Source organism: Corallococcus sp. BB11-1, from assembly GCF_026626625.1.
Lineage (GTDB): Bacteria > Myxococcota > Myxococcia > Myxococcales > Myxococcaceae > Corallococcus > Corallococcus soli.
In genome coordinates this window covers 115343-172229 of the sequence record NZ_JAPNJY010000002.1, presented here as the reverse complement: position 1 = coordinate 172229, position 56887 = coordinate 115343, and the positions used below count along the sequence as shown (strand labels likewise).

General features: G+C 70.3%; 51 protein-coding genes and 1 pseudogene (1 of these 52 only partly in view). 24 read left to right on the top strand and 28 right to left on the bottom strand.

Going from position 1 to position 56887, the window contains the following annotated elements; translation table 11 throughout:
- Positions 1-953, bottom strand: the 5' portion of a protein-coding gene (locus tag OV207_RS04595; protein WP_420715175.1) for a BamA/TamA family outer membrane protein. It extends 454 nt beyond the left edge of the window; 953 of the gene's 1407 nt are visible here — the first part of the coding sequence; its start codon is at positions 951-953; the stop codon falls past the left edge of the window.
- Positions 954-1026: 73 nt separating this feature from the next.
- Positions 1027-1644 (bottom strand): lysophospholipid acyltransferase family protein, encoded by a 618-nt coding sequence (locus tag OV207_RS04590; RefSeq protein ID WP_420715174.1) that lies wholly within the window; start codon positions 1642-1644, stop codon positions 1027-1029.
- Positions 1645-1850: 206 nt separating this feature from the next.
- Here OV207_RS04590 and OV207_RS04585 point away from each other — a divergent pair, with 206 nt between their 5' ends.
- On the top strand, positions 1851-2327 hold the full coding sequence (locus tag OV207_RS04585; RefSeq protein WP_267552948.1) for a MaoC family dehydratase: 477 nt from the start codon (positions 1851-1853) through the stop codon (positions 2325-2327).
- A gap of 101 nt (positions 2328-2428) precedes the next feature.
- Positions 2429-3589, top strand: coding sequence for a fatty acid desaturase family protein (locus OV207_RS04580; protein ID WP_267552946.1), 1161 nt, complete (start codon positions 2429-2431; stop codon positions 3587-3589).
- 1 nt (position 3590) lies between these two features.
- Here the strand turns inward: OV207_RS04580 and OV207_RS04575 are convergent, their stop codons facing one another.
- Positions 3591-4088, bottom strand: a complete 498-nt coding sequence (locus OV207_RS04575; protein WP_193428763.1) for a hypothetical protein — start codon at positions 4086-4088, stop codon at positions 3591-3593.
- A 173-nt stretch (positions 4089-4261) separates the two neighbouring features.
- On the opposite strand from OV207_RS04575, the gene def reads away from it, so the two are divergent.
- Positions 4262-4888 (top strand): peptide deformylase, encoded by a 627-nt coding sequence (gene def / locus OV207_RS04570; RefSeq protein ID WP_267552944.1) that lies wholly within the window; start codon positions 4262-4264, stop codon positions 4886-4888.
- Positions 4885-5961 (top strand): NADH:flavin oxidoreductase/NADH oxidase, encoded by a 1077-nt coding sequence (locus tag OV207_RS04565; RefSeq protein WP_267552942.1) that lies wholly within the window; start codon positions 4885-4887, stop codon positions 5959-5961. Before def ends, OV207_RS04565 begins: the two co-directional genes overlap by 4 nt.
- Positions 5962-5982: 21 nt before the next feature.
- Here the strand turns inward: OV207_RS04565 and OV207_RS04560 are convergent, their stop codons facing one another.
- Positions 5983-6864, bottom strand: a complete 882-nt coding sequence (locus tag OV207_RS04560) for a type VI immunity family protein (protein WP_267552940.1) — start codon at positions 6862-6864, stop codon at positions 5983-5985.
- A 17-nt stretch (positions 6865-6881) separates the two neighbouring features.
- Positions 6882-7673 carry a hypothetical protein gene (locus tag OV207_RS04555; RefSeq protein ID WP_267552938.1) on the bottom strand — a complete coding sequence of 264 codons (792 nt, stop codon included), beginning with the start codon at positions 7671-7673 and terminating at the stop codon, positions 6882-6884.
- A gap of 38 nt (positions 7674-7711) precedes the next feature.
- On the opposite strand from OV207_RS04555, the gene OV207_RS04550 reads away from it, so the two are divergent.
- Positions 7712-8560 (top strand): MBL fold metallo-hydrolase, encoded by an 849-nt coding sequence (locus OV207_RS04550; RefSeq protein WP_267552936.1) that lies wholly within the window; start codon positions 7712-7714, stop codon positions 8558-8560.
- 31 nt (positions 8561-8591) lie between these two features.
- Positions 8592-9767 carry an FAD-dependent monooxygenase gene (locus OV207_RS04545; protein ID WP_267552935.1) on the top strand — a complete coding sequence of 392 codons (1176 nt, stop codon included), beginning with the start codon at positions 8592-8594 and terminating at the stop codon, positions 9765-9767.
- A 40-nt stretch (positions 9768-9807) separates the two neighbouring features.
- Here OV207_RS04545 and OV207_RS04540 read toward each other — a convergent pair whose 3' ends face one another.
- From OV207_RS04540 to OV207_RS04525, 4 genes are all read right to left on the bottom strand, one after another.
- Positions 9808-10569 (bottom strand): alpha/beta fold hydrolase, encoded by a 762-nt coding sequence (locus tag OV207_RS04540; RefSeq protein WP_267552933.1) that lies wholly within the window; start codon positions 10567-10569, stop codon positions 9808-9810.
- 32 nt (positions 10570-10601) lie between these two features.
- Positions 10602-12161, bottom strand: coding sequence for a mucoidy inhibitor MuiA family protein (locus OV207_RS04535; RefSeq protein ID WP_267552932.1), 1560 nt, complete (start codon positions 12159-12161; stop codon positions 10602-10604).
- Positions 12161-14404: a DUF4139 domain-containing protein gene (locus tag OV207_RS04530; protein ID WP_267552930.1), complete on the bottom strand. Its 2244-nt coding sequence runs from the start codon at positions 14402-14404 to the stop codon at positions 12161-12163. Before OV207_RS04530 ends, OV207_RS04535 begins: the two co-directional genes overlap by 1 nt.
- Positions 14405-14503: 99 nt before the next feature.
- On the bottom strand, positions 14504-15418 hold the full coding sequence (locus OV207_RS04525; protein ID WP_227027693.1) for a hypothetical protein: 915 nt from the start codon (positions 15416-15418) through the stop codon (positions 14504-14506).
- Between the two features lie 127 nt (positions 15419-15545).
- On the opposite strand from OV207_RS04525, the gene OV207_RS04520 reads away from it, so the two are divergent.
- Positions 15546-16538: an alpha/beta fold hydrolase gene (locus OV207_RS04520; protein ID WP_267552927.1), complete on the top strand. Its 993-nt coding sequence runs from the start codon at positions 15546-15548 to the stop codon at positions 16536-16538.
- An 82-nt stretch (positions 16539-16620) separates the two neighbouring features.
- Here the strand turns inward: OV207_RS04520 and OV207_RS04515 are convergent, their stop codons facing one another.
- From OV207_RS04515 to dgcN, 5 genes are all read right to left on the bottom strand, one after another.
- Complete coding sequence (locus OV207_RS04515) at positions 16621-17172, bottom strand: M15 family metallopeptidase (RefSeq protein ID WP_193428774.1); 552 nt, start codon at positions 17170-17172, stop codon at positions 16621-16623.
- 118 nt (positions 17173-17290) lie between these two features.
- Positions 17291-17692 carry an MGMT family protein gene (locus OV207_RS04510; protein WP_267552926.1) on the bottom strand — a complete coding sequence of 134 codons (402 nt, stop codon included), beginning with the start codon at positions 17690-17692 and terminating at the stop codon, positions 17291-17293.
- 103 nt (positions 17693-17795) lie between these two features.
- Positions 17796-19427: a DUF2339 domain-containing protein gene (locus OV207_RS04505; protein WP_267552925.1), complete on the bottom strand. Its 1632-nt coding sequence runs from the start codon at positions 19425-19427 to the stop codon at positions 17796-17798.
- A gap of 45 nt (positions 19428-19472) precedes the next feature.
- On the bottom strand, positions 19473-20201 hold the full coding sequence (locus OV207_RS04500) for a YebC/PmpR family DNA-binding transcriptional regulator (RefSeq protein WP_193428777.1): 729 nt from the start codon (positions 20199-20201) through the stop codon (positions 19473-19475).
- Positions 20202-20252: 51 nt separating this feature from the next.
- Positions 20253-21266: an N-acetyltransferase DgcN gene (gene dgcN / locus OV207_RS04495; RefSeq protein WP_267552923.1), complete on the bottom strand. Its 1014-nt coding sequence runs from the start codon at positions 21264-21266 to the stop codon at positions 20253-20255.
- A 126-nt stretch (positions 21267-21392) separates the two neighbouring features.
- Between dgcN and OV207_RS04490 the strand changes: the two genes are divergently transcribed.
- The 6 genes from OV207_RS04490 to OV207_RS04465 all read left to right on the top strand — a co-directional run bounded on the left by OV207_RS04490 (position 21393) and on the right by OV207_RS04465 (position 28295).
- Positions 21393-22028 (top strand): hypothetical protein, encoded by a 636-nt coding sequence (locus tag OV207_RS04490; protein WP_267552922.1) that lies wholly within the window; start codon positions 21393-21395, stop codon positions 22026-22028.
- An 88-nt stretch (positions 22029-22116) separates the two neighbouring features.
- Positions 22117-22740, top strand: a complete 624-nt coding sequence (locus OV207_RS04485; RefSeq protein WP_267552920.1) for a hypothetical protein — start codon at positions 22117-22119, stop codon at positions 22738-22740.
- Positions 22741-22847: 107 nt separating this feature from the next.
- Positions 22848-23459 (top strand): RNA polymerase sigma factor, encoded by a 612-nt coding sequence (locus OV207_RS04480; RefSeq protein ID WP_267552918.1) that lies wholly within the window; start codon positions 22848-22850, stop codon positions 23457-23459.
- Positions 23456-26458 (top strand): CHAT domain-containing protein, encoded by a 3003-nt coding sequence (locus OV207_RS04475; RefSeq protein WP_267552916.1) that lies wholly within the window; start codon positions 23456-23458, stop codon positions 26456-26458. The genes OV207_RS04480 and OV207_RS04475 overlap by 4 nt, the downstream gene beginning before the upstream one ends.
- A 78-nt stretch (positions 26459-26536) precedes the next feature.
- Positions 26537-27019: a hypothetical protein gene (locus OV207_RS04470; protein ID WP_193428783.1), complete on the top strand. Its 483-nt coding sequence runs from the start codon at positions 26537-26539 to the stop codon at positions 27017-27019.
- A 373-nt stretch (positions 27020-27392) separates the two neighbouring features.
- Entirely contained in the window at positions 27393-28295 is a 903-nt protein-coding gene (locus tag OV207_RS04465) for a hypothetical protein (protein WP_267552914.1), read from the top strand.
- Between the two features lie 12 nt (positions 28296-28307).
- On the opposite strand, the gene OV207_RS04460 is transcribed toward OV207_RS04465, so the two are convergent.
- Positions 28308-28838 (bottom strand): FHA domain-containing protein, encoded by a 531-nt coding sequence (locus OV207_RS04460; RefSeq protein WP_193428785.1) that lies wholly within the window; start codon positions 28836-28838, stop codon positions 28308-28310.
- Between the two features lie 184 nt (positions 28839-29022).
- On the opposite strand from OV207_RS04460, the gene greA reads away from it, so the two are divergent.
- The 5 genes from greA to thrC all read left to right on the top strand — a co-directional run bounded on the left by greA (position 29023) and on the right by thrC (position 35135).
- Positions 29023-29535 carry a transcription elongation factor GreA gene (gene greA, locus OV207_RS04455; protein WP_267552912.1) on the top strand — a complete coding sequence of 171 codons (513 nt, stop codon included), beginning with the start codon at positions 29023-29025 and terminating at the stop codon, positions 29533-29535.
- 109 nt (positions 29536-29644) lie between these two features.
- The gene (gene recG, locus OV207_RS04450; protein ID WP_267552909.1) at positions 29645-32446 is read left to right on the top strand and encodes an ATP-dependent DNA helicase RecG; all 2802 of its coding nucleotides are present in this window, start codon (positions 29645-29647) and stop codon (positions 32444-32446) included.
- A gap of 89 nt (positions 32447-32535) precedes the next feature.
- On the top strand, positions 32536-33171 hold the full coding sequence (locus tag OV207_RS04445; RefSeq protein WP_193428788.1) for a protein-L-isoaspartate(D-aspartate) O-methyltransferase: 636 nt from the start codon (positions 32536-32538) through the stop codon (positions 33169-33171).
- A gap of 78 nt (positions 33172-33249) precedes the next feature.
- Positions 33250-33813, top strand: coding sequence for a hypothetical protein (locus tag OV207_RS04440; RefSeq protein WP_193428789.1), 564 nt, complete (start codon positions 33250-33252; stop codon positions 33811-33813).
- A complete protein-coding gene (gene thrC, locus OV207_RS04435; RefSeq protein WP_267552905.1) occupies positions 33810-35135 on the top strand; it encodes a threonine synthase in 1326 nt (441 codons plus the stop codon). Before OV207_RS04440 ends, thrC begins: the two co-directional genes overlap by 4 nt.
- Before the next feature lie 47 nt (positions 35136-35182).
- Here thrC and ribB read toward each other — a convergent pair whose 3' ends face one another.
- Entirely contained in the window at positions 35183-36310 is a 1128-nt protein-coding gene (ribB, locus tag OV207_RS04430) for a 3,4-dihydroxy-2-butanone-4-phosphate synthase (protein ID WP_267552903.1), read from the bottom strand.
- A gap of 213 nt (positions 36311-36523) precedes the next feature.
- Here ribB and OV207_RS04425 point away from each other — a divergent pair, with 213 nt between their 5' ends.
- Positions 36524-36862, top strand: a complete 339-nt coding sequence (locus tag OV207_RS04425) for a hypothetical protein (RefSeq protein WP_267552902.1) — start codon at positions 36524-36526, stop codon at positions 36860-36862.
- The gene (tmk, locus tag OV207_RS04420; RefSeq protein WP_267552900.1) at positions 36859-37521 is read left to right on the top strand and encodes a dTMP kinase; all 663 of its coding nucleotides are present in this window, start codon (positions 36859-36861) and stop codon (positions 37519-37521) included. Before OV207_RS04425 ends, tmk begins: the two co-directional genes overlap by 4 nt.
- Before the next feature lie 3 nt (positions 37522-37524).
- Here the strand turns inward: tmk and OV207_RS04415 are convergent, their stop codons facing one another.
- Entirely contained in the window at positions 37525-38469 is a 945-nt protein-coding gene (locus OV207_RS04415; protein ID WP_267552898.1) for an AMP-binding protein, read from the bottom strand.
- A gap of 138 nt (positions 38470-38607) precedes the next feature.
- Between OV207_RS04415 and OV207_RS04410 the strand changes: the two genes are divergently transcribed.
- Positions 38608-39345 carry a competence/damage-inducible protein A gene (locus tag OV207_RS04410; RefSeq protein WP_267552896.1) on the top strand — a complete coding sequence of 246 codons (738 nt, stop codon included), beginning with the start codon at positions 38608-38610 and terminating at the stop codon, positions 39343-39345.
- Between the two features lie 24 nt (positions 39346-39369).
- On the opposite strand, the gene OV207_RS04405 is transcribed toward OV207_RS04410, so the two are convergent.
- A complete protein-coding gene (locus OV207_RS04405; RefSeq protein WP_267552894.1) occupies positions 39370-44442 on the bottom strand; it encodes a tetratricopeptide repeat protein in 5073 nt (1690 codons plus the stop codon).
- A 197-nt stretch (positions 44443-44639) separates the two neighbouring features.
- Here OV207_RS04405 and OV207_RS04400 point away from each other — a divergent pair, with 197 nt between their 5' ends.
- Positions 44640-45731 carry a hypothetical protein gene (locus OV207_RS04400; RefSeq protein ID WP_267552893.1) on the top strand — a complete coding sequence of 364 codons (1092 nt, stop codon included), beginning with the start codon at positions 44640-44642 and terminating at the stop codon, positions 45729-45731.
- A gap of 230 nt (positions 45732-45961) precedes the next feature.
- Here OV207_RS04400 and tnpC (OV207_RS04395) read toward each other — a convergent pair.
- Positions 45962-47469 (bottom strand): annotated as a pseudogene (gene tnpC, locus OV207_RS04395) (IS66 family transposase).
- Positions 47470-47527: 58 nt separating this feature from the next.
- Complete coding sequence (tnpB, locus tag OV207_RS37740) at positions 47528-47926, bottom strand: IS66 family insertion sequence element accessory protein TnpB (protein WP_420715173.1); 399 nt, start codon at positions 47924-47926, stop codon at positions 47528-47530.
- 156 nt (positions 47927-48082) lie between these two features.
- Here tnpB (OV207_RS37740) and OV207_RS04380 point away from each other — a divergent pair, with 156 nt between their 5' ends.
- Complete coding sequence (locus OV207_RS04380; protein WP_267552891.1) at positions 48083-49654, top strand: hypothetical protein; 1572 nt, start codon at positions 48083-48085, stop codon at positions 49652-49654.
- Between the two features lie 289 nt (positions 49655-49943).
- On the opposite strand, the gene istB is transcribed toward OV207_RS04380, so the two are convergent.
- From istB to tnpA (OV207_RS04350), 6 genes are all read right to left on the bottom strand, one after another.
- Positions 49944-50711, bottom strand: a complete 768-nt coding sequence (gene istB, locus OV207_RS04375) for an IS21-like element helper ATPase IstB (RefSeq protein WP_267552889.1) — start codon at positions 50709-50711, stop codon at positions 49944-49946.
- Positions 50698-52287, bottom strand: a complete 1590-nt coding sequence (istA, locus tag OV207_RS04370) for an IS21 family transposase (protein ID WP_267552888.1) — start codon at positions 52285-52287, stop codon at positions 50698-50700. Before istA ends, istB begins: the two co-directional genes overlap by 14 nt.
- Positions 52288-52750: 463 nt before the next feature.
- The gene (gene tnpC / locus OV207_RS04365) at positions 52751-54259 is read right to left on the bottom strand and encodes an IS66 family transposase (RefSeq protein WP_420715182.1); all 1509 of its coding nucleotides are present in this window, start codon (positions 54257-54259) and stop codon (positions 52751-52753) included.
- Between the two features lie 58 nt (positions 54260-54317).
- Positions 54318-54683 (bottom strand): IS66 family insertion sequence element accessory protein TnpB, encoded by a 366-nt coding sequence (tnpB, locus tag OV207_RS04360; RefSeq protein ID WP_267552884.1) that lies wholly within the window; start codon positions 54681-54683, stop codon positions 54318-54320.
- Positions 54684-54687: 4 nt separating this feature from the next.
- A complete protein-coding gene (gene tnpA, locus OV207_RS04355) occupies positions 54688-55002 on the bottom strand; it encodes an IS66 family insertion sequence element accessory protein TnpA (protein ID WP_267552882.1) in 315 nt (104 codons plus the stop codon).
- Between the two features lie 41 nt (positions 55003-55043).
- Positions 55044-55301: an IS66 family insertion sequence element accessory protein TnpA gene (tnpA, locus tag OV207_RS04350; protein ID WP_267552880.1), complete on the bottom strand. Its 258-nt coding sequence runs from the start codon at positions 55299-55301 to the stop codon at positions 55044-55046.
- Here tnpA (OV207_RS04350) and tnpB (OV207_RS37735) point away from each other — a divergent pair.
- On the top strand, positions 55185-55739 hold the full coding sequence (gene tnpB, locus OV207_RS37735) for an IS66 family insertion sequence element accessory protein TnpB (RefSeq protein WP_420715181.1): 555 nt from the start codon (positions 55185-55187) through the stop codon (positions 55737-55739). The genes tnpA (OV207_RS04350) and tnpB (OV207_RS37735) overlap by 117 nt on opposite strands.
- Positions 55740-55768: 29 nt before the next feature.
- Here tnpB (OV207_RS37735) and OV207_RS04345 read toward each other — a convergent pair whose 3' ends face one another.
- Both OV207_RS04345 and OV207_RS04340 read right to left on the bottom strand, forming a co-directional pair.
- Positions 55769-56356, bottom strand: a complete 588-nt coding sequence (locus OV207_RS04345; protein ID WP_267552878.1) for a hypothetical protein — start codon at positions 56354-56356, stop codon at positions 55769-55771.
- Positions 56357-56417: 61 nt separating this feature from the next.
- A complete protein-coding gene (locus OV207_RS04340) occupies positions 56418-56783 on the bottom strand; it encodes a mCpol domain-containing protein (protein WP_267552876.1) in 366 nt (121 codons plus the stop codon).
- Positions 56784-56887 lie beyond the last annotated feature (104 nt).

Sequence of the window (56887 nt, the reverse complement as noted above, 5' to 3'; positions counted from 1 at the left end):
TCGCTGAAGAAGCGCAGGCCCTGGCGGTAGAGGATGCCGAACTTGCGGTAGCGGAACTCGCTCCACACGCCCGGGACGGACACCTCGTAGGAGCCCTCCAGGTTGAGGCCCTCCGTCACCGCGTGCAGCGTCTGGCGCGAGTCCAGCCCCACCATGAACCGCAGCGACGTGTCGCGCATCGACGGGCCCACGGAGAAGGCCTGCTCCGTCACCGGCTTCTCGGTGTCGGGGGACTGCGCGTCGATGCTGGCCAGGCGGTACTTCGCCGCCGCGCGCACGCGCTCGAAGAGGATGAAGCCCAGCTCCCCGGCCAGCGACGCGGAGTTGAGCCGCGTGCGCCGGACGATGGCGGGGTCGTCCTGGCTGGCGCCGGGGAGGTATTCATCCACGCGGTCGCTGCGCAGCTGCCCCTCCAGGCTGAACTTGAGCTGCGGCAGCCCGAAGACGAGCGGATCCAGGTAGCCCACGAAAATGCCGCTCTCGCCGGTGCTGACCTGGGCCGCCGCGGCCAGCTTCTTCGCGCGGCCGGCCAGGTTGTTCTCCGCGTAGAGCAGGCCGCCGCCGGTGTTGGCGGAGGACAGCGCCACCGTGGGGGCCACCACCCACGACGCCTTGTCCTTCACCTCCAGGTGGAGTCGCACCCGCCCGTCGGGCAGGGGCTCCGTGCGCACCCGCACGTCCTGGAACAGCCCGGTGGACAGCAGGCGCCGCTCCACCTTCTTCAGCTCCACGTCATCCACCGTGTCGCCCACGCCCAGCTGCGCGTAGGAGCTGATGGTCCCGTGCTTCGTCTTGCCCGGGCTGTCCACCACGACCTCCGCGATCTCCGCGGGCCCCAGGAGTCCGGAAGTGGACGGTGGCAGGTCCTGGGCACGGGCCCGGGGCGCGCCCAGGCCCAGGAGGGCGACGGCGAGCAGGGCGGGGAGACGGCGGGGATTCAGGGGGAGAGGCACGGCCTGCTCATACCCTGGAGTGGCCCGGACGGGACCGCCTCATCGCGGGGCGGGCGTCACGGGCGCGTGATGCTCAACGTTCGGCCTCCATGCGCGCCTTCTCTCGGACAATGACGTCGCGCACGTGGTCGCGCAGGGCGTGCACGTCCCCGTTGAAGCCGGCCGGGTCGACGGGCTCCAGCACGCGCACCCGGGCGTGGACCGCCTGCTGGATGACCAGCCCGTGCTTGGGGATGGTCCGCGCGGTGCCGGTGAGGACGATGGGGATGATGGGGCAGCGCTGCTGGATGGACAGCGTGAAGGCGCCGTCCTTGAAGGCCTTCACCTCGCCATCCTTGGAGCGGGTGCCTTCGGGGAACATGAGGATGGGGATGCCGCGCGAAAGCCAGCGCTCACACCCGGCCATCATCTGGATGATGCTCTCGCGGTCGCCCCGGATGAGCGGCACGTAGCGGTTGAGGCGCATGTTCCAGCCGATGAGCGGCAGCTTGAAGTTCTCCGCCTTGGACACCCACTTGAACGGCCGGTAGAGGCCGAACAGGACCAGGATGTCCGCCAGCGACTCGTGGTTGGCCACCAGCACCGCCGCGCCCTTCCACGGCAGGCGTTCGCGGCCCTCCACCCGCAGGTGCCACAGCGGGTTCACGTAGAAGTACAGCTGCGCCCAGAAGCACGAATACAGGTGCAGCACGCGCCCATCCGCGTCGAACGGGCGGGTGAGGGCCCACAGCAGGAGCGCACCCAGGAACAGTGCCGTGCTGGACAGCGCGAAGAAGATCCAGAATGCGATTGAGAGGAGGATTCGGATAGCGCCCAGTCTGTCATGGATTGGTGGATCCACCCATCGGAGGTGGGCACTATCGGTTCGCGACGCACCGGGCACGAAGGGACAGGGACATGAATCCAGCGGAGACGGGGGAGCGGAAGGAGCTGTTCCTGGACGACCTCCAGGTGGGCCAGCGTTTCGTCAGCGGCACGCATGCCGTGGACGCGGAGCAGATCATCGCCTTCGCCCGGCAGTTTGATCCGCAGGGCTTCCACCTGGACGACGCGGCCGCGAAGGACACGCTCTTCGAAAGCCTGGCGGCGAGCGGCTGGCACACGGCCGCCATCACCATGAAGCTCAACGTGCAGGGGGGCCTGCCGTTCCGGGGGGGCATCATCGGGGCGGGCGGGGAGATCCGCTGGCCCAGGCCCACGCGCCCCGGGGACGTGCTCCACGTGGAGAGCGAGGTGGTGGAGGTCACCCCCTCGCGCACGAATCCGGCGCGGGGCATCGCCACGGTGCGCAGTGAGACGCGCAACCAGCGGGGGGACGTGGTGCAGGTGCTCACCGCGAAGCTGGTCCTGCCCCGCCGCCCGGCGAGCGGGTGAGCTGGAACGAAGGCTTTCCGGCGCTCCGGGTGGAGGTTAGCGTGCGGCCTCGCATGGGCCCTGCCCGTGGTTCCCCCGTCCCGCCCCCCAGGAGTCCATCCATGTCCCGCGGCACCCCCGACTTCGACCTCGCCTCCGTGGACGCGGAGGGCTTCTACCGGGAGCTGAAGGAGATCCGTGCCCAGGTGGACGCCTCCCTGGGCGAGGCGGACGCGGCGCACCTGCGCAAGCTGGAGCGCTGGGGACGGGTGGCCACCGGGCTGGGCGTGGGCACGGCGTGGATCGCCCCCAACCCGCTGAGCGCGGTGGCGCTGGGCCTGGGGCGCTCGACGCGCTGGCTGCTCATGCACCACGTGGGGCACCGGGGCTACGACCGGGTGCCGGGCCTGCCCGTGTCGCGCACGAGCAAGGGCTTCGCGAAGGGCCACCGGCGCTTCCTGGACTGGCTGGACTGGATGCTGCCGGAGGCGTGGGTCTTCGAGCACAACGTGCTGCACCACTCGCACACCGGCGAGGACGCGGACCCCGACCTGCTGGAGCGCAACGCGGAGGGCACGCTCCGGGACACGGGCCGGCCGCTGCCGCTGCGCTACCTGCAGCTGGCGCTCCTGGCCATCACCTGGCGCGCCAGCTACTACGCGCCGGAGACGCTGGGGTCGCTGCGGCGCAAGGGCCGGCGTGAGGGTGGCTCGCTGACGCGGGCGGAGGTGTGGGAGCTGGTGACGCGCTGCTACCTGCCGTACGCGGCCGTCAACTTCGGCCTGTACCCGGCGGCGTTCCTGGTGCTGGGTCCCTGGGCGGCCTTCAGCGTGTTCTGCAACTCCGTGATGGCGGACGTCGTCACCAACCTGCACACGTTCTTCGTCGTGGGGCCCAACCACACCGGCGAGGACCTGTACCGCTTCGACAGCGCGCCCGCGAACAAGGCCGAGCGCATGGTGCAGCAGGTGCTGGGCAGCGCGAACTACCGCACGGGCGGCGACCTCAACGACTACGCCCACCTGTGGCTGAACTATCAAATCGAGCACCACCTCTGGCCGGACCTGCCGATGCTGAAGTACGCCGAGGTGCAGCCGAAGGTGCGCGCCCTGTGCGAGAAGTACGGCATCCCCTACGTGCAGGAGAGCGTCTGGACGCGCGCGCGCAAGATGGTGGACGTCGTCGTGGGCAAGGCGTCCATGAAGCGGCTGGCGAAGGCCGGGGCCCCGGCGGCGACGGACGCGAGCGTGGACGCGGCGGCGGCGGAGGCCTCCGCGGCCTGATTCAGGCGGGAGGCGCGCGGCGACGGCGGGGCAGGGGGGCGAGCGCCACGGGCGTGGCCTCCACCGTCGTCCCCTCGTGGCGGATGGCCTCCGCGTTCACCACGCGCACGCCGTCCGGCTGCACGGGCAGGCCGATGGTCTCCACGAACAGGCGGTAGCTCTCCTCCAGCCGCCGGTGCAGGGCGATGAAGGTCTGGTGCGCGGTGCCGGGCATGTCCTCCGTGTAGGTGAAGTACCAGCGCAGCTCGTCCAGGCGCGTGTAGAAGTGGTCCACCACGGCCTGCTCCTGTTCCGACAGGTGGATGAGCTGGATGAAGGCGCCTGCGGCGTAGTGCGACGCCACCGTCTCCACCAGCGGGCCCCGGCTGCGCAGGCGGGAGAAGAGGATGAACATCTCCTCCCGGCGTGCGGCCAGGCGGCGCATGATCCCGGCGGCGTCCAGGGCGAGCAGGTTGCGAACGCGCGCGGTGGTCTCTTCGGCCTTCTTGCGGCGAGCCATGGTGCGACGCAGCCTACCGTCAGTGGCCTCGTGTCCGTGAGGGCCCCGTGCGCTCCGGCGGGCCCGCGGCGTCCCCGGGGCCGTCCTCCCCGTGGGGAGGCGGGCGACCGGGCCCGTGCCCGCCTCACGGGGATGCGGCATGGCAGTGGAGCGGTTGTTACGGTGGGGCCACCATGGTGCTCAAGATCGTCCAGGCAGGAGAGCCGGTGCTGCGACAGCGCGCCCGCGAGCTGACCCCCGAGGAGATTGGCAGTGAGGAGACGCGACGGCTCATCGCGCTGATGCGCGACACGATGCGGGACGCGCCCGGCGTGGGGCTGGCGGCGCCCCAGGTGGGGGTGGGCCTGCGGCTGGTCGTCATCGAGGACCGCGCGGAGTACCAGGCCGGCGCGACGCCCGCGGATCTGGCCACGCGGGAGCGCGCGCCGGTGGCGTTCCACGTATTGATCAACCCCAGGCTGGTGGTGGAGGACCCGACGCCCGCGGAGTTCCACGAGGGCTGCCTGAGCGTGAACGGGTTCGCGGCGCTGGTGCCCCGGGCGCGCGGCGTGCGGGTGGAGGCGCTGGACGAGCACGGGCAGCCGGTGTCGCTGTCGGCGCGGGGCTGGTACGCGCGCATCCTCCAGCACGAGGTGGACCACCTGGACGGCACCCTCTACGTGGACCGCATGGAGACGCGCAGCCTCACCACGCAGGACAACCACCGCCGGCATTGGATGGGCAGGAGCACGGCGCAGGTGCGCGAGGCGCTGGGGCTGCCTGAAAGACAGACGGGGATTTCCCCGAAGGAGACGCCATGAGCAACACCCGGCTGTTCACCCCGCTGAGGCTGCGGGACGTCACGCTGCGCAACCGCGTGGTGGTCTCACCCATGTGCCAGTACTCCAGCGAGGACGGCTTCGCCAATGAGTGGCACGTCGTGCACCTGGGCAGTCGCGCGGTGGGGGGCGCGGGGCTGGTGTTGACGGAGGCCACGGCGGTGGAGCCGGAGGGGCGCATCTCGCCGCAGGACCTGGGACTGTGGAAGGACGCGCACGTGGAGACGTTGGCGCGCATCAACCGCTTCATGCACCAGAACGGCGCCGCGTCGGGCGTGCAACTGGCGCACGCGGGCCGGAAGGCCTCCACGCCTCGGCCCTGGGACGCGGGGCCGGGCTCCACGGTGGCGCCGGAGCACGGGGGCTGGACGCCGGTGGGGCCCACGGCGGAGGCGTTCGATGAGGCGTATCCGAAGCCTGCGGCGCTGGACGAGGCGGGCATCGCGCGGGTGGTGAAGGCGTTCGGTGACGCGGCGGTGCGGGCCAAGGCGGCGGGGTTCCAGGTGGTGGAGCTGCACGCGGCGCACGGCTACCTGCTGCACGAGTTCCTGTCGCCGCTGTCGAACAAGCGGACGGACCGGTACGGCGGCTCGTTCGAGAACCGCACGCGCTTCGCGCTGGAGGTGACGCGCGCGGTGCGGGAGAAGTGGCCGGAGTCACAGCCGCTCTTCATGCGCATCTCCGCCACGGATTGGGTGGAGGGGGGCTGGACGCCGGAGGACTCGGTGGCGCTGGCGAAGTTGGTGGCGAAGGAGGGCGTGGACCTCATCGACTGCTCGTCGGGGGGCGTGGTGCCCGGGGTGAAGATTCCGGTGGGGCCGGGCTACCAGACGTCGCTGGCGGAGAAGGTGCGCAAGGAGACGGGCCTGCTGACGGGCGCGGTGGGGATGATCCGCTCCGCCTTCCAGGCCGAGCACGTCCTGGCCACGGGGCAGGCGGACGTCGTCGTCCTGGCGCGCGAGCTGCTGCGCGATCCGTACTGGCCGCTGCGCGCCGCGAAGGAGCTGCACGCGGACGTCCTCTGGCCGCACCAGTACGAGCGCGCGAAGAACTGACGTGTGACGTGGGGCGCCGGTTCAGTCGTCCAGGAACCGGCGGTCCCACTGTTGGAAGGTCGCGGCGGGGAAGCCCGGGGGGCCGTGAGGGGCGTGGAAGGCCCAGGGCTCCAGGACGCGGGCCAGCTCCCGGTACGCGGGCAGCGGCTGGTCGGGGCCTCCGGGTTCCGGGGCCGGGCCCAGGGTGACGACAGCCCGGGACGCGTCCAGGGACTCCACGGTGGTGCCAGGGGTGTGGAGCTGGGAGCGCAGGAAGTCCGGGCCGCCCATTTCGCTCAGGGCGGGATCACCGATGAACGTCATCCAGTGCGGGACGCGCAGGCGGGTGCCGATGTCATAGGCGGTGAGCAGTAGATCCATGACGTCGACCCCTGGGTGCTGGAGCAATTGGGGAACGAGGTCGTTCATGATGGTGGCCCCGTCCAAAAAGCCCGTCGCGGAAAGCCCCACATGCCCTGAGTTGAAGGGCAGCAGCGAGGCCAGTGCGAGTGCCAGGTTCCGGACGCGTTGCGGGCCATGTGCCTTCAGCCATGCCGTGGGAAGAATGAATTGAACGGCTGAAACTGCGCCAGGGTGATGTCGAAACGTTTGGTTTTGAAGGTCTTTCCCGTCATAATTGAACTCATACTTGTCGGGATGGGGTCTGTCGTCGGTGAGTGCTACGTGCGTGCGGATCGAACGCAGGAATTTTGCGCGAATCAATTCCCATCCGGCATCATTCAGGTCCCGCCAATCACCGTCCTCATGGCCATAATATGTGAAGGTTTGTTCCCCGGTTGTTTCAAGGAATTTCTGCAATGCCAGTGTGACGGCGCCTGAGACCTCCACCGTGGAACTGGAGAAATAGAAGCAGATGCTGATGCTCTCTTGTGTGTAGGCTCGGCCCTTTCGTGTGACCTGCATTCTTGGGGTTTCCATAATCAGAAGCTTGCTCCTATCCAGGGGGAGACTCGAAAGACGGCACTGGTCTTGAATGCTTCGATATAGATTTCGTTCTGGTTTCTTCCTGCGTAGGGATGCCCTGGCGCGTACTCTCGCCAACGAGGATGTTGAGAGAGGTCGATACAGGGGAATTTGAAGTCGTAGACAGCTTGGACCCGTTCTGGATGTCCTTCATGAAGGACGACGTCCGGTACAAGGGACCCTTTTAGTTCGAAGAAGTTCCCGTCGCGCCGAATGATGTCCACTTTGTCTGGTGACAACCAGGTCGTCTTCTTGCTGTCTGGGTCATACTTGTAGGTGGGGTCGAGGTTGAATCTCCCCGGCTGGAGTTCATTCAATTTCTCAGCAGCACAGAGCAGGGCGATACGATGCATCTGCTCCCCAAGAAGCATGGCCCGGGTGAAGGTTTTTCTCTTCTTGTCGGTGCCCACTTCCATGCACTCTTCCCGGGTCGGGCTTCGGGTCCCGAAGTGCTCAAGGATGACCTCTGCCCGGGCCTTGTCCGCGCATTCCGTCATGGCCTCCGTGACCTGCTTCAGCAGCGCCTCATCCAGGAGCTTCGCTGCCGCGACCGTTGAGCCTCCCGCCGTCCCCACGGCCCGGATGGTCCAGGGGAGGATGGATTCCTGCCCGGCGGCCTGGGCGCAGGAGGCAGGTTGGGTCCGGCAGGCGTTCGTCGCGGAGTCGAGCTTGAACCGCGCCCCTGCGCAGCCCTGGAGCAGCACCGCCATGCCCAGCACCCCCAACGTCCACGTCGGCTTCAACCGCACGAGCGCCTTCCTTCTCCGGTCCGCATAAGCTCCGCCGCATGCTGACCGAGGTGCAGGCAGGACCCTATACCGTGCGCGGTATCTCCGTGGGCGGTGTGTACACGTCACTCCTCGTGCCGGAATTGGGCGTGCTGCTGGATGTCGGCGTTCCCATCCGCTCCTTCGCCAGCACGGATCGCATCTTCCTGAGTCATGGCCATGCGGACCACGCCAGCGCACTGGGGTCGCTCCTGGGCATCCGCGCGCTGGTGGGGAAGGGCCCACCGCAGGTCTATCTCCCTGCGGAGATTGAAGCCCCCGTCCAGGAGGCCATCGCCGCGCTGGGACGGCTGCACCGCATGAACGCGGACCTCCACACCGTGCCCATGCGCCCCGGTGACACCCTCAAGCTCCAGCAGGACCTCTGGGTGCGTGCCTTTCGCACGCACCATCCCGTGCCATCGCTGGGCTACCAGTTCATCCGCCGCGTCTCCAAGCTCAAGCCCGAGTTCCGCGAGCTGCCCCCCGCGGAGATCGGCCGCCGTCGCCAGGCCGGTGAGCCCCTCTTCGATGAGGTCGAACGGCTGGAGCTGGCCTACTGCACCGACACGCTGTCCAACGTGCTGGAGCGCCAGCCGTCCCTGTTCGACAGCCGCGTGCTCATCCTCGAATGCACATTCATCGACGCGGAGCGCACCGTGCGCGATGCGCAGGAGCGGGCCCACATCCACCTGGAGGAGATCGCCTCCATGGCCGACCGCTTCCAGAACGAGGCCCTGGTCCTGATGCACTTCAGTCAGGCTTACAGCCCCGCTCAGGTCCACGCGACCCTCAAGGCCCGGCTGCCCGCCTCGCTCCTGGATCGTGTGCGAATCTTCGCTCCGGACTCCGGCCGCTGGTTCGGTTGACCGCCAGCGCTGGCCTTCCTGAAAGGCAGCCATGACTCCGCCTCCCGTCGCGCCCGCGCCCGTCCGACACGTCCTCATCTCCGGGGCTGGCATTGGAGGGCTCACGCTGGCGTGCGCGCTGCACCGCGCCGGCCTGCGCGCCACCGTGCTCGAACGCGCGGACGCGCTGCGGCCGGTGGGCGCGGGGCTCATCGTGCAGGTGAATGCCTCGCTCGCGCTGCGCCGCATCGGCCTGTGTGACGCGGTGGTGGCCGAAGGGGCCCTGGTGGAACACAGCGCCGTGCTCGATGCGTCGGGCCAGCGCCTCACCCAGGTGGACGTGGGGGCGCTCCAGCGGGAGCTGGATGCGCCCATGGTCGCGCTGCACCGCGCCCGCCTCCAGGCCGTCCTGCGCGCCCACGTCAGCCCGGAGGATGACGTGCGCCTGGGCGTCGCGGTGACGGGCTTCCAGGACGACGGGGCCCGGGTCACCGCGTCCCTGTCCGACGGCACCACCGTCTCCGGCGACGTGCTGGTGGGCGCGGACGGCCTGCGCTCCGCCGTGCGCACCGGGCTGTGGGGCGAACAGCCCACCCGGTACTCCGGCTACACGAGCTGGCGCGGCGTGTGCCCGGCCGTGGAGCTCGTCGCCCCGGGACACGTCTCCGAAACGTGGGGGCCCGGCGCGCGCTTCGGCATCGTGCCCATCGGCCATGGCGAGGTGTACTGGTTCGCCACGCTCAACGCCCCGGCGGGGACGGAGGACGCCCCCGGACAGACGCTCTCCGCCCTGCGCGAGCGCTTCTCCGGATGGCATGCGCCCATCGCGGCCCTGCTCGCGGCGACCCCTGCCGAGCGCGTCCTGCGCACGGACATCCACGACCGCCCGCCGCTGCCCCAATGGAGCCGGGGCCGGGTCACCCTCCTGGGCGACGCCGCGCACCCGATGACGCCGAACCTGGGGCAGGGCGGCTGTCAGGCCATCGAGGACGCCGTGGTGCTGGCGGACTGCCTGGCGGCCCCGGGCCCGGTGGAGGATGCGCTGCGCGCCTACGAGGCCCGCCGGCTGACGCGCGCCAACCAGATGGTCGTGCGCTCACGGCAGATGGGGCGCGTGGGCCAATGGGAGAACGGCGCCGCTCGCTTCGTGCGGGATTCGCTGCTGCGGTGCGTTCCCGCGAGCATGGCCGCGCAGCAGATCCGGGAGCTGGTGAAGTCCGCGTCGTGAGGCGGCCCACCCGGCGCGGGGCCGGGACAGGCCAGGGTCCCTACCGCGTCACGGACGCCAGGAACGCGGCGACCCGGGGCAACACCCTGGCCGCCTTCGCCCAGGCGCCGCCGTGGTCCGCGTGTTCGATGGTCGCGAAGCTCGCCCCGGCCCGCTCCGCCACGGCCTTCATGGGGTCGTGGTACGGATCCTGGGCTCCGCAGTACAGGAGCCCCGGCCTTCCGGACCGCACCAGCGCTTCATCCAGGCCCGCCGTGTCCTCGCAGGCCTGGAAGCACAGGCGCAGGGCCCGCAGGTCGCCCGTGGCGATGACCTCCGCCAGCTCCGGCGCGCGTCGGGCGCCCATCAACAACACCTGAAACCAGTCCACCTCCGTCCCTGGCGGGAGGTTCTTCGCCAGCGCCACGGCGGCCGTGCGCAGGCCATTGGTCGGATCCCACCCTCCCACCACGTACGACGCCAGCCGCTCCGGCGCGATGGCCGCCAGCCCACACACCGTCCAGCCCCCCATCGAGTACCCCCACGCATGCGCCTGGGGTATCGACAGCGTGTCGAGCACCGACAGCGCGTCCTCCACGCGGCGCCGCAGCACATAGGCCTCGGGTTCGTGCGGCGCGTCGCTCTGGCCGTGGCCCAGCGAGTCGAACGTCACCACCGTGTACGCGCCCTTCAACGCGGGCGCGTACTCCTTGAGCGTCCAGTGCGAGCCCAACTGGAGCATGCCGTGCAACAGCAGGAGGGGAGGACCCTGGCCTTCCATCTCGTAGTGGATGCGGCGGCCGGACTTCGTGGCGAACGGCATGACTCCCAGGCTCCTCTCTCCTCGCGAAGGGACTACAGGCCCGACACCTTCGCGGCGCTGGTCAACGTGAAGCCGAACGCCACCGTCTGCCGGGAGCGCGGTGGCAGGTTCAACTGGAAGCGCACGATGCCTTCCTCGCTCACCTGCGTGGGCGCGGGCTTGGTGGCGTCCTTGAGCAGCGCCACCTCCACCGCCTCCACCTCCGACACCGGCATGCGCTCCTCCACCGCCAGGTCCGCCGGCTTCGCCCCCATGTTGGAGACGAACAGCTTCACCCGCTGCGTGCGCGTGCGCCGCCCGGTGATGCGCGCGACCTCTTCGCCCACGTCCACCTGCCGCGACACGCGCAGCGAGTCCTCGCTGCCGAAGCCCAGCTTCACGCGCTCGCCCCGGCCCGCGAACTTCAGCTGCGCGCGGCCCACGTAGCCCTGGTCGCGCATCAGATCCACGGGCCCCGCGAGCAGCACCGCCGGCCCGGTGTTGTCGAAGCGCGCCACCCGGTGCACCAGCGGGGACTGCTCCGGGCAGGCCACCAGCTCCGAGCCCGCCGGGGACGCGAACGTGAACAGCGCCACGCGGTGGGCCTCGCCGTCCGACGGCACCGTGGCCTTGTGGGGGGAGGCCAGCGTCACCGGCTCGCCGCCGTCGTCCATGCCGGGCAACGCATCCGCGGCCTTCGTCGTCCTGGCCTCGCCCGTCGTCTGGAGCGCCTCCTCGCGGATGGACACGTCCACGACGTGCTTCTCGCGCGCCGTCTTGTCGCGCAGCGACAGCCAGTCGTCCTGGAGCCGGGGCGGCGTGGCGCCCAGCGTGGGCCTCGCCGTGGAGAAGGCCAGCATCACGTCCTTCCACGCCTCGCCCGTGTTCTGCCAGACGACGGCTTTACACTCCACCGTCACCGTCGCCGCCTCTGGCGTGGTGCGCAGCGCCGCCCGGTAGGCCGGGCGCCACGCGGCGCAGGGCACCAGGTACGTCAGCGTCAGCGTCGCCGGGCCTCCCGCCGCGTGGCTCACGTCCAGCTCCGCGCGCACGTCCAGCGTCGGCTCGGGCCGCTCCGTGCGGGACAGGATGTCGCGGGTCTCCTGCTGGTGCTGGCGCTGGAGGCGGGCCTCGTGGCGCCGGGCCTGCCGGAGCGCGTCGTCCGTCGCCGTGTGCTCCTGGCGGAGGGTGTCGAGCTGTTCCTTCCACCGGGCGGGGTCCGCTTCGCCCGCGCCCGTGCGCTCGGCGATGGCGCGCAGCACGTCCGCGCGCGCGGCCTGCATCAGGCCGCGCTTCACCTCCAGGCGGCGCACCTGGGCGTGGGCCTGCTCCATCGCCTGTTCGTGTTCGAAGGCCCGGCGCGCCAGCTCCGTGTGCTGCTCGCGCAGCGCCTCCGGGAGCACGGCGCGCATGGAGCGGCGCAGGCTGGCCTGCGTCACCATGCCGCCGGACAGCTTCGCCTGGAGCGAGCGGTCCACCGCCACCGCCGGCAGTCCGTCCACCCAAAGCCGGGTGGCGCCCTGGGGCAGCGTCACTTCGCCGCTGCGTTCGATGAGGGCCCGGTCCTCCAGAACCGTCACCTTGACGAGGGGCAACAAGATGGAAGTGCGCATCACGTCCTCCGGTTTCCGCCCGCCAGCATCTTGCTGGCGGGCAGCTTGACGACCCACGTCGCCTTCAACGAACGCTTCGCCCCCGCGGGAATGCTCACGCGCCAGACGCGCTCACCCTCCACCGGCAGCTCGCCCGGGATGGGCGTGGGCTTGTGCCAGGGCGGCGTGACCTCCGTCTCCTCGACCTTGATGTCCTTCTGGGATTCGGGCACCGCGCCCACGCGCTCGGACACGGTGACGTTCACCGGCCGCGAGAGGTGGTTGGCCAGCTCCACCGACACATGGTGCGTGAGCACCGTGCTGTTGCCGAACATGCCGCCCGTCGCTTCGTCGAAGCGGGTGTTGCGCGCCACCTGGAGCGCTTCCTCCACGCCCAGGCCCAGCCGCTGCGTCTCGCCGGGGCCCATCGTGGGCAGCGGCGAGGTCATCAGGAATTCATCCTCCAGCGTCACGTCCACCGGGCCCGCGAGCAGGGGGTGGGGCGTCGGGTTGTCCAGCCGCACCGTGCGGAAGACGCGCGGCTCCACGGAGGGCACGGCCACGTACTCGGCGCTGAGCTCCACCGGCAGCGTCAGCATGGGCACCGTGTGCCATGCCCCGTCGGACGGGACGTCCGCGCTCGCCTCCGCGTCGAAGCGAGCGTCGAAGTGCCGGGCGGAGTCGCGCGGAGGCACCGCCCAGGTGGGCGGCGCAAGCAGGTTCACGGCCGCGGCGGTGGTCATGGCGACGGCCACGAGGTTCACCACGTCCACCTGCACGCGCACCGCGGACAGGGCCAGCATCGCCTGCGTGACGTGCGCCGGACGGGGCCGCAGCCGGCCGCGGTGATCCGAAGCGCCCGGTGGCGCCAGCGTCAGGGATTCGTAGTCGAGCAGCCCTTCCGCGGGCTCCAGCGCGGGCGGGGGGAGGTCGCCGTCCTCTTCTTCATCCGCGCCCAGGAGGTCCCTGACCGGAGCGTCATCGAAGTCCGCTACGGCCATGCGCTTCTTGGCACGCTCCACTCCTCCGCCGCCCTTGGGCGCGGATGCCATCCTTGGCGGTCCGCGCGGGATGGCGACCTCTCCGGTGGCACTCCCGCCCCTCGGGGCGGACGCAGCACGGCCGCCCACCATGGGGGCCCCCGGGCGCGGTGGTGGCGGGGGGGGCTTGGACATGGCGGGAGCCGCCGGGCGGGGCGCAGCGCCGGGAGCGCCTCCAAAGGAAGACTCCTTCTCGTAGGAGTCCTCGTCGTCCGCGAGCGCGCCCTCCTCCTCGGAGGTCTCGTACATCGGCATCTCCTGGGGCACGGGCTCGGGCATCAGGAGGGCGGGGGAGGGCGGGGCGCGCAGGGCGTCGTAGCCCGCGAACAGCTCATCCAGACCCGGGGCGGGCTCACGCCAGCCGGAGCGCGCGGGGGGCGGCTGGACGCGCCCGATGCGCAGCGACTTCAGCTCCGGTACCTCCGCGTGTCGCATCAGGTCCGCTGTGGAGACGGAGAGCCGCACCCCCGTCCAGTCCTCGCCCGTGCGCTGGAGCACGGCGGCCCGCATGCGCAGCGTGCCTTCCTCCAGCGTCCGGGGCAGGCGCAGGTCATAGGTGGGGACCCAGCGCGCGCCCACCACCGCGTACTCCAGCACGAGGCGCGCATCCGTGTCCGAAGGCAGGGGCCCGGAGAGCGTCAGCTGCGCCGCGCGGAACAGCCGGGCCCGGTCGCCGCTGAGCGCGGAGGACAGCTCCTGGATGCGGCGGCGGCGCAGCTCCACCTCCGCCGTGGCGTCGCGCAGCTGCCGCTCCAGGACCAACCGCTGGGCATGCAGCGCCGTCAGCTCCGTGTCCACGAACCCCGCCAGGGACAGCATCGAGGCCAGCGGCGCCTCCCTGGGGGGCTGGCCCTTGCGCGGGGGCGGGAAGACGGGCGTCAGCCGCTGGAGCGTGTCCAGCTCCCCGCGCACTCGCTCCAGCCGGGCGTGCACGTCGGACAGCAGCGCCTCCGAGGCTTCGAGCGCGTGCTGCTCCACGGGCAGGTCCGACTCCGAGGGCAGTCGCGCCTCGAAGGTGGGCCGCAGGTCGCGGACGAGCAGGCCGGCGGGGCCCTCCACGACCCGGGCGCGCAGGGAGTGGGCGCGCAGGGCCAGCGGCAGGCCTTCGATGCGGACCTTGTCGGGCAGGTGTCCCTGCTCCGGGGACAGCACGAAGGCCCGCGTGCACAGCGCGCCCTCGGCATGAACCGTGACGGATTCCAGGATGGACGGTACGACGCGCATGGGCCCCCTCTTCCATGGAGAGGGCCGCACGCTAACCGACGTCCACGAGGATGGCGACGGTGGGCACGCGGCCCACGCACCGTCACGCAACCTCCAGGGTCAGAACGCCCGGTTCACGGCGTAGCCGCAGATGCGGTGCTCGGCCTTGTAGGTCGCGGGGCCCGGGACGCCGTCGATGGGGCCCGTGTAGCCGAAGCTCCGGCCCACCGTCTGCACGCGGCTCCAGTAGATGGCGCCGGGGATGCCGTCCTCCTGCGCGGAGGTGCGGGGGCCGCCCCGGTTGTTCAGCTCGCGCGCGGTGATGCGCACGCGGAGCTTCTCCGTGTTCGGCCCCGTCACCCCGTCGATGGGGCCCGTGTAGCCGAAGTCGCGCTGTCCCACCGTCTGGATGCGCTGGTAATAGATTGTGCCCGGGATGCCGTCGAACTCCGTGGACGTCTGGGGAAGGCCTCCGCCCGGCGAACCGCCGCCCCCGGCGATGCGTCCGCCCGCGTAGTCCATGGACCAGCCCAGGTAGCGCGCGCCCGTCTTCGACGAGTAGCCGGAGACGCTGTTGACGCCAATCGCATCCCCCCAGGACTGCGACAGGTTGTACGTCGCCATGAAGACCGTTCCACCGCCGCCGTTCAGGTCCGCGCCCACGTGGCCCGCCGACCCGATGTCCCACCAGTGGAAGGCGCCAATCAGCGCCGTCGCCGGGTTCGTCGAGACGATCCTCGACGCCCGGTAGGCCTCGATGGCCGTGGGCCGCACCGCGGAGTCGGGGAGCTGCCCGAAGCGGACCATCAGCGAACCGCACCACTGGTTCCACGTGCCCCCGTCGCGCTTGGGATTGGCGGCGGCATAGGCCCGCGCGCGGTCGTAGATGGGCGAGTTCGCCTCGCTTTCCACCGATTCAATCCCAGACACCTCCGGGGTTGATGCCTCCATCCCGGCCCCACCACAAGCGGCCAGCATCAGGCTCGCGGACACCAGCAGGGCAGGGGACCACGTCATCCAGTTCGTGCGCATCATCTGTCTCCAGGAGGGGGGATTCAGCAGGGGCCGAAATTTGCAAATAAATCTAATTATACGTGGTTTTCTGAATTGAAACTGGATTTGCGGCTGGAGGCCGGGGCGAACCGTGCGAAGGTCGCTGTCCATGCGAACGTCCTGGCTCGTGTTCTCGTTGTCGTTGCTCTGCGCATGCTCCACCACGCCGTCGGTGCCTCCTGGCGGCGACGGGACGGATCCCCTCCATCAGGTGCGGCGGGTCCAGGTGGCGGAGGGCGTGGAGCTGGAGGTGCTCGACTACGGCGGGAAGGGACCGGCGCTCGTGTTCCTTCCGGGCCTGGGCAGCACCGCCCACGTCTACGACGTGCTGGCGCCGGAGTTCACCGCCACGCATCACGTCTACGCGTTCACGCGTCGCGGGTTCGGGGCGTCGAGCTGGCCCACCACCGGTTATGACAGCGCCACGCTGGGGCACGATGTGCTGGTCGCGCTGGACGGGCTGGGGCTCGCGAAGGCGACGCTCGCGGGCCACTCGCTCGCGGGGGATGAGCTGAACTGGCTGGGCATCCACCACCCGGAGCGCGTGGAGGCGCTCATCTTCCTGGACGCCACGGACAACCGGGGGGAGATCGCCGACTTCCTGAAGGGCCACCCCCTGCCGCCGCTGCCGTTCTCCGTGCTCGACGGCCAGCCGTCACGCGAGGCCGTGGCCGCCATCCTGGAGAAGGACCTGGGCGGCCGCTTCCCTCCGCATGAGCTGGAGCAGGCGTATGAGTTCGATGCCACGACGGGCGCGTACCTGCGCTACCACCGGCTGCCCGAAGCGACGGAGCTGTCGGTGCGCGGCGCGGCCGAGCCGGACTTCGCGAAGCTGAAGGGGCCCGTGCTGGCCATCTCCGACGAGCAGGCCTTCGCGGGCTGGGTGGAGTTCCTGTCCCAAAGCGAGAGCGTCCCCGCCGACCTTCGCGAGCGTGCACGGGCCTTCCTGCCCGAGGTGCGCGAGCACGAGGCCGCGCAGGACGCGCTGCTGCGGGGCATGCCGAACTGGAAGCTCGTGAGGCTCGACGGCGCCGGCCACTACCTGTGGCTCACGCGGCACGCGGAGGTCGTGGCCGCGATGCGTGCCTTCCTCGCGCGCTGACGCCATGGTCCGGCGGCGGCTCCGCACTCGAAGCCGCCGCCTGGCTCCGCCCCTGCGTCCCTCAGTTCAACGGCCCCAGCCGTCAGCTCGCATCGGTGCGCACCACGGCCGGCGCGGGCTCCTGCTCCACGTCCAGCGGGCGGCCCAGGCAGTCCTCACCGTCCCGGGGCTTGGGCGTGCTGCGCGGCCGGTACTCCCAGTGCCACGGCTCCGAGGCCACCGTGCGACGGAAGCCGAAGCGACACGCGTTTCCCGCCAGCCAGAGATAGGTGGGCGACTCCAGCCCGCTGCCCACGACCAGGTCCACCGCCAGCCCACGGTTGTGATTGGAGCGGCCCGGCCGCGCGGCCTTGGGCCCGAGCCCCTTGCGATAGAGGCGCCACAGGTAGTGCTGCTGGCGGTACGAACGCCACGCGCTCGTCACCAGCAGCGTCCGCCCGGACTCCCGGGCCTCCGCTGTCATCCGCTCGAAGGCCGCGGCCGCGTCGCGGTGCATCCGGTGGCCGCCGTGGATGCGCACCATGCGCGATGCCTTGGCCTTGGCCTTGCGGACCTTTACGTCCTTCGCGAACCCGGCGGGCGCCAGGAGACAGACGAGGAGCACGAGGCCCCAACGAAGCAGGGGAACCGACATTCGGAGGTCCAAGCAGTGGGCGAGGACGCCAAGGTGCCGTGTTTATTCCGTGCTGAAAAGCAGGCGGGCCGCCGAGCGCTCCACGGCCGCGCCCGAGCGCCAGGACGCTGCGTGGACCCTAGAAGAGCGTGAGCTGCGGGGACGGTGCGGGACCCTCCCGGGGGGGCAGCACGTTGAAGCCGCGCTCCCGGGCCCACGCCTCGCTGGGGCCTGCCCAGTGGTGCGCGTCCATGCGCGCGTGGCCCTTGTCGTCGAAGGTGACGCCTTCGGCCTCCAGCAGCTCGCGCTGACGGCCGCCGGAGGTGCTGATACCGCCCGTGCGGTTGATGATCCGCTGCCAGGGCACGCTCGCCGCGCGCGAACCCAGCGCGGCCATGGCGTGGCCCACGGTGCGGGCATCGCAGCCCTGGCCGACGATGGCGGCGATGTCCCCATAGGTCGCCACCTGACCGGAGGGCACCTGCTCACAGACGACGTAGATGCGCTCGAAGGGATCCTGCGAATCCGTGGGGGACGCCATGGGGGGACCTCCGGGTGGGTTGTGCGGAGACCATCCTACCCCAGGCGTTGGCGTGGGCAACGCCTGTCCAGCCGGGCGCATGACACCTTGGGACTTCGCGCGGTCAGCCGCGCCGGTCGCGCAGCCGCGTGTACGTGTACGAGACGACCAGCAGCATCACGCCCAGCAGGATGAAGGTGAGCACCCGCTGATCCGGCGGCAGCCGCGCCACGTCCACCAACACCAGTCGCCCGAGCGCGAGCCCCATCACCGCCAGCGCGGCCAGCCGGTACCACCGCTCGCGCACCGCGAAGCCCAGGCCGAAGAGGAGGAAGGCCGCGATGACCCAACCCAGGGTGATGAGTCCGGAGGGCATCCGCGCGCCAATGAGCGCCACCAGGGACAGGCCCGCGCCCACCGCGCACACCGCAGTGAACAGCGTCCGCGTCTCCGGTTCGGGGAGTCCGGCGACGCGCACCGTCCCGCCGCGCTCCACCAGGACGAATGCCGCCACCAGCCCGGCGAGCAGCGTCAGCCGCCCCGGCGTCTCCCACTCGCACGCCGCCAGCGCCACGAAGAGGATGAGCACGCCCACGCCGCGCAGCACCGGGGACTCCACCCCGCGCGCGGCCAGCCCCGCCACGAGCCCCGTCACCGTCCAGGCCGCCACCAGCGCGACGTCGTCGTAGCGGGCGGGCATGGCCAGCGCGAGCGTCACCGCCGCCAGCGCCAGGTACGCGTGCATCAGCCCCACGGGCGCGCGCTGGAGCCGGGCCACCGCCGCCCCTACGCCATGGGCCACGGCGACGATGAGCAGGAAGCTGAAGAGGTGCGGCTCCTGATCCTGGGAGACCTCGTACGCGCCCAGCGACGTGAGCCCCACCCAGTTGAGCAGCGTGAACGCGAGGCTCGCGCGGAGGGACAGCTCGCGCGGACGGGCGAGCAGCGCCACGCAGAACAGCAGGAAGTAGAGCGCGAGGAAGCCCAGGCTCAAGAAGAGCCGGTCGTCCTCGGGGGCGCCGGGGGCCATGTGGCCGGTGCGCACCGCCCAGACGACGTGCGTGCTGTAGACGGCCACGAGGCTGGACAGCGGCACGATGACCCAGCGGTTGCGCACGAGGAAGAACAGCGCGCCCGCCGCGAGCAGCGTGGTGGACAGCAACGTGAACGCGGTGATGTCACTGAGCATCCCGGTGTGCAGCCCCAGGAACAGCGCGATGCCCGCCACCGTCTCCGACTGCATCCGGTGCGCGATGGTGACGATGGCCACCACGAACGCCGCGAGCAGCACCAGCGCCAGCACCTGGCTGTCGATGACCCGCACCGACGGGATGAAGTGCAGCGCGTAGGTGACGAAGTACGCGAGCGCCAGCCCACCGCCGAAGACGATGCGGCCGAAGAGCTCGTTGCGCCGCGACAGCCACAGCCCGAACGCGCCCAGCCCCGCGCTCAGCAGGTAGCCCGCGCCCACGCGCGCCAGCATCCCCAGCTCCCCGAAGCGGTAGGTGATGAGGTACGCGATGCCGATGATGAGCGCCACGATGCCCAGCCGGCTCAGCCAGTAGGTGCCGACGTGGGCCTCCAGGTCCCGCCGCTCGGGCTCGGAGGCGGGGGGCGCGGCGGCGGGCGGCGGCGACACGGGGCGCGCTGCTCCGGGCGCCTCCAGCTTCGCGAGCCGCGTCTCCAACGCGGCCACCGTGGCCTCCAGCCGCCTCACCGTCTCCCGCAGGTCCTGGCCTTCACCTTCGCCCGACATGGACTCCCCTCGTGCACCCGCGCGCGGGGGCCGGACGCCGGGACCTCAGGCCAGGTTGTGGAAGACGTGCTGCACGTCGTCGTCCTGCTCCAGCATGTCCACCAGCTTGAGGACCTCCTGGGCCTGCTCCTCGGGGAGCTCCTTGAGGGTGCCGGGCAGGGGGATGTACTCGGACTCCGCGGACACGGGCGAGATGCCCTTGGCCTCGATGGCGGCCTGGAGCTTGCCGAAGTCGGAGAACTTGCAGCGCAGCAGCAGCTGCTTCTCGCCCTTCTCGCCGGTGCTCTCGCCCATCTCCTCCAGCCCGTGGTCGATGAGCTCCAGCTCCAGCTCCTCAGGGTTCACCCCTTCGGCGTCCAGGCGGATGGTGCCCATGCGCTCGAACATGCGGGACACGCCGCCGGAGGTGGCCATGCTCCCGCCCAGCTTGGTGAACGGGAAGCGGACGTTGGCCACGGTGCGCACGATGTTGTCCGTCGCCGTCTCCACCAGCACGCCCACGCCGTGGGGCGCGTAGCCCTCATAGAGGACGATCTGGTAGTCGGCCTGGTCCTGGCCGCTGGCGCGCTTGATGGCGCTCTCCACGTTGTTCTTCGGCATGTTCGCCGCGCGGGCGTTCTGGATGGCCCGGCGCAGCGCGGAGTTGGAGGTCGGGTCCGGTCCGCCGGCCTTCACCGCGATCACGATGTCCTTCGTGATGCGCGTGAAGATCTTCGCCATCTTGTTCCAGCGGGCGAACATCGTCGCCTTGCGTGTCTCGAAAATGCGTCCCATGGTGCCTCCAATTATATCGCGGCCCGGCCGGGAGGGACGGGTTTCGCACGGTCACGCGCGCGGGAAGCGGCCTGCCAGCGCGTCGGCCAGGGGGCCTGCCCCGGTGCGCAGGGGGTCCACGCACGGCAGCCCGTGCGCGCGGCCGGTGGCCTCCAGCAGCGCGAGGGCGGCGTCCTCGCCCAGGTGCTCGGTGTTGATGGCGATGCCGGTGCACTGGATGGCGGGGTTCGTCAGCCGGCCCTCCAGCACCGTGCGGTCGATGACGTCTTGAATCGACGGCAGCGCGTGCTTCACGCCGCGCATCGTGGCGCGCGTGGGTTCGTGACAGACGATGAAGGCGTCCGGCTGCGCGCCGTGCAGCAGGCCCAGCGTGACGCCCGCGAAGGAGGGGTGGAACAGCGACCCCTGGCCCTCCACCACGTCCCAGTGGTCCGCGTCGTTCTCCGGGGTGAGCCACTCCGCCGCGCCCGCGACGAAGTCGGACACCACGGCGTCCAGCGCCACGCCGCGCCCGGAGATGAGGATGCCCGTCTGGCCCGTGGCCCGGAAGTCGGCCTTCCACCCGCGCTGGCGCAGCTCCTTCTCCAGCGCCAGCGCCGTGTACTTCTTGCCCACTGCGCAGTCGGTGCCCACGGTCAGCACGCGCAGGCCCCGGCGCTTCGTGCCCTTGCCGGTGGCGAAGTCCTGATCCGGGAAGCGCACGTCGTGCAGCCTGCGCCCGTGTCGCGCCGCCGCCGCGGCCACGGCGGGGAAGGAGGCCAGCCGCTTATGCAGGCCGGTGGCCAGGTCCAGCCCGGCCTCCAGCGCCTGCACGAGCGTGGCGATCCACGCGTCCGCCAGCACGCCGCCCGGGTTCACCACGCCGACCACCAGCGTGCGCGCGCCCCGGGCCCTGGCCTGCTCCAGGTCCAGGTCCGGCAGGCCACAGTCGGCGGCGCAGCCGGGCAGGCGAAGCTGACCCACGCACCACTCCGGCCGCCAGTCCACGATGCCGTGGGCCGTCTTGGCCGCGAGCTGATCCTTCACGTCTCCCAGGAAGAGCAGGTAGGGCTTGTCGATGTCCACGCGCCAGCGCCTTAGCACGGCGCGAAAAGGCCGTGGAATTGGCGCGGGGAATAAGCACGACACCGGACGTAACAGGTCCGTGCCCGACGCATCCGGGCGCTTCCCTGTACCCGCCGGAGTCGTCCCATGCGCTTCACCGCTTCGTCCGCCGCGCTCCTGTTCGCCGCCTCGCTCGCCACCGCCTGTGGGGGGCCGCTGGAGCAGGAGGACCTCGCCAGCACGAGCGACGAGCTGGTCATTGGCCCCATCGGGCCGGGGCCCATCATCCCGAGCCCGGTCCTGCAATGCATTGGCAGCGACACGGTGCTGGCGCAGCCGGACGGCACCACGGCGTACGCCTACTGGAGCTGCTCGGCCCCCACCCAGTTCCACGGGACGTCCAATGACGCGACGTACACCCAGCCGGGGTGCAAGGACCGCTTCGTGACGGAGGTCGCGAGCCTGGGCGGCAACGTCGCCTTCCCCTTCGTGGAGGCCATCCCTTCGTCGACCATCACCACGCAGGCTGCCTGCAACGCGCTGTTCGTCACGGCCGCCGCCTGGGGCAAGTTCAACGGCGTCTGGTCAGGGCTGGGCACCGCCAGCGGTTCGGGCGTGTGGACCCCGCCGTACGGCAGCCGTCCGGGCTCCTGCAACGCGCGGATCTACTTCCCCGCGGAGGACGGCTACGACGCGATCCGCGTGGGCGGCCTCGCGACGTCGTATTCCACCACCCGGATCCGCGTCCGCACGGGCGTCAGCGTCCTTGGAAAGATCTGCTAGCTCCCGGGGAATATGCGCGGGCCCCGGCGTAACTCCAGGGAGAACCCTCCCGGGTTCCCCTTCGCCCCACCTTCCGGAAGCCCATCCCATGCGCACCACCCCCACCTTCGCCCTCCTGTTCGCCGCCTCGCTCGCCACCGCCTGCGGAGGCCCTCTGGAGGACGAGCCCCAGCCCAGCGAAGACGCGTCCCTCGCAAGCCAGGAGCAGGGCGTGGACGAGTCCTGCGTGGGCACGGGCGTGGTGCTGGCGCAGCCGGACGGCACGTCGGTCACGGCCACCTATCCGCGCTGCTCGACCGCAGACTTCGTCGGAGCGTCCACCAATGGCTCCTACGATCAGACGTCGTGCCCCCGCCGCTTCGTGACGGAGATCACGAACCTGAATGGCACGTACGCCCGGCCCTTCGTGGAGGCCATCCCCTCCACGTCCAACATCACGGAGAGCGGCTGCAAGGGCATGCTGGTCGCGGGCGCCGCGTTCGGCTACGCCAACGGGGTCTGGTACGGCCTGGGCAACGTCAGCGCCGCGGGCATCTGGCACCCGGCGACCACGGGCCCCTTCTCCTTCCCGGCCTTCTGCCAGCTGCGCTTCAACATCGGCAGTGGCGGGTCGGGCTATAGCAAGATCCGGGTGACGGGCATCGGGGCCGCGCTCGGTGTCTTCCCCACCCGGGTGCGCACGGGCGTGAACATCGGAAACGGCCCCTGCTAGCCCCCCGGTCGGCCTTGCGGGTGGGGCTACCTGCCCGGTGGGAACCGCACGGGAGGGTATCGTCGGACTTCGCGGCCGGGGCCGGGCCTGCTAGGAACGGCCCCGTGGTGTTCCGCCCGCGATCGCCCCGCGCCGTCCCCCGGCCCGGGGAGTCCTCCGCATCCGAAAAGGAGGGGACCCCGGCTGCCCGCTCGGACGCCGCGGAGTTCCAGGCGCTCGTCGCCCGGTGCGCGCCCGCGTTGGAAGAGCGGGCCCGCATCCTGTGCCGGGGGCGCAACCCGTCTGACGCGAAGGACCTGTTGCAGGAGACCTACGAGCGGGCCTTCCGCGCGTTTCATACGTATGACCGGTCCGCGCCCCCCATGGCGTGGCTGGCGTCCATCCTCGTTCGACGCTTCCTCGACTGGTGCCGGCACGACCGGCGCCACCCCCACGAGGAGTTCACCGACGCGATGGGGGACACCCTGGCGGAGGCCGAAGCGCCGTCGGAAATCTGGGCGCACTACACGCTCGAAGACGTGTGGAGCGCGGTGGAACAGCTTCCCCCGGAGCTGCGCGAGGTGGTCCGCATGAAGGACATGGAGCGACAGAGCTACGCGGAGATCGCCCGGCGGCTCGGCATCCCGTCCATGACGGTGGGCACCCGCCTGTTCCGCGCGCGCAAGAAGCTCAAGGAGCTGCTCCTCGCCCGACAGGGAAGCGCCGGGGTCCCGTCGTGACGCCGCTGTGCGAACAGCTCGCCGCCTTCGTGGACGGAGAGCTGACCCCCGAGGAAGCACAGGCCTTCAGCGTCCACCTGGCGGAGTGCGCGGAGTGTCAGGCGGGGCTGGAGGATCAGGTCCAGGCGGGCCTCGCGCTCCAGGCCGCGGCGGAGGCCCGGGCTTCTGGGCCCGCCGCATCGGACTCGGACGCGCCCCGGCGCGTGGCGGCGCCCCCGATGCGCTCGGAGCGCCCCCGCCCGCCCCGGGCCCCGGCCTGGGATCGCCGGCGCGTGGTGGGCTTCGCCGCGGCGGCCGCGGCCGTGGTGCTCGCCGTGCTGGCGGTGGTGCGGCCGTGGCGCGCGGCTGACGCGCCCCGGGAGCTGCCGTTCGCGCTCGCGTCGGCGCGCCCCCTGGAGGGGCGGCTGAGCCACCCGGGCCTGGAGGACTACCGCCCCCTGGCCACGATGCGCAGCGGCACGGCCGGGCGGCCGGAGCTGAACCTGACGACGATGGCGGCGCTGGAGCAGCGCGGGGATCTGCACGGGCTCGCGACCGCCTACCTGGCCTCCGGCGACTTCGAGCGCGCGGCGGACCTCCTGGAGAAGCTGCCGCCGTCGCCCGCCGTCCTGGGGGACCTGTCGCTGGCGGCGCTGGGGCTGGGGCAGCCGGAGCGCGCGCTGGGGCTGGTGGAGGCGGCGCTGGAGGAGGCGCCAGACGACGCGCGGCTGCACTGGAACCGGGGGCTCTCGCTCCAGGCGCTCTCGTTGGAGCTGGCCGCCGCGGCGGAGTTCCAGCGGGCCGCGCAGGCGAAGGAGCCGGGCTGGAGCACGGAGGCGCGTGAGCGCGCGGACGGCCTGCGCAAGGGGGCGCTGGCGCGGCGGGACTCGTGGCAGGCGATGAACGCGGCCGGCATGGCCCTGGCGCTGGAGGGCACGCCCTATCCGGCCACGATGGCGCGCCGCAACCCGGACCTGGCGCGGCTGTACCTCTACCATGCGCTGCGCGCGGCGCCGTCCGTGGAGCGCGTGCTGGCGCTGCTGCCGCTGGCGGGGGTGCTGGATGACGCCACCCGGACGAAGACGGCCACCGCCTACGTGGCCCGCGTGGCGGAGGCGGACTTCGCCCGGCGCGGCCCGCTGGCCCAGACGTACCGCGCGGTGCTGGAGGGCACGGAGACGCTGGAGGGGGCCCGGGCGGACGCGTACCTCGCGAAGCTGCGGCGCTCCGGCGAGCGCGACCTGTTGCTGGGCGCGGTGCTGCTGCTGCACCAGGAGGACCAGCACGTGGAGGAGCTGGCGGCGCTGGTGCGCCAGTCCGGGGAGCCCGCCTGGTACGAGGCGCCGCTCGCGCGGGGCCGGGCCCAGGCCGCGCTGGCCCGGGGCGACACGGAGACGGCGCAGCGCTCCCTCCAGGAGGGCCTGGCGTCGTGCCGCGGCGCGGGCTTCCAGTACCGCTGCGTGGACCTCCAGCAGCACCTGGCCGCGCTCTACAACCGGCTGGACCGGCGCAAGGAGGCCGAGGCGCTGGCCCGCTCCGCGCTGGAGGAGGCGTTCCGCACCGACAGCTGGTTCCAGGAGGAGGTGCTGCTGTCGGACCTGGTGACGAGCGCGCGGCTGCGCCACGCCCCGGCGCTGGCGCGCGCGTACCTGGACGAGTACGTCCAGCGCGCGCCGGAGGACTGCGCGCGGCGTTCGGAGTACCACCACGCGAGGGCGCTGCTCGCCGTGGAGGACCTGGATGCGAGGGCCGCCCGGCGCGAGGTGCAGGACGCGCTCGGCTGTCCCACCGCGCCCACGCTCCTGGAGATCGCCGTCGCGGGAGACCTGCTGCGCCTGGAGGGCGGCACGGTGCCGGGCCGCGAGCTGGACCGGGTGCGCGAGCGCATCCGCCTGCTGCGCGAGGACCCGTCCCTGTCGGCCGGTGACCGGCTGCTGCTGGACCACCTGGAGGGGCGCATCCTCATCGAGCGCGACCGCGAGGCGGGCCAGCGGCTCCTGCGCGGCGTCATCACCGGCTCCGCCCTGAAGCGCTCCTCCGACATCGAGGCGCGCAAGGCCTGGTCCCACAGCCACCACGTCCTGGTGATGGACGCGGGGCACGCGAAGGAATGGGACGCGGCGGTGGCGCTGCTCGCGGAGGAGCTGGACCGCACCGCGCCCCCGTCGTGCCTGCTGGCCCTGGCCGGCCAGGACGAACGGCTGCTCTTCGTCGCCCGGGGACCGGACGGCAAGGCGGAGGGCGTGTACCTCAACGCCCTGAAGCGGCCCCTGCGCGAAGGGGTGCCGGAGGTGCCCGAGCGCCTGCGCCAGGTCGTTTCGGCGTGCGAGTCGGTGCGCGTGCTGGCGGAGCCCATCCTCCAGGGGCGCCCCGGGCTGCTGCCGCCGGAGCGGGCCTGGAGCTACCTGGCCCCGGGCGGGCACCGCGTCGCCGCGCCGGCCGTGGCGCCCGCAGCCAAGCGGCTCCTGGTGTCGGACGTGGAGCCGCCCGCGGCGCTCGGCCTGCCGCGCCTGATGCCGTGGAAGGGCGAGCCGGGGCCGGGAGACGTGCACCTGCGGGGCCGCGCCGCGACGCCCGAGGCGGTGCTCGCGGAGATGGCGGACGCCACGGAGGTGGAGCTGCACACGCACGGCCTCTCCGGCACCGGCCTGTCGGATGCGGCCTTCCTGGCGCTGTCCCCGGATGGGGCCGGCCGCTACGCGCTGACGGCGGAGGACCTGGAGGGCCACACGCTCAAGGGCGCCCCGGTGGTGCTGCTGGCCGCGTGCGACGCGAATGTCGGCGCGTGGCGCTACCACGCGGTGTGGAGCCTGCCGTCCGCGCTCATCCAGGCGGGCGCGCGCGCGGTGGTGGCGCCGTCCACGCAGGTGCCGGACGTGGAGGCGGGGGCCTTCTTCCAGTCGCTGCTGGAGGCCCTGCGGCGCGGCGTTCCTCCCGCGCAGGCGCTCCGCGACACGCGGGTCCGGTGGCTGGAGCAGGGCAGCGCGAAGTGGGTCCAGGACCTGGTCGCGTTCGAATAGGCTCCTGGCTCGCGAATATCGCCGTCTCCGCGCGTAAGGGATCCGGGAGGATTCATGCACCAGCGTTGGAAGTCCGCAGTGGGAGCGATGGCAGTGGGCGTGGTCGCGTTGACGGCGGCGAGCGCCGGGGCCGAGGACACGCGGGCTCCGAGCAAGGCGGTGAAGGTGGCGCCCCGCCCGGTGCCCATCACCCGTCCGGCGGCCACGGGCTCCAGCACCCTGGACGTGGCGGTGGACGAGGGCGCGAGCGGCACGAAGCTGTACCGCTTCGACCGGAGCACCGGGAAGCTCACCCTGGTGAAGCAGCTCAGCCAGAAGGAGGCGCCCAGCGTCGTCTCCCGCTTCAAGGACCTTGAGATCGCGGAGAGCCAGGCCCCGGCGTCGAAGCGGGACCTGGTGATCGCCGTCGCCCCTGAGGGCAAGCCGCCCAAGGGCGGGCCTCCGGGCGGCTCGGATCCGGACCCCTACAGGAAGTCGGACTACGCGTCGCTCTCCAAGGAGCTGGCGCGCCTGAAGGTGAGCAAGGCGAAGGTGAAGGTCGGCACGCCGCAGATGCGTTAGGCGCGGTCGGCCTCCGTCGGGAAGTCAGGGGGCCACGGCTCCGGGGTGGTGGCAGGTGTCCTCGCCCCGGAAGGCCGTGGCCTTCGTGTTTGTGGATGCTCCAGGGCCCCCCCGTTCAGCCTCCGACGCGCGGAGTGTCCTGCCGGGGCCCGCCCCCCCATTCCCCGCACCCGTCCCGCCTTGCCCCACGTACAACGTGCTCACACTTTTCATGCGTGAGGGGGCTCGGCTCGCCCTGTTTGTCTTTGACGTCCTCCTCCGACTGAACGACCTGCGGGTGTCCTCTGGCGGACCCGCGGAGCATGGGAGGGTGCACATGGGCAATACCGAGCGCGGGTGCGGTGGGGCGGTGGGGCGGTCGTCTTGGAGGCTGGTGCTGGCCCTTACGGGTGTGGCGATGGGGGTGGGCTGTGGACCCAGCGCGCAGGAGCCCGCGCCACCCGACCCGGGGGGCGCCGTGGAGCAGGCGGCGCTGAGCTACAACAGCCTGTCCTTCAATGGCCTGTCCTTCAACGGGCTGTCCTTCAATGGGCTGTCCTTCAATGGGCTGTCCTTCAATGGCTTGTCATCCGCCGCCTTCGAGACCTGGTTCGACGAGGATCCGGCGCTGGCGGACGAGGTCATGCACTACGTCGTCCGCTGCGCGGTCCCGGCAGGGCAGACGCGCACGTTCACCCTGCCTCGGACGAACGCGGTGCACACCTGGTCCGGGCTGCTGGGGCTGGCGCCGGGCTGGGCCGGGGGCAGCGCGGCGACGGTGGCCGAGCAGCAGCTCGTCTCCGCCTGCCTCGCGGCGCACGCCAACCCCCTGGGCGCGAGCGTGCCCATCTCCGTGCAGGGCCGTGACGCGGCGGGGCAGACGATTCCCTCCACCCCCGCGGAGCTGGCGGAGTTCTCACGGCCGGAGTCGTGCTTCTTCGGCAACCTCTTCCTGGGGCAGGGCCTCTACGCGGGCAGCCAGAATCCGCCCCTGGACGCGACCCAGAGCACGACGCGGATGTGCGCGGTGGTGGACGGCTCCGGGATGCCGCGTCGCAAGTGCGCGCCGCTCATGTACGTGGGCAGCTGTTCGGAGGTGTGCACGCTGGACGGCGCGTCCGGCCTGTCCTTCCTGAGCTGCGCGGTGAACGGCGTCACCTACCAGCCCCTCACCACGCGCATCCGGGACGCGGACCTGGCGGTCTGCGGCGACGGCACCTGTCAGGTGACGGAGGCGTGCGGCACGTCCACCTCGTATGCCGCGTGCGCGGCGGACTGCGGCGCGTGCCCCCCCTGACGGGGCCCGCCTTCAGCCGGAGTGCGAGCCCAGCCCGGAGGCCGCGCCCAGGCGCAGCCTCTCGTGGAGGGCGTCGGTCAGCAGGTACCAGAACTGCACGTTGCCGAAGCTGAGGATGTCGCCGCCCCGGAGCGACACCTCCCGCTGCCCGATGGTGCTGGCATTGACGAAGGTGCCGTTGGTGGAGCCCAGGTCGCGCACGGTGCAGCGCGCCTCCGCGCGGCTCCAGCGCAGCTCCGCGTGCTGCTTGGAGACGGAGGCGTCGTCCAGCACCAGCTCGCAGTCCATCCTCCGGCCGATGCGCAGCGCGTCCGAGTCCTTGAGGGTGGGCAGGGTGGCGACGAGCAGGTCGTCGAATTCGAAGAGCAGGCTGAGCATGCCCTGCTCGATGTCGCCCGGGTCCGCCATGCGGGTGGGGGCCAGCACGGCGGCGGACAGCTCCGCGGGCGGGCGCTGCACCAGGGCGAAGGGGCCCAGCTGGTGCTGGAAGGTGCCCACGGGCAGGGCGGAGGCGAGCGCGCGCATTTCCTGGACGGACAACACGGCGGGCAGCCTAACGGGTCGGCCGTCGGGCGCACAGCCGTTACCGGACGATGGGGGTACGGCTTTCGTTGACCCGCTTGTCACTCGTTCCCTACATTGGTCGTTTCCGGTCGGCGTCCGGGTTCCAGGAGGGAGCTCCGGCCGCTGATTCCTTGGCAGTCAGGTGATGGAAGGAGCGGTGTCGATGAGCGGCGACAGCATCCCGATGACCCCCCACGGTTTGCGGAAGCTCAAGGACGAGCTGAAGCACCTCCAGTCCGTGGAGCGCGGGAAGATTTCGCGTGAGATCGAGGTCGCGCGGGCGCACGGCGACCTGCGGGAGAACGCCGAGTACCACGCGGCGAAGGAGAAGCAGTCGCACATCGAGGGGCGCATCCTGACCCTCGGCGACTGGATTGCCCGCTCGGAGGTCATCGACCCGGCGAAGCTGGGCGGCGACAAGGTCATCTTCGGCGCCACCGTGGAGCTGACGGACCCGGAGACGGACAAGTCCATCTCCTACCGGCTGGTGGGTGAGACGGAGGCGGACCTGAAGAAGCGGTGGATCGCCGTCACCTCGCCGGTGGCGCGCGCGCTCATCGGCAAGAAGGTGGGCGACATCGCCACGGTGAACAGCCCGGGCGGCGTCCGGGAGCTGGAGGTCGTGAAGATCTTCTTCGAGGATCCGCAGGACGACGCCCCGCCCTCAGAGGGGTGATGCCCGGTCGTCCGGGTGTCTTCCGGGGGAGTGGGCACGGGCTCGCTCCCCCGGTTTCGTTTTCCAAGCGGCGTCAGGCCCGCTTCGTAGGATGGAGGCTGGAAACCGCGTGAACCACCCGCTCGCCAGCCTCGTTGGGCCCCTGAAATACGCCTGCCAGCGCGACTTCGCGCAGCTGGGCATCGTCAAGGATCTGCGCACCCTGATGGAGCGCACCCTGGCGGCGGCCAGCGGCGTGGACGCGCGCGCGCTCCATGAGCTGCGGGCGGCCCTGCCGCACGTGGATCCCCCCGCGCCCCCGGAGCACCGCAAGGCGGCACTGCGTCAGGTGCTGGGCGCGCTGAAGCTCAGCGGCGTGGCCCTGCCGGAGGAGCTGGAGCGGGTGGTCGTCACCGGGGAGATCAACGCCGTGGCGGCCTCCTTCCCCCGGGCGCCGGAGCGCGCGCACGTCCTCGAAGGGGAGCTGGCCGCCGCGCTGCCCCGGAGGCGGGTGACGCCGCCCCAGGGCATGGCGGCGGCGGGCCGGAACGCGGTGCCGCCCTGGCGCTCCCAGGAGCCCGTCACCCCGACGGCTGGTGTGATGCGCTCCGCTCCGGGTGTGGCCAACGCGGGCAAGGTCCCTGGCCCCAGCGGTGCGCCCGCGCGCGGGCCCGTGGCCCGGACGGGCGTCGGGGCAGACCCGCGCAAGGCGCCGCCCCCGGCGGAGGGCGCCGCTCCCGCGGAGAAGGCCAGGAAGGCGAAGAAGAAGGCCAAGGCGGTGGGCGCGGAGGCGTCGCGCTCCGAGGCGAAGCTTTTGTCCATCGCGCCGCGCTCCGGTCCGCTGTCCGCGCCGCTCAAGACGCTGGGCAAGCGGCTGGGGCCGCGCCTGGTCGCCGTGCTGGACAAGAAGGGCCTGCGCCGCACGGGCGACATCCTGTTCCTGTTGCCACGCTGCTACGAGGACCGCCGCCGGCTGCGGACCATCGCGGAGCTGATCCCCGGCGAGCGCGGCGTGACGGTGGGCACGGTGAAGACCGCGGACTTCGTCCCGGGACGCGGCGGCAAGCGCATGTTCCGCGCCGTCGTGGGGGACCGCTCGGGCAGCATCGCCGCGACGTACTTCCACGCGGGGCCGTGGCTCAAGAGCCGCTTCTCCGTGGGCAAGCAGCTGGTGCTGTCCGGTGAGGTCCGCGCCTCCATGAACGGCCGGGAGATGGCCCACCCGGAGCTGGAGCCCGCGGAGGACCTGGAGTCCACGACGTCCGTGCACTTCCACCGCATCGTCCCCATCTACCCGGGCTTCGAGCGCGGCGAGCAGCGCTCGTTCCGCGAGCTGGCCGCGCGCATCAGCGAACAGCACGCGCACCACCTGGAGGAGCCGCTGCCCGCGGACCTGCGCCGCCGCTACCACCTGATGGGGCTGCCGGACGCGCTGCGCTTCATCCACTTCCCGCCGGAGGACGCGGACCTGGAGGCGCTGGATGCGCACCAGAGCCCCGCGCACCGTCGGCTCGCGTTCGACGAGCTGTTCTTCCTCCAGCTCGGCATGGCGCTCAAGCGTCAGGACGTGAAGGCGGAGGAGGGCATCGCCTTCGACGTCGCCCCGGCGCGCCTGGACAAGGCCCGCGCCGCGCTGCCCTTCGAACTCACCGGCGCGCAGGCGCGCGTGGTGGGGGACCTGGCGCGGGACATGGCGCGGCCGGAGCCCATGAGCCGGCTGGTGCAGGGCGACGTCGGCAGCGGCAAGACGGCGGTGGCGCTGGTGGCCGCGATGGTGGCCTTGCAGGACGGCTACCAGGTGGCGGTGATGGCCCCCACGGAGATCCTGGCCGAGCAGCACGAGCGCACCTTCCGCCGCATCCTGGAGCCCCTGGGCTTCCGCGTGGGGTTGGTGAGCGCGGCGGGCACCGCGAAGCACAAGCGCGCGGTGCGCGAGGGCGTGGCGAAGGGCGAGCTGCACCTCGCGGTGGGCACGCACGCGCTGCTGGAGGGGGGCGTGTCCTTCCAGAAGCTGGGGCTCGTGGTCATCGACGAGCAGCACCGCTTCGGCGTGCTCCAGCGCCAGACGCTGATGGGCAAGGGCGTCATGCCGGACGTGCTGGTGATGACGGCCACGCCCATCCCGCGCACGCTCGCGATGACGCTGTACGGCGACCTGGACGTGTCCATCATCGACCAGCTCCCCCCGGGCCGCACGCCCATCACCACGCGCGTCTTCAACAACCAATACCGCGCGCGCGTCTACGAAGCCGTGGGCGCGGAGCTGGCCAAGGGGCACCAAGCCTACGTCGTGTATCCGCTGGTGGAGGAGTCGGAGAAGCTGGACCTGGAGGACGCCACGCAGGGCGCGGGGAAGTTGCAGGCGGTGTTCCCCACGGCGCGCGTGGGCCTGCTGCACGGGCGCATGAAGGCGGAGGAGAAGGACGCCGTCATGGAGGCCTTCCGCGAGAAGCAGGTCCAACTGCTCGTGTGCACCACCGTGGTGGAGGTGGGCGTGGACGTGCCCAACGCGTCCGTCATGGTGGTGGAGTCCGCGGAGCGCTTCGGCCTGTCGCAGCTGCACCAGCTGCGCGGCCGGGTGGGCCGGGGCGCCGCCGCCAGCTTCTGCTTCCTGGTGGCGGGGGCCGCGCGCTCCTGGGAGTCCACCGAGCGGCTGGGCGTGATGGAGCGCAGCAGCGACGGCTTCGTCATCGCGGAGAAGGACCTGGAGATCCGCGGCCCCGGCGAGTTCCTGGGCACGCGGCAGAGCGGCCTGCCGGAGCTGGCCGTGGCCAACCTGGTGCGCGACGGCGACCTGCTGTCGCTCGCCCAGGTGGAGGCCCGGCGCATCATGGACCGCGACCCGAAGCTCCAGGAGCCGGAGCACCAGGGGCTGGTGAAGGCGCTCGAGGAGCGCTGGGAGGGCCGGCTGGCGCTCGCCCGCGTGGGGTAGGAACGGGGCGCCCGGGACCCGGCCGTCAGGTTGTCTCGGACTGTCGGGGTGCTTACGTTTTCTCCCGGAGGACCACGGGGGAAGACGCCATGGGAGACTGGGGCCGAGCGGAGTATCTGGCGCGGCAGGGCATCCGGGACCGGAGGGTGCTCGCGGCCATCGCCAACCTGAATCGTGCGGACTTCGTGCCCGTCCAGGAGCGGGGCGTGGCCCACGAGGACGTGCCGCTGCCCATCGGGCATGGGCAGACCATCAGCCAGCCGTACGTGGTGGCCTTGATGAGCGAAGCGCTGCGCCTGCGGGGCTGTGAGCGCGTGCTGGAGATTGGCACCGGCTCCGGCTACCAGACGGCGGTGCTGGCCCTGCTGGCGCGCGAGGTCTTCACGGTGGAGATCGTCCCGGAGCTGGCCCGGCCCGCCCGGCGCCTGCTGCACCGGCTGGGCTTCAACAACGTCTTCTTCCGGGAGGGCGACGGGTCGCTGGGCTGGCCCGAGGGCGCGCCCTATGACGCCATCATCGCCACGGCCGCGCCGACGGAGATCCCCCGCGCGCTCCTGCGACAGCTCAAACCAGGGGGCAGGATGGTCATCCCCGTGGGCGCGGTGGACGCGTCCCAGGAGCTGCTGCGCATCCGTCGCGGTCAGCCCGGCATGCTGCCCCGGGTGGAGCGCCTGCTGCCGGTGCGCTTCGTGCCCATGACGGGGCAGGGGGTGTACGCGAACTGAGGGAGCGTGCCTGCGGGCCCCCTTCATTTCCCGGAGGTCGCGTTGCCGGACGGGGAGGGGCCCGATAACGTCCCGGCCATGATCATCTGCCCGGTCTGCGACCACGTACAGTCTGAAGGCGACGAGTGCGAGGGCTGTGGCAAGCGCTTCCCGGGGCTCGTGGCCACGGAGGCCCCTGTCGTCGTCCAACTGGCGGAGCTGGAGCTGACGCACCACGCGGGCGGTCGCGCGGAGGTGGAGTCCGCGCCCCTGGCGGAGCTGGACCTGACGCGGCTGCGCTCGGGACCGGACCTGCCGGCCATGTCCGTGCCCGACCTGGAGCTGACGCGCTCGGGTGTCACGGGCGCGGTGCCCGTGGCGCCCATGGCGGACCTGGACACGGGCCGCGCGCCGGATGACGGCGTCCGCACCGCCGCGCCGGTGGGGGCGGTGACGTGCCGCTACTGTCGCCACGTCCAGGCCGAAGGGCTGCTGTGTGACGGCTGCGGCATGCGCCTGCCCCGGGTGCGCGTGGCGGCGCCGGTGGCCACCCGGGGCCGCGCGCAGGAGGGCGAGCGCGTCCCCTGTCCGTCCTGCCACACCCCTTCCTACCCGGGCCGTGCGTGCGTGGCCTGCGGCACCAAGGTGGAGGTGGAGGCGTGACGGCCCTCACGGCCCGGTACGCGTGCAGTGAAGGGTGTGGCTTCACCGCGTCGCTCTGGGACGTGGTGTACCGCTGCCCCCGGTGTGAAGGGCTGCTGGAGGTGGCGCACGACGAGGCCGCCCTGCGCGCCGTGCCGGCGACGGAGTGGAAGCGCCGCTTCGAGTCCCGGTTCGCGACGTCCCGGCTGCCGGACGGCTCCGGCGTGTGGGGCAAGCGCGAGTGGGCGCTGCCCGAGCTGCCGGTGGAGGACATCGTCTCGCTGGGCGAGGGGCGCGTGCCGCTCAAGCCGCTGCCCCGGATGGCGGCGGAGCTGGGGCTGGGCTCGCTCCTGTTGAAGGAGTGCGGCGTCTCCCCGACGGGCAGCTTCAAGGACTGGGGCATGACGGTCCTGGTGTCGGCGGTGAAGCACCTGCGCTCGCGCGGGACGCCCATCCGCGCGGTGGCGTGCGCGTCCACGGGGGACACGTCCGCGGCGCTGTCCGCGTACGCGGCGGCGGCGGGCATCCCGGCGGTGGTGTTCCTGCCGAAGAACAAGGTGTCGCTCGCGCAGCTGGTGCAGCCCATCGCCAACGGGGCGCGGGTGCTGTCGCTGGACACGGATTTCGACGGCTGCATGAAGCTGGTGCAGGCGGTGACGGCGGACACGGGGCTGTACCTGGCCAACTCGATGAACTCGCTGCGCATCGAGGGCCAGAAGATGATCGCCGTGGAGCTGTGCCAGGACCTGGGCTGGGAGCCGCCGGACTGGATCGTCATCCCGGGCGGCAACCTGGGCAACGCGAGCGCGCTGGGCCGGGGCCTGGACCTGCTGCACACGCTGGGGCTCATCCCCCGCCGGCCGCGCATCGCGGTGGCGCAGGCGCAGCGGGCCAACCCCCTGCTGCGCTCCTTCCGGGGCGGCTTCGAGGACCTCCAGCCGATGCAGGCGGAGGCCACGCTCGCGTCGGCCATCCAGATTGGCAACCCGGTGTCGTTCCGCCGCGCGGTGAAGATGCTGCGCGCCTTCGACGGCGTGGTGGAGGAGGCGACGGAGTCGGAGCTGGCGAACGCGGCGGCCCGGGCGGACCGCGAGGGCACCTTCGCCTGCCCGCAGACGGGCGTGGCGCTGGCGGCGGTGGAGAAGCTGGTGGCCCAGGGGGTGATGGCGAAGGGGGCCAGCGTCGCGGTGGTGGCCACCGCGCACGGCCTGAAGTTCGCGGACTTCAAGGTGGGCTACCACCGGGGGACGCTGGCGGACGTGAAGGCCGCGCACGCGAACCCGCCGGTGGAGCTGCCCGCGGACCTGTCGTCGGTGCGCGCGGCCCTGAAGGACCTGGGCTGACGCCGCGCCGGGCCCGGGGCCTGCTGCCCCGGGCAGCCGCGAAGCGCCTATTCGACGGTGAGCGGGATGCGCGACTCGATGGTGAGGCCGAACCCGGCGAGGCCCCGGTAGGTCATGTCCGTGTTGCTCATGACGCGCATGGCGCGGATGCCCAGGTCGGTGAGGATCTGGCAGCCCATGCCCACGTCGCGGGACTCGTGGGCGGCGCGGGTGGGGGACGCGTTGCTGCCGTCGCCCGCGCGCTTGTGGTGGATGCCGAAGTCGTCGCCGTGCATGCCGGGCAGGTAGACGATGACGCCGGAGCCGGCCTTCGCGACCTCCTCCAGGGCGCGGTCCAACAGCAGGTGGCACTTGCAGTCCGGAGAGCCGAAGACGTCGCCCATGGCGCAGGCGGCGTGCAGGCGGACCAGCGGGGCGGGGTTGGCGTGCGCCGGGTCCCCCTTCACCAGCACCAGCGACTTCGCGCCGTCGGGCGTCCACGAATAGGTGAGGGCGGTGAACTCGCCGTGGCGCGTGCGCACCACGTCCTGGCCCGGCTCGCGGCGCACCAGGCGGTCCTTGCGGCTGCGGTACTGGATGAGGTCCGCGATGGTGACGAGCGACAGCTGGTGCTCCCGCGCGAAGAGCTTGAGGTCCGGCATGCGCTGCATGGTGCCGTCGTCCTTCACGAGCTCGCAGAGGATGCCGGAGGGCTGGAGGCCGGCGAGCCGGGCCAGGTCCACGGCGGCCTCGGTGTGGCCCGCGCGGCGCAGCACGCCGCCCTCGCGGTAGCGCAGGGGGAAGATGTGGCCGGGGCGCAGGAAGTCGTCCGCGGTGCTGTTCGGGTCCGCGAGCGCGCGGATGGTCTTGGTGCGGTCCGACGCGGAGACGCCCGTGGTGGTGCCGTGGCGGAAGTCCACGGAGACGGTGAAGGCGGTGCGGTGGGACTCGGTGTTCTCCGCGACCATCTGCGGCAGCCGCAGCGCGTCCAGCCTTTCGGCGAGCATGGGCTGGCAGATGATGCCGCTGGTGTGGCGCACCATGAAGGCGAGCTTCTCCGGGGTGGCCAGCTCGGCGGCCATGATGAGGTCGCCCTCATTCTCGCGGTCCTCGTCATCCGCGACGACGACGCACTTGCCAGCCTGGATGTCGCGGATGGCCTCCTCGATGGTGTTCAACTCGGAGTCTTGGCTCATGGCGGAGGTGCTCATCCTGCTGACGGCGTGGAGGGGCATGGTGCGCGGCATGTAACGCGAGGGGGTTGGGGTGGCAAGCCATGCCCGGGGACCAGGCAGGCGTCCGCCCGATGGCAGGGATGAGCGGCGGCTGTGACGGAGCGTCCGGGTAGGACATCCGGCCCGGCCGGCGACTCGACGGCCCGGCATGGGTGATGTAGGGTGCCCGGCTCCGTGAGCGCAGACCATCAGGAAAAGCGGGCCCGGTTCGACCAGCTGCAGGAAAGCCTGGCGACCCGGCAGAGCACGACGCACTTCACCCATGCAGGCGTGTCCGTCATCGCCTTCAGTTTGATTTCGGGTGCGGCCGGGAAGCTGTTCTACGACTCGTTGCGCACGCCGTTCCTCGCCTGGGGCGCGTCGCTGCTGGCGCTGGGACTCCTGGTGTACGGCTACGTGAGCTACCGCAAGGGTCGGGTGGTGCTGAAGGACGAACTCCAGCGCTATGAGGCGCTGCTGGCGCTGCGCCACGAGCTGCGCCTGGACAACCCCGCCGCGCTGCTGCCCCGGTGAGCGCCGCGAAGGCGAAGAAGGTGGCCCGGCCGGGACGGTTCATCGTCCTGGAGGGTCTGGACGGCGCGGGCACCACCACGCAGACGGAGCGGCTGGCCTCGGCGCTGCGGGCGGACGGGCACGCGGTGGTGACGACGCGCGAGCCCTCCGACGGGCCCGTGGGTACGATGCTGCGCCAGGCCCTCACGGGGCGCCTGGGGCTGCCGCAGGGACGGGGCCCGCTGGCGCCGGAGACGCTGGCGCTGCTGTTCGCGGCGGACCGCACGGACCACCTCCACGCGCGGGTGTTGCCGGCGCTGGAGGAGGGCAAGGTCGTGCTGTGCGACCGGTACGTGCTGTCCTCGCTGGCGTACCAGGGCGCGAGCCTGCCCATGGCGTGGGTGGACACGGTGAACGCGCACGCGGTGTCGCCGGACCTGACGCTGTTCGTGGGCGTGGACCCGAAGGTCGCGGCGAAGCGCCGGGCCGTGCGCGGAGGCCCCGCGGAGCTGTTCGAAGCGGACGAGGCCCAGCGCCGCATCGCGAAGCAGTACCTGAAGGCCATCACGCTCCGGGAGAAGCGCGAGCGCATCGTCCGCATCGACGGGGAGCTGTCCGTGGCGGCGGTGACGGACGCGTGCCTGCTGGAAGTGCGGCGGGTGCTCGCGCGCAAGCGCTGAGGCCTACGCCCCCCGCGCCACCACCCGGAACCCCCGCATCAGCGCCCAGAGCAGCTCCAGCAGGGAGTCGCCACGGGCCAGGCGGGGAACGGCCAGCCACGTGCCCACGGGGGCATTGCCCATCCGGGCATCCATGTTCCTGAAGAACCCGGCGACGTCCGAGTGCGACATCCGCTGGCCCTGGGGACTCCCGGCGTAGAGGACGGAGGCGATGCTCTCCGGCGTCGTGCCCGCGCGCGGGGGCCCGAGCACTCCCAGCTCGAACGCCTCCTCGGAGTCCACGAAGACGGTGCGCACGCCGTCCGCCGTCTGGCCGGCGTCCCGGTCCGACTGCGTGACGAGCACCCGCGCCCCCGAGTCCTCCAGCACCGAGGCCCGCATGGCGCGCGGGGCCTCCGGATCCAACGCGATGCAGACCCCGCCGGCCTTGAGGATGCCGAGCATCGCCACCACCATCCCCGCGCAGCGCTCCACGCTCAGGCCCACGCGCACCTCCGGCGCCACGCCCTGCTCGCGCAGGTGCCACGCCAGCGCGTCGCTGCGCGCGTCCAGCTCCGCGTAGGTGAGCGTCTCGTCGTCGCCCGCCACCGCCACCGCGTCCGGCGTGCGGGCCGCCTGCGCGCGGAACTGCGACGGCAGGCACCGGGCGTCGTCCGGAGCCGTGGCCTCCACCGGCTCGCTCCAGTCGGTGTGGGTCGCCTGCTCCAGCTCATGGCACGGCATCAGGACCCGCTCATCCTCCGAGCCCGCCTGCAACCGCGCCCCCAGGGCCTGGGCCCGGGCCTCCAGGTGCGCGAAGCTCCACTCCTCCGTGGCGCTCTCAGCAGCCCCCGCCTCCTGGAACCAGTAGAGCCGCGCCGCGCCCTGCCGTTCAGCCCGCGGGCAGAGGAGATCGACGAGGCTTGGAGTCAAGCCGAAGTTGTTCTCGCTGCCATCTGCTGAATTCATGGAAAATCACCTTAGCATGGAAATGCCCTGATGGTTCTGGACCCTGTCATGGGGGGCTGACATTCCTCGTACCGGGGTGGGATGGACAGCCGCGGGTGGCCACCGTGGCGGGTTCGATGGGGTAGAGTCCGCCGCTCCATGGAGCGCACCGGCGCGGCGGCGATCATCATCGGCAACGAGGTCCTCACCGCGAAGGTGAAGGACGAGAACGGGCCCCACCTCATCCAGCGCCTGCGCGAATTGGGCATCCCGCTGCGCTCGGTGGAGACCATCCTGGACGACGTGGACGCCATCGTGGACGCGGTGGCGCGTGCCCGGCGGCGGGTGCGCTACGTCTTCACCAGCGGCGGCATTGGCCCCACCCACGACGACGTGACGGTGCGCGCGGTGGCGTTGGCGCTGGGCCGCTCCGTGGTGCGCCTGCCGGAGATGGTCGCCGCGCTCCACGCCCGGGCCGGCGACACGCCGGTGACGCCGGAGGGCCTGCGGCTGGCGGACGCACCCGAGGGCACGGTGCTGCTGGCCCAGCCGGGGATGTGGTTCCCGGTGCTGACCGTGGATGACATCTACCTGTTGCCGGGCGTCCCGCAGCTCTTCCGCCTGCAACTGGAGACGGTGCTCTCACGGCTGAGCGGCGCGCCGGTGCACCTCATCAGCCTGTTCTTCAACCTGGGCGAGAGCGCCCTGGCGGGAGTGTTGGACCGCGTGGCGCTGGACATGCCCCACGTCGCCATCGGCTCGTATCCGGTGTTCGACGCGAGCCTGGACTACCGCGTGAAGGTGACGGTGGAGGCCCCGGAGCGCCCCCAGGTGGAGGACGCCGTGGGCCGCCTGCTCCAGGCGCTCCCGACGGACGCGTTGGTCCGCCGGGAGTAGCCGGCACCGCGTACCGCTGGACTGCTACAGCGACAGGCCCATCCGCTGACGCAGGCGGAAGAAGTCGTCGGTGAGCATCCAGGAGAGCAGCGCGCGCAGGTCCGCGCGCTCGCGCACCGCCTGGAGGATGTGCTCGGTGCCCTCCTGGCGGTTCGTCGCGATGTTCGGATCCTCGCGCAGCACCATGTTGAGGCCCACGGACGGATCCCCGCACACGAGCAGGCCCGCGCGGTCGGCGGAGAAGTTGAGCGCGTCCACGACGGGCGCCACGTCCAGCTTCGGCTGTTCGGCCAGCGTCTGCGCGGGGCCCTCCAGGGCCTTGAGCGACTTGCGCGAGAACGCCTTCTTGAGCTGCTTCGTGGTGTCGTCGTTGCGCCGGCCCAGGCCGTTGAACTGCGGCGCGTGGATGCGGATGGCGTTGCCGAACAGGTCCGACGTCTCGCCGTCGGACAGCTTGGCGAGCACGGCCGTCTTGTTGAGCAGGCCCAGCACCGCCTTGCCGATGAGGAACTTCTGCTCACGGGCATTGAAGCGGCGCACCACGTCCTGGCCCACGCAGAGGGACAGGGGCTCCGTCGTCTCCAACTGCATCAGCCCGCGGCGGGCCAGGTAGACCTCGAACTCCTCCACGCCGAAGTTCTGCGCCACCACGCGCACGGCCTTGAACACGGCCGAGTCCGGCTTGAGCTTGTCCGTCTTCGGGTTGACCCCGAGCATCTCGAACTGCGGCGGGTAGACCTTGCTGAGCTGGTCGCCCACGGCGCGCAGCAGCTCCGTCATCTGCCCGCGAGCGGCCGGGTGCATCAGCACCGTGTCCACGTCCGTCTGGCTCAGGCCCTCGCGAGGCTCCTGCGGCTGCCGGGCGCGGCCCTCCGTGTAGAAGGACTGCTCCACCTCGTTGGTGGCGCGCATGAACGTGAGCACCGCGGAGATGGCGAACGCCTTGTCCTGCTGCTTCTGCGCCTCCCACAGCTTGAACAGCGCGTGCAGGCTGTCCACGCGGCCCGGATCCTGGCGCAAGAGCTGCCGGTGCTCCTCGATGGCCAGCGGGTAGCTGTTGGTGTCGCGGCCGTACAGCTCCGCCAGCGCGGCGCGGGCCTGGCCGTTCTGCGGATCCTGCTCCACGACCTGGCGGTAGATGGCCGTCGCGCGGGCAGGCTCCGACAGGGGGCCCGCGTAGAGGCTCGCCACGCGCATGCGCAGGGACGCGGACCGCTTGACGTCCGATGCCGCCGTGGCCGCCGCCTGCGCGTCCAGCATCTGCGCCAGCTCCGGCAGGTTGCGGGCCCGCTCGTACAGGGCCACCAGCCGGTCCACCAGCGCGGGCTCGCCCGGCGTCAGCTCCAGCGCCTTGCGGTACAGCGCGGTGGCGGAGGCGGCGTCGCCCAGGCCTTCGTCATGGATGCGCGCCAGCTCCACCGTGAAGCGGGCCCGCGCGTCGGTGGGCAGGTCCTGATCCAGCAGCCGGCGCAGGCAGTCCACCGCGCCGCTGTGGTTGCGGCCCTGTGCGTACACGGTGGCCAGCCGCTCCAGCGCCTCGGGGTGGCGGGGCAGGGTGGCCAGCGCCGTCTGGAGGTGCGCGGCCGCGCGGCCCGGGTCGTTCAGGTGCGTCTGGTAGATGCCGCCCAGGGTCAGGTGGTGCTGCGCGAGCACGCGGGGGTCGCCGCCCTGCTGCACGCGCTGGCTGAGCATCACCGCCGCCTCGCCATACTGCTGCGCTTCCAGCAGCAGCAGGCCGCGCGTCTCCAGCGCGTCGGGGAAGCCGGGGCGGGCCGCCAGGGCCTTCTCCAGCACCGCGAGCGCGCGGTCGCGGTCGCCCAGGGCCACGTTGTGCAGCCGGGCCGCGGTGACGTAGGCCGCCGCCGCGGCCTCCGCGTCCCGCTGCGCGAGCCGGGCCTCGGCGCGCCGCTCGTGCAGGGCCGCCAGGTCGGAGGAACCGCCGCGCTGCGCGAGCAGCTCCTCCAGGCCGGTGGCCGCGCCCGGGTGCAGCGGGTCGCGCTCCAGCGCCGCGCGGTAGAGGGCCGCGCCGCCGTCCGGATCATTCAGCTTCTGCACCGCGAGCTTCGCGGCGGCGACGAATCCCTCGATGGCGCCCTTGGCGTCACGGCTCGCCCGGGCCTCGGTCTCCAGCATGGTGCGGGCGGTGGCGAAGTCGGAGCGGCGCAGGGCCACGCGGCGCGCGCCCTGGAGCGCGGGGAGGCACTGCGACTGCAGCTCCAGCGCCTGCTGGTAGAGGGCGGTGGCCTGCTCCAGGTCGCCTCCCTTGCCTTCGGCCAGCTCGGCCGCGCGCAGGAGCAGCTCCAGCGCCTCGGTGGGGTCCGTCGTCACGGCCAGCCGCATGCCGTACATGCGCGACAGGCCCGCGGTGTCGCCCGTCTGGCGCAGCGCGCGCTCCAGGCTGAAGGCGAGGCGCGCGTCGCTGGGGTCCTCGTCGAAGGCGCGCTGGTACACGTCCAGGGTGCGCTCGGTGGGCGGGCCCTTCTCCTGATCCGCGGCGGCCAGCAGGCGCAGGGCGCTGGACAGGCGCGGGTCCGTCACGCGGTCCGCGATGCGGCTGCGCAGCTCCGCGCGGCGGGGGCGGTCCGACACGCGGATGCGCTCCAGCAGGGTGAGGGCGGAGAAGTTGCCCGGCTCCAGGGCCAGCACGGACTCGCAGCACTGCGCCGCGCGGGACGGCTCCTGGAAGCGGTCCAGGTACAGCCGCGCGAGCTTCAGGTAGGCGGTGACCTTGGCGGACGGCGTCTGGCCCACCTGGGTCTCGCGGTCGAGGATGGCGACCAGCTCCTTCACGTTGTCCTGCGTGACGTACAGGCGCTCCAGCGCGCGCAGCGTGGCGGCGTGGCCCGGCGTCAGGCGCAGCACTTCCTGATAGCCGTCGATGGCCAGCTCCGGGCGGGCGAGCTGGTCCTCCCAGATGGCGGCGGCCTGGTAGAGCGCGTTGGCGCGCTCCAGCGGGTCGGTGCGGTTGGCGGCGTCCGCGCGCAGCACCTCCACCAGGTTCTCCCACGCGCCGTGGGCCCGGTGGATGCGGGCCAGGGCGCGCAGCGCCGGGAAGTAGCTGGGCGCCAGCATCAGCGCCTCCTGGTAGGACGCCAGCGCCTCGTTCTCCTGCTTCAGGCGGTGCTCGTACAGCTCGCCGATCTTGTAGATGAGCGCGGCGGCCTGGTCGGTGGAGGGGGAGATCTCCGCCTCCGCCCGGTACATGTCGATGAGCTTGTCCCAGCGGGCGTCCTGCGCGTACAGCCGGCCCAGGGCCTTGAGCGCGGGCAGGTACGAGGGCGACAGCGCGAGCACGCGCTCATACGCGGTGATGGCGCCCACGCGGTCCTTCAGGTGCTCATCCAGGATCTCTGCGTTGCGGTGCAGGAGCGACAGCACCTGCTTGGTGTCGCCGGCGAACGACGCCTCCAGGTCGTTGGTCTCCAGCAGCTCGCGGTGGCGTCCGGCGCGCTCGTAGAGGCGGGCCAGGTTGCGCAGCGTGGGCAGGTGGTCCGACGCGAGATCGAGGATGCGCTTCATGCACTCGATGGCGTGGTCCAGGTCCCCCAGGCGGTCCTCGTAGATGACCGCCATCTTGTTGAGGGTGGTGATGAGCTGGTCGCGGTCGTTGGTCTGGAGCAGGTCCTGCTCGAACATCGACACGAGCTCGGCGAAGCGGCCCTGGCGCTCGTAGAGGCGGGTGAGGGCCTTCTGCGCGGGGAGGTAGCCGGGCTGGAGCTGGAGGCACGCGTTGTAGCGCGCGATGGCGTCCTCCTGGCGGCCCAGGCGCTCTTCCAGGATCTCCGCCGCCTTGTACATGCGCGCGGCCTTGCCCTTGGCGTCCTCGGCGGCGGTGACCTCCGCGTCGAAGACGGCGACGAGGCCTTCCCAGTTCTGCATCCGGTAGGACAGCTTGCCCAGGCCCGCGAGCGCGGCGGCGTGGCTGGGGATGCGGGCGAGGATGGCCTGGTAGCGAGCGGCGGCCTCCTGGTCGCGCTTGAGGTCGTCCTCGTACAGCGCGGCGAGGCGCAGGTTGATGGCGACCAGCTCGCTCTCGTCGTTGATGGAGCCCACCCACGCGAGCAGCACGTCGGCCAGCTCCTCGAAGCGCCCTTGCGTCTCGTAGATGCCGGCGAGCGCGGAGAGGACGAGTGGTTCGTGGGGGCTCACGCGGCGCGCGGCGAGCAGCGCGGACAGGGCGTCGTCCTTGCGGCCCAGGCGGTCGTGGACCTTGGCGATGTGGAGGTAGGCGGGAGCGCCCTGGGAGCCCTGGCCCTCGGCCTCGGCGAGCAGGGCGGCGAGCAGCTCGTCGGTGCGGCCCTCGCGCTCGGCGATGCGCTTGACGGCGGCCTGGAGCAGCGGATCGGCGCGATCAAACGCGAACGCCTCGCGGAACACGACGGAGGCGGCGTCCTTGTTCTTGAGGCGCTCCTCCAGGAGCATGCCCGCGGCGGTGAGGTAGTGGGCGCGCAGGGCCGGCGGGACGACCGCGGCGGCGAGCAGCTGGTAGATCTCCACCAGCGCGGCGGCGTCGTTGCGCGAGGCGTAGACGGACTCCAGCTGCGTGAGCAGGGTGATGTCGGTGGGCTTGCGGTCCAGGGCCTGGCGCAGGGCGTCCGCGGCGTCGTTGTCGCGGGACAGGCGCTCTTCGAGGATGGAGCCCTTCTCGAAGAGGAGGGAGGCCTGCTGGCGCGGGTCCTCGGAAGCGATGAGCTCCGCGTCGATGAGCTGGACGACCATCTGCCAGTTGCCCACGTCGGCGAAGAGGCGACGGGCGGCGCGGATGTTGGCGAGGAAGCGGGGCGCCAGCTTGTAGGCGTTCTGGAACGCGACGGCGGCGTTGCGAGGATTCTTGAGGGGCTCTTCCCAGAGCAGGCCCACTTCATGGAAGAGGAGGGCGGCCGTCTGGGGTTCGGTGGTGGCGAGCGCCTTGGCCTCGCGCTCCATGGAGGCGATGCGCTCGCGGGCATCGTCCTCGGCGCTGGCCTGGGGCGCGGCGGCGGGGAGGGTGGTCACGTTCTGGGCGAGTGCCTCGGTCGCGCCGGCCTTGTCGGGGGCTCCCGAAGGAGGCACCGGGGCGGGGGACGAAGGCCGCGTGACGTCATTGCGCTCGCTCATGGAAGCCGGCTCCAGACACAGAAGTTGTCGAGGGGAACTGAACGGGAGTTCGTACCACGCGCTCGGCCGGCCCCTCAACTTCCCGTCTTTCCTGACGATTTGAGTGCTGGAAGGCCGGGCGGACGGGCAGGCGGGCGGTGTCGGCGGGAGGTGCGCGGGGCGCTGGGACGCGCCGTGTTGCCCGGGGCGGGAGGGGCGTGGTTGGCTCCCTGCTCCCCGTGAGCCCGCCGCAGATCGATCCCCGGATTCCTGTCGCCGCGAAGAGCCGGCAGTCGCTGGAGCAGTTCATCGGGAGCTGCGAGGCGCTGGGGCGCTACCAGTCCCAGGACGTGCTGGTGGTGCGCAGCTACCAAGGGGACCTCCAGCTGTGGGTGAACCCGTCGTATCCGGACTATCGCAAGGCGTGGGTGAGCGCGTTCGGAGCGGCGCCGACGGGGTACGACGTGGACCACGTGTACTCGAAGGAGCGCGGCAAGCTGTACGGGTACGGCTACGTGCGGCTGGCGCTGGTGCACCAGAGTCCCAACCGGGGCAGCGGCACGTTCGAGAAGCTGATGGGGCAGGTGTTCGAGGAGAACGTGCGGCAGGGCCACGCGATGCAGGCGCCGGAGATCCGTTACGCGGACGCGGTGCAGGAGTTGAAGCTGCAGCACGTGTGGTTCACACCGGGGAAGCTGTACGCGGAGAACAAGAAGCCGGGGCAGGCGATTCTTGGCGGCACGCGGTTGGCGGGGGGCCAGAAGCCCGCGAACACGCGGTTGCAACCGGAGCTGCCGCTGACCCGTCAGCGCAACGCGGCCGTCACGAAGCCGCTGGTGACCCCGAAGGCCGTGAAGCCCCAGGTGCCGCAGCGTCCGCTCCAGGTGTCGGCGGTGACGATCCACCGGACGGGAGGCGACGTCCGTGTCGTGACGGCGCCCAGGTCCTACGAGTGGAGCGGGGCGGTGGTGGAGTGGTTGATGAGCGCGTTGATCAGCGCCGTGAACCACAAGCGGACCCAGGAGGCCCTAGACAAGATCCTGGCCGGAGTGGAGCCTCACATCCCGAAGAACGGTGGAGTGCTGATCGCGACCGTGTACGAACAGCCGGGCAACGCGGCTCAGTATGGCTATTCGACGGAGCTGTTCATGTACGCGTACGTCATGGCGTACGGGGCGACAGCGCAGGAGGCGTATCAGCGCTACGAGGAGGAAACGTCGCGCCCGGGGTACGCAACGCTGTCGCCAGCGGCCAAGAAGAACTGGTCCAAGGTGGAGCATCATGTCTGGGTTCAGGCGGGAGATCGCTGAGCCGAGCGCCCGCTATTCATCTGTCAAATCCATCTCCGCGACTAATTCGGCCGGATCGGCGGTGCGCATTTAGGCATTCAACAGCGTGCGGGCGTCAAGAAAGGGGGCTCTCACGGGCCCAAGTCCGACGAATAAAGCGAAGGCGGGTAGCAAGGTAACCGTCCGGCCAACGACGTGCCGGATCGCTTGAAGGCGGACGAGATGTGCGCGGTGACGAGCGGCGCGACCGATTAGGACGCAAGGCCGCAGGGCGCGTCGGCTGCCCGCAGACGCTTCCACTCGTGCGGCAGCAACTCCCCGATGCGGGCGTTCGGGTGCGTCTGGACGCGCAGCAGCACGTCGGCGAGGTGCCCTCGGGATTGACGTCGTTGGCCTCGCAGGTGGCGCCCAGCGCGTAGAGGCCGGCGAGGTTCTCCCCCGCGGCCTCGTGGCCGACGAAGAGGAAGTTCTTCCTGCCCAGGGCCGCCTTTCGCACGCCGCCTCGCTGCGGTTGTTGTCCAGGGGCAGGCACGCATCGGAGACCAAATGGGTGAGGGCGTCCCACTGTTTTCGGGCGTAGGAGGGCGCCTGGCCCAGCGGCCCCTTCGGAGGATGGAGCGGTGTCTGCTCCTCCAGCCAGGTGCGCAGCGCGGCGAGGACAGGAAGACTCTTCTGCTGGCGCAGTTCACGGTGGGCGTCGGTGCTCACGAGGCCGGCGTCGCGGGCCCGCGCTTCCACGCGGTAGAGGGCGAGGATGAAGTCCAAGGCCTCGCGGGCCTCGGGCGCGGTGGGCAGCGCGTCGAAGAAGCGGCGGCGCACGTGGGCTCAGCAGCCGACGCGCACGCGGCCTGCGGGCAGCGTCACCGCATTGTAGCCCGTGTACGCATCCACCACGAGGGCGCCCCGGGTGCCGCCCAGCACGTCCTTCGGCGTCGTGCTGGCGCGCCCCAGGCTGAAGCGGTAGCCGATGAGCCACTCGCCCTTGGGCGTCTGGGTGAGGAAGGTCCAGAGGTAGCCTTGGCGCGTCTTCTTCACGTCCAGCACGCGCACGGGCGTCTCGTCGGCCCACACCACCTCGGCGGCGGCAATGACTTGCAAGAGGTGCGAGGAGAGCGGCAGGAGCACCTGCGCGGACTGATGGAAGAGGTCCGTCAGCGTGCTGCGGCTCATCGGGACTCCGCCCCGCTCCACGCGCTGGGCCAGCCGGTGCAGGGGCATGGCGTCCGCGCACTTGGACGTCACCACGTGGGCCAGGAAGCCGGGGCCATACGCGCCCCGGTCCACCACCCTCGCGGGCGCGGGCGTCGTCACCACGCCCTGGCCGCAGGCGCACGCGAGGACTTGCTGCACGTGCACCTGGCGCTCGAAGAAGGCCGGCACGTACTCGTACACCACCGAGGTGCGGCCCTTTCCCAGGGGCTTCAAGTCCCCGCCGCCGCACACGGGGCAATGGCGTGCCTCGGGGGGGCACCGCGTGGCGAATCTCCCGCGTCGGGGCCTCCTGGGCCTTGCGCGCCGAGCGCTCGCGCCGCTTCTCCAGGGCCGCGGCCGCCCGCGCCGCTTCCTCCTCGGAGCTCGCGGCTTGCTGCCGCAGCTGGCTGGCCACCGAGGGCATTCGCTCGGCTTTCCTGCCGAAGACGTGGCGTTGCAGCGCCGCCATCTGCCCTTGGAGGGTGGCCAGCTCTCCGCCGATTCGGCCCACCTCGGCTTTGAGTTCCTCGGCTTCTTCCCGCCAGGGGCAGAAGTGGTTCTGGGGCAGCACGCGGGGCACTCTTAAGTAACGCCCCACTCCGGGGCCCTGGTGCGCCCGGCCCGCCTCAGCTGCCCGTGCGGCCGGGCGGCGTCCAGGCGGGCTGGCGCTTCACCTGGGCCACGTCGATGCCGTCCAGCAGCATCGCCAACTGCGTCGAGTCCAACTGCACCGCCTTCGCTTCCGCCTCCACGCGCGGTAGCCGGAATCTTCCCGTCTCCAACCGCTTGTAGAGAAGCACGAAGCCGCCCCGGCTCCACGTCAGCACCTTGATGCGGTCTCCCCGGCGCGAGACGAAGGCGAAGAGGTGCCCCGAGTAGACGTCCTCGCCCCACGCATCGCCCGCCCAGGCGCAGAGTCCAAGGAACGGCTGGGCCGCGACCGCTGGGTGAAGGAGCGCACGCTGGCCTGGAAGAACCAGCAGCGCCGGCTTCGCGCCCGCGACGATCACAGAGACGACGTCCACTTCGGCTTCCTCGTCCTCAGTTGCTGCGTCATGCCCCTGCGACGCCTCTACCCTGACATTTGCTAGAGGCCATAGGTTAAATATGACCCATGTCAGTCATCAAGCAGCTACAGTAGGCTTCAGTCAACAAACAACCACTCCTACCGAGAGAGTGCCATGAGTTTAAGCTCCAAAAGCCTCATATTGCTTCGACAGAAAATAACAGAAGGACTGCGAATCCAGCGCGACACAAGCGATACTGTTGAGTACATTGATGCTTCGAATGTTGTTGGCGACATATGTGCCAGACAGAATCATACTGTCTTTGCTCGTCGAGGCTGCGGGAAAACTCTTCTCCTGCATCACTCAAGTCACGCTCTTGCGAAGACACCGGTTCGGACAGTCTATCTTAATTGTGAAGATTTCAAGAGGCATTCTTTTCCGAATGTCTTGATTGAAATCCTTGATGCGCTCTTTCGCGAAATCGAAAAACATCTATCCGGTTGGTTCGGTAAGAAAAAGAAATCTAAAGAACTGGTTAGGAAGATTCGCGACGATCTTGCCAAGCTCCGTTCCTCGGCGGACGTCCACGAGGAAAAGGTTCGCCAGCTTTCTGCGGCGGAGGAAAGCGCAGCAGTAGAGAATTCTCTTGGAGCAAGCCTTTCAGTTTTGGAGGTGAAAACGGGCTCTGCATTGACTGCAACAGCTAGGAATGAAACGGAAAGAACATTCCGACGTCGCAGTGAAAAGCTGCGCGAACTAGATTCGTGGCTCCCTCGGCTCAAAGAACAAGTTCGCGAATTCTTCGAGGCGTCAACGTCAGTTACAGCTGTTTTTCTTCAGATCGACGATCTATATCACCTCAAGAAGTCCGATCAGCCATTTGTTGTTGATTATATCCATCGGCTCTGCAAGGACGTGCCACTCTATTTTAAAATAGCAACCTTGCGCCATGCGTCGTCTTTGTATGTGGATCTCGATGGCCAGCCCATAGGCGCACAGGAACGTCACGACTATCAACCGATCAATATTGATTACACGTTTAGTGATTTCGCAAGGACTAGAAATCAGAACAGAGATATCTTCTATGAGTTTGCGAAGTCCGCAGGGATCACGAAAGCAGAGTTCGACAGCCTCTTTAAGGGAGCAGGTTTCGACCGACTAGTAATGGCAGGGGGAGGGGTTCCCCGCGACACGCTTTCGCTTTTCCTTGAGGTCCTTGCGACAGTAAAAAGCCAAGGCGGTGAAAAGATTGGAAAAGATGACGTTCGGGTCATCAGTAAGTCCAACTTTGAAAAGCGCATTGGAGAACTCAAGCAAGATTCGGAAGGGGGGGAGCAAGATGTCCTTATGCGGGGAATATTTGTTTTAAGGGAGTTCTGTCTTTCGCGCGAGACAAATGCCTTTCTTGTTCGCGAGAAAGAGTTGCAGCAGAATGATGGCTATAGGCTCTTGATATATCGTCTTCTTGATTATCGAATCATCCATAGTGCAGCATCGGCTCTTACTCATAAATCTCAGCCGGGTACGTATCAGGCGTTTGTTGTTGATATTGGTTGTTACGCTCATCTTCGGAAGCTTGATGGGCGGTTCAATGAGGTTGACGTCTCGGCTCAGGAAACAAAGGAGCGACTTCGTTCTGCTCCCATATTTGAATACTCCAACTTCAATTCGTCATTGAAGTCGGCCCCTAGCAATGTGGAGGACGCACTTTTGGGAGCAGGGCCCGACGAATCAGACCTTGGTTGACGCAGGAACAGTTGAGGCTGGATGGCTCAGCCAGTGGCGAAGCTGAGTGGCGAATTTAGAGAGGTGGCCGTTCTCGGTCGCTGCAGTGTATGGGGCAGTTCTTCAAGGACGCGAGGGGCGCAGCCGCTGAATGTCTTCGCCCGCTCTCGGCGTGGAGTGTCAACGGCCGGGGTCATGGACCGCAGGAGGGTCGGCCAAGCGGATCGGGGTGACGAGTTCGTCAGGCAGCCGCTGTTCGAATTCGCGGCGATGGCGAGGTGGGGTCGGCCAAGCGGATCGTTTCCAGCGACTACCGGGCCTCCGCGGAGGAGGACTTCCGGCGCCGGGTCGGAGGCGGGTTGCGGTAGCTGTCGCCTTCGATGACGAGGACGTGGGAGTGGTGGAGGAGCCGGTCCATGGCGGCGCTGGCCATCAGCGGGTCGCCGAAGAGGGGCGGCCACTCCTCGATGGCGCGGTTGGAGGTGATGACGGTGCTCTTGCGCTCGTAGCGTTGGCGGACCACTTCGTAGAGGTCCGCGGGTTCATCCTGGGTGAGGCCCCGCAAGCCGAGGTCATCGATGATGAGCAGCTCGGGCGAGGTGAAGCGCAAAAGGCGCTTCTCGTAGGTGCCGTCGCTCCGGGCGGCGCGCATCTGCTGGAGAAGCTCGTGGGCCCCCAGGTAGAGGGCGCTGTAGCCAGCGCGGCAGGCACGGTGGCCAAGGGCCTGGGCCAGGTGGGACTTGCCGACGCCGGTGGGGCCGACGATGAGGACGTTGTCGTGGCGCTCCAAGAAGCCGCACGTGCCCAGCTCCAGCACCTTGGCCTTGGGGACGCTGGGGTTGAAGTGGAAGTCGAAGTCCTCGAGCGTCCTCGCGTGCTCGAAGGAGGCGCGGCGCACGCGCTGGGAGAGCTGCTTGGAGTCGCGCCGCTCCGCCTCGTCGCCCAAGAGCCGGTAGAGGAATTCAGAATGGGAGAGGTTGTCGTCCACCGCCTGCTGGGTGCGCAGTTGAAGCGACTGGAGGACACCGGACAGGCGCAGCTTCTTGAGCATGGGGACGAGCGCGTCAGTGGGACTCAATTTCGGACTCCTGGGGCACGACGGAGGGGTGCAGCAGTTCGGCCACGCTGCGTGCGAAGCGCGGCTGAGGGAGCGAGGGCGTCGCCGGGGCCGCGAGCGCCAGAGGAAGCGGCTGCAAGTCCAGGCCCTGGCGCAGCAGATTCTTGATGGCCCGGTAGGTGTATGCGCCGTAGTAGTGGGCCCTCCGGGCGGCGGCTTGGGCGCGCTCGGGCGGGAAGCCTTCCGGGTGGGTGATGATGGCCTGCACCGCTCTGAGCTGAGACAGCACGTCATCGGAGTCGAAGACGGCGCGCACGTAGGTGAGGACGTCCTCGCCCAGCCTCGCGGCCCGCCCTTCCCAGTAGCCGCGGCTGCGGTGGCGCAGGTCCGCACGGTGCTGGGGCAGGTGCGCTTCGTGAGTGCTGTAGAGGCCACTGCCGCGCCGGGCGTGCGTGGCCACGCGCACGTCGTCCGCGTAGGCCTCCAGGCTGGCGTCGGTGACGCGCAGCCAGACGTCGCTGCCGACGAGGCGCCAGGGCACTGAGTAGAAGCGCCGCTCGAAGAGGACGTGGCTGTCCTGGTGGACGCGCGTGGCCTTCCAGAGGACGGGCGTGAAACGCTTCGCGGGCAGGGGCCGCAGGACGGGCAACTCCTCCTCGCGGAAGACATCCATCGGGCGCCGTCCTGTCGTCCCGTGCCGGCGTACGTTGGCCACCTCCGCCAGCCAGCGCTTCAAGTCCGCGCGCACGACGTCGGCGTCTTGCCCCTCGCGGCCCTTGAAGAAGTTGGACTGGACGTACTTGACGCCTGCTTCCACCTTGCCCTTCTTTTGGGGTGCGTACGGCGGCGTCGGGTCCACCTTGAAGCCGTAGTGCCGGGCCACCTCGCGGTAGCTGCGGTTGAGCGCGGACGGCTCGTCCGGGGTGAAGGCCGCGCGCAGCACAGCGGCCTTCAAGTTGTCCGGCACCACCGTCTCCACCACGCCGCCCAGTTGCTCGAAGGCCTCCACGTGCAGCCGCAGCCACGTCGGGAGCGACTGCTCGAAGACGACGTCCGCCACCAGGTAGCGGCTGTGCGCCAGCACCAGGACGAAGACCCAGGCCTTCCTCGGCGCCCTCTGCTTCGGGCACAGCAGCTTCCCCACGTAGCCGAAGTCCACCTGCGCCACCTCGCCCGCCGCGGTGACGACGGGGATGGCGACGTCCTCCGCCCTCACGCCCCTCGCCTTGCGCAGCTGCCGCACCATCCGCTTCACCGCTGAGTCGCTGGCACTGAAACCCTCCACCTCCAGCCGCAGCCTGTCGTGGATGGCGCGTGCGCCCAGCCCCTGGGCAAGCCATGACTCCACGCGCGGCTGCCACTCCACCAGCGACGACGTCTGCTGCGCGGGCATCCTCGGTGGCCGGTGCTCCTGCACCAGCACCTTGAGCGCCTCCAACTCGGGCACCTCCTCCGGGCGCCCCTCCAGCATTCCCGCCCTCGTGAGCGCCGCGCGGTACGCCCGCTCCGTATTCGGGCCCATCCTCAAAAGCCGGGCCACTTCGCGCGCACCCGTCCCCATCCGGTGCAGGCGCACCAGCTCTCTCAACCTGTCCATGTCGACTCTCCGGTAACTCATCCGCGCGCGCCCCTCCGCACACCGCTCCGGCGGTGCTCGGTGGGGCGAGAGGATGCATGGGATGACTGGCCAGGTAGGCTCTCAGCCTACCCACTGGCCACGTTTCTTCTGATTGCCTCCGCCCTGAGCCGACCGCCGCACCCACTTCTCCGGCGCGCGATCCGCTTGGCCGACCCAGGGGCGATCCGCTTGGCCGACCCGGCTACGAACAGCTTGGCCGACCCGGCTGCGATCCATTACCCCGGCCCGTTACACATGCCCGGAAGCGTCTGTCGCGTGCCGCGCCCCCGGCAATCCCTCACCGCACGTCGTTGGCCGGACGGTTACGGCGAATCGCACCCGCGCTCCGCTTGCTGCCACCACTTCCGTAACCGTCCGGCCAACGACGTGCCGGATCGCTTGAGGGCGGACGGGATGCGTGCTTGGCGAGCGGTGCGACGGATTAAGACGCGAGGCGTTGGGATGCGTTGGCTGCGCGCAGACGCTTCCATTCGTGCGGCAGCAGCTCGCCGATGCGGGCGTTCGGGTGCGTCTGGACACGCAGCAGCACGTCGGCGAGGTAGTCCTCGGGATTGACGCCGTTGGCCTCGCAGGTGGCGACCAGCGCGTAGAGGCCGGCGAGGTTCTCCCCCGCGGCCTCGTGGCCGACGAAGAGGAAGTTCTTCCTGCCCAGGGCCGCCTTTCGCAGCGCCGCCTCGCTGCGGTTGTTGTCCAGGGGCAGGCGCGCATCGGAGACGAAACGGGTGAGGGCGTCCCACTGTTTTCGGGCGTAGGAGAGGGCCTGGCCCAGCGGCCCCTTCGGAGGATGGAGCGGCGTCTGCTCCTCCAGCCAGGCGCGCAGCGCGGCGAGGATGGGCGCGCTGTGCCGCATGCGCAGCTCGCGGTGGGCTTCGGTGCGCACGAGGCCCGCGTCACGGGCCTGCGCCTCCACGCGGTAGAGGGCGAGGATGAAGTCCAGCGCCACGTGGGCCTCGGGCGCGGTGGGCAGCGCGTCGAAGAAGCGGCGGCGCACATGGGCCCAGCAGCCGATGCGCACGCGCCCCTCGGGCAACGTCACCGCGTTGTAGCCGGTGTACGCATCCACCACGAGGGCGCCCCGGGTGCCGCCCAGCACGTCCTTCGGCGTCGTGCTGGCGCGCCCCAAGCTGAAGCGGTAGCCGATGAGCCACTCGCCCTGCTGCGTCTGGGTGAGGAAGGTCCAGAGGTAGCCTTGGCGCGTCTTCTTCACGTCCAGCACGCGCACGGGCGTCTCGTCGGCCCACACCACCTCGGCGGCGGCGATGACTTGCAAGAGGTGCGAGGAGAGCGGCAGGAGCACCTGCGCGGATTGGTGGAAGAGGTCCGTCAGCGTGCTGCGGCTCATCGGGACGCCGCCCCGCTCCACGCGCTGGGCCAGCCGGTGCAGGGGCATGGCGTCGGCGCACTTGGACGTCACCACGTGGGCCAGGAAGCCGGGGCCATACGCGCCCCGGTCCACTACCCTCGCGGGCGCGGGCGCCGTCACCACGCCCTGGCCGCAGGCGCACGCGAGGACTTGCTGCACGTGCACCTGGCGCTCGAAGAAGGCCGGCACGTACTCGTACACCACCGAGGTGCGGCCCTTTCCCAGGGGCTTCAAGTCCCCGCCGCCGCACGCCGGGCAGTGGCGTGCCTCGGGGGGCACCGCGTGGCGAATCTCCCGCGTCGGGGCCTCCTGGGCCTTGCGCGCCGAGCGCTCGCGCCGCTTCTCCAGGGCCGCGGCCACCCGCGCCGCTTCATCCTCGGAACTCGCGGCTTGCTGCCGCAGCTGGCTGGCCACCGAGGGCATCCGCTCGGCTTTCCTGCCGAAGACGTGGCGTTGCAGCGCCGCCATCTGCCCTTGGAGCGTGGCCAGCTCCCCGCCGATTCGGCCCACCTCGGCTTTGAGTTCCTCGGCTTCTTCCCGCCAGGGGCAGAAGTGGTTCTGGGGCAGCACGCGGGGCACTCTGGAGTAACGCCTCGCTCCGGGGCCCTGGTGCGCCCGGTGCGTCTCAGCTGCCCGTACGGCCGGGCGGCACCCAGGCAGGCTGCCGCTTCACCTCGGCCACGTCGATGCCGTCCAGCAGCATCGCCAACTGCGTGGCGTCCAGCGTCACCGCCTTCGCGTCCGCGTCCACGCGCGGTAGCCGGAATCTTCCCTTCTCCAGCCGCTTGTAGAGCAGCACGAAGCCGCCCCGGCTCCACGTCAGCACCTTGATGCGGTCGCCCCGGCGCGAGACGAAGGCGAAGAGGTGGCCCGAGTAGACGTCCTCACCCCACGCCGTGCGCACCAGCGCCATCAGCCCGTCGATGGACTTGCGCATGTCCACCGGCTCAACGGCCAGCACCACGCGCACCGAGGCGGGAAGCGCGAACACCGCCTCACCGTCCCAGCGCCGCGACGAGACGCGCGACGTACGCCACGTCCGTCCCCACCGCGAAGCGCACCCGCGCTCCGCTTGCCGCCATCACCTCCAGCACGGACTCGGATGCCATGGGCGCCGTCGCCACCTGCACGGGCAACAGTCGCACAGGCTCAACTCGCGCCGTTGCGGCCCGACGCCTCCGGTACACCCAGGACTGCAACGTGCTCAGCCTCACGCCCCGCGCCAACGCGAACTCCCGCTGCGTCTGGCCGCTGGCCTCGAACGCTTCCGCGACGCGCGCCCACTCCGGCTTCTCCATCTGCTTCGCCATGCCTGCCAGCGTCCGCCGCGTCCTGCGACTCCGGCAATCCCTCACGGCACGTCGTTGGCCGGACGGTTACCCACTTCCAGCACGGATTCGGATGTCTCGGGGGCCGTCGCCACCTGCACGGGCAACAGGCGCACCGGCTCGGCTCGCGCTGTCGCGGCCCGCCGACGCCGGTACACCCAGGACTGCAACGTGCTCAACCTCACGCCCCGCGCCAACGCGAACTCCCGCTGCGTCTGGCCGCTGGCCTCGAACGCTTCCGCGATGCGCGCCCACTCCGGCTTCTCCACCTGCTTCGACATGCCCACCAGCGTCCGCCGCTACCGCCACCCCGGCAATCCCTCACGGCACGTCGTTGGCCGGACGGATACCGCAAGTCCATCGACGGGCTCATGGCGCTGGTGCGCACGACGTGGGGTGAAGACGTCTACTCGGGGCACCTCTTCGCCTTCGTCTCCAGGCGGGGCCAGCAGCGCCGAGAGCGGGAACGGCGCAAGCGGAGGCTTCCCTCGGGAGCGGCGGCTAAACCGGAAGCGGATGGTGCGGGGGGCGGCTCCATCCTTTACGGGGGAAGAGCCGTCCCTACCGCGACCACCCTTCCGCCCTCAGGAGCCCCGCACGCTGGTGGCCGGCGGTTGTCTCCTGGGCGCGAAAAATACTACTCAGCATGCCGTCGTGCGGGAAAAGCACTTGTCAGGCACCCTTCTTCTATGTGCCAAGTCAACATGGTGAATCATTGAGGCATTCTATCTTCAGGAGAAGATGTTTGCTAGTAGTAGGATACGTCTTGGTTGGGATTTTTGCCGATCTGAATCAGTCTGATTTCCCCTGCCGTCTGGCGTACGGTGTAGTATTGGCCGCTAAGTGTCAGATGGGGTTTGTTGGATTTGGCCTCAGTTTGTACTCGCAATGTCGTAGTTCCTTCGTATGGAGGGCGCACGGTGCCCCGTGGTTCGGCTCGATAAATATAGTAAAGGAAGTGTTGTCCCTGATAGATGCGTGGTGTTGCCGAGAGTGTTACTGATTTTACTGTTTCGCCATAAAAATCAATAAGGATGTCTGTTGTTGATTGTCTTATTCGCGCTCTGATTGGGATTTCCGAGACCTTGGCTCCGTGGCTCGGATTGGGCATAATTGTTCCTTCCCAAGTCCCATTTAGGTCTGGATAAACCGATCCATTGAAGCGAACCACAATCCTCCAGAGTGGTCTCCAAAAAAAATTGGATGAGAGCAGCGCGAGCGTGCAGGTGACCACCATGGAGGAGAGTGTTGCAATTTTGTAGATGGGCCATCCAGGGAAGACCCACTGGGCCACACAATAATAGAGGACGATGCTGACCGCGACCGAGAACGCCATGAGTCTGGCGACTACAGTCTTTAGTCCGATTATTTGAATCATTGGTGTTTCTCTGTTCGCCCTAGGGGCAGTTTAGATCTGCTATTGAGTTTTTTCCTGAGGACTTGGCATAGGTCAATGCCAAATACGCCTCTCTTAAGCTCCTGCCGACGCCAGCGGAAAATGTGATTCCCAGGGGGGCGATGGACTGGATTTTTTTGTGTAGTGCAGGAAAATCAATGCTGGGCTTATCCGAAAAGCCGACGACGCCGTCAGCTGCGCTGAAAATTACGCTGAATCCTTCTGCCTGTAGCAGCTTCGTAATCTTTCGGACCGCGACCGACAGTAGGTTGCTAAGATTGCTTAGTTTTTGTTCGTCGTTTTCAATGTAGCAGGCCGTGATTTTGCGCCCGATGTCATCGCCGTCGATACTTATGTATGTCTTCAATCGTTGTTCTTTTGGGTGAGGTTTGAGATTTTGGGTTTTGTGTGGATTGAGAGTGTGTTTGGTTGTTGTTGGTGAAAGCGCATGTCGGGACGCTTGACTGTGCG

Excerpts from the sequence above, each read along its gene's own strand:
- OV207_RS04585 (WP_267552948.1), top strand. The coding sequence starts at position 1,851 with ATGAATCCAGCGGAGACGGGGGAGCGGAAGGAGCTGTTCCTGGACGAC.
- OV207_RS04580 (WP_267552946.1), top strand. The coding sequence starts at position 2,429 with ATGTCCCGCGGCACCCCCGACTTCGACCTCGCCTCCGTGGACGCGGAG.
- OV207_RS04575 (WP_193428763.1), bottom strand. The coding sequence starts at position 4,088 with ATGGCTCGCCGCAAGAAGGCCGAAGAGACCACCGCGCGCGTTCGCAAC.
- def (WP_267552944.1), top strand. The coding sequence starts at position 4,262 with ATGGTGCTCAAGATCGTCCAGGCAGGAGAGCCGGTGCTGCGACAGCGC.
- OV207_RS04565 (WP_267552942.1), top strand. The coding sequence starts at position 4,885 with ATGAGCAACACCCGGCTGTTCACCCCGCTGAGGCTGCGGGACGTCACG.
- OV207_RS04560 (WP_267552940.1), bottom strand. The coding sequence starts at position 6,864 with ATGCAGGTCACACGAAAGGGCCGAGCCTACACACAAGAGAGCATCAGC.
- OV207_RS04550 (WP_267552936.1), top strand. The coding sequence starts at position 7,712 with ATGCTGACCGAGGTGCAGGCAGGACCCTATACCGTGCGCGGTATCTCC.
- OV207_RS04545 (WP_267552935.1), top strand. The coding sequence starts at position 8,592 with ATGACTCCGCCTCCCGTCGCGCCCGCGCCCGTCCGACACGTCCTCATC.
- OV207_RS04540 (WP_267552933.1), bottom strand. The coding sequence starts at position 10,569 with ATGCCGTTCGCCACGAAGTCCGGCCGCCGCATCCACTACGAGATGGAA.
- OV207_RS04535 (WP_267552932.1), bottom strand. The coding sequence starts at position 12,161 with ATGCGCACTTCCATCTTGTTGCCCCTCGTCAAGGTGACGGTTCTGGAG.
- OV207_RS04530 (WP_267552930.1), bottom strand. The coding sequence starts at position 14,404 with ATGCGCGTCGTACCGTCCATCCTGGAATCCGTCACGGTTCATGCCGAG.
- OV207_RS04525 (WP_227027693.1), bottom strand. The coding sequence starts at position 15,418 with ATGATGCGCACGAACTGGATGACGTGGTCCCCTGCCCTGCTGGTGTCC.
- OV207_RS04520 (WP_267552927.1), top strand. The coding sequence starts at position 15,546 with ATGCGAACGTCCTGGCTCGTGTTCTCGTTGTCGTTGCTCTGCGCATGC.
- OV207_RS04515 (WP_193428774.1), bottom strand. The coding sequence starts at position 17,172 with ATGTCGGTTCCCCTGCTTCGTTGGGGCCTCGTGCTCCTCGTCTGTCTC.
- OV207_RS04510 (WP_267552926.1), bottom strand. The coding sequence starts at position 17,692 with ATGGCGTCCCCCACGGATTCGCAGGATCCCTTCGAGCGCATCTACGTC.
- OV207_RS04505 (WP_267552925.1), bottom strand. The coding sequence starts at position 19,427 with ATGTCGGGCGAAGGTGAAGGCCAGGACCTGCGGGAGACGGTGAGGCGG.
- OV207_RS04500 (WP_193428777.1), bottom strand. The coding sequence starts at position 20,201 with ATGGGACGCATTTTCGAGACACGCAAGGCGACGATGTTCGCCCGCTGG.
- OV207_RS04490 (WP_267552922.1), top strand. The coding sequence starts at position 21,393 with ATGCGCTTCACCGCTTCGTCCGCCGCGCTCCTGTTCGCCGCCTCGCTC.
- OV207_RS04485 (WP_267552920.1), top strand. The coding sequence starts at position 22,117 with ATGCGCACCACCCCCACCTTCGCCCTCCTGTTCGCCGCCTCGCTCGCC.
- greA (WP_267552912.1), top strand. The coding sequence starts at position 29,023 with ATGAGCGGCGACAGCATCCCGATGACCCCCCACGGTTTGCGGAAGCTC.
- OV207_RS04445 (WP_193428788.1), top strand. The coding sequence starts at position 32,536 with ATGGGAGACTGGGGCCGAGCGGAGTATCTGGCGCGGCAGGGCATCCGG.
- OV207_RS04440 (WP_193428789.1), top strand. The coding sequence starts at position 33,250 with ATGATCATCTGCCCGGTCTGCGACCACGTACAGTCTGAAGGCGACGAG.
- ribB (WP_267552903.1), bottom strand. The coding sequence starts at position 36,310 with ATGAGCCAAGACTCCGAGTTGAACACCATCGAGGAGGCCATCCGCGAC.
- OV207_RS04415 (WP_267552898.1), bottom strand. The coding sequence starts at position 38,469 with ATGAATTCAGCAGATGGCAGCGAGAACAACTTCGGCTTGACTCCAAGC.
- OV207_RS04410 (WP_267552896.1), top strand. The coding sequence starts at position 38,608 with ATGGAGCGCACCGGCGCGGCGGCGATCATCATCGGCAACGAGGTCCTC.
- OV207_RS04405 (WP_267552894.1), bottom strand. The coding sequence starts at position 44,442 with ATGAGCGAGCGCAATGACGTCACGCGGCCTTCGTCCCCCGCCCCGGTG.
- OV207_RS04380 (WP_267552891.1), top strand. The coding sequence starts at position 48,083 with ATGAGTTTAAGCTCCAAAAGCCTCATATTGCTTCGACAGAAAATAACA.
- istA (WP_267552888.1), bottom strand. The coding sequence starts at position 52,287 with ATGGACAGGTTGAGAGAGCTGGTGCGCCTGCACCGGATGGGGACGGGT.
- tnpA (WP_267552882.1), bottom strand. The coding sequence starts at position 55,002 with ATGGCGAAGCAGATGGAGAAGCCGGAGTGGGCGCGCGTCGCGGAAGCG.
- tnpA (WP_267552880.1), bottom strand. The coding sequence starts at position 55,301 with ATGTCGAAGCAGGTGGAGAAGCCGGAGTGGGCGCGCATCGCGGAAGCG.
- OV207_RS04345 (WP_267552878.1), bottom strand. The coding sequence starts at position 56,356 with ATGGCGTTCTCGGTCGCGGTCAGCATCGTCCTCTATTATTGTGTGGCC.